55 protein-coding genes, 2 tRNA genes and 3 pseudogenes (1 of these 60 cut by a window edge) are annotated in these 55,753 nt (G+C 65.1%); 24 read left to right on the top strand and 36 right to left on the bottom strand.

Going from position 1 to position 55,753, the window contains the following annotated elements; genetic code table 11:
• Positions 1-131: pseudogene (locus D6M19_RS10015) on the top strand (IS481 family transposase); the annotation flags it as partial.
• Between the two features lie 95 nt (positions 132-226).
• On the opposite strand, the gene D6M19_RS10020 reads toward D6M19_RS10015, so the two are convergent.
• Complete coding sequence (locus D6M19_RS10020) at positions 227-1,141, bottom strand: AraC family transcriptional regulator (protein WP_123025071.1); 915 nt, start codon at positions 1,139-1,141, stop codon at positions 227-229.
• A gap of 118 nt (positions 1,142-1,259) precedes the next feature.
• Here D6M19_RS10020 and D6M19_RS10025 point away from each other — a divergent pair, with 118 nt between their 5' ends.
• Positions 1,260-2,342, top strand: coding sequence for an aldo/keto reductase (locus D6M19_RS10025; protein WP_123025072.1), 1,083 nt, complete (start codon positions 1,260-1,262; stop codon positions 2,340-2,342).
• Between the two features lies 1 nt (position 2,343).
• Here D6M19_RS10025 and D6M19_RS10030 read toward each other — a convergent pair whose 3' ends face one another.
• From D6M19_RS10030 to D6M19_RS10040, 3 genes are all read right to left on the bottom strand, one after another.
• Positions 2,344-3,000 (bottom strand): RsiV family protein, encoded by a 657-nt coding sequence (locus tag D6M19_RS10030; protein ID WP_234834803.1) that lies wholly within the window; start codon positions 2,998-3,000, stop codon positions 2,344-2,346.
• A gap of 85 nt (positions 3,001-3,085) precedes the next feature.
• Complete coding sequence (locus D6M19_RS10035) at positions 3,086-4,624, bottom strand: glycerol-3-phosphate dehydrogenase/oxidase (protein ID WP_123025073.1); 1,539 nt, start codon at positions 4,622-4,624, stop codon at positions 3,086-3,088.
• Positions 4,621-5,202, bottom strand: coding sequence for a TetR/AcrR family transcriptional regulator (locus tag D6M19_RS10040; RefSeq protein WP_123025074.1), 582 nt, complete (start codon positions 5,200-5,202; stop codon positions 4,621-4,623). The genes D6M19_RS10035 and D6M19_RS10040 overlap by 4 nt, the downstream gene beginning before the upstream one ends.
• A 20-nt stretch (positions 5,203-5,222) precedes the next feature.
• Here D6M19_RS10040 and D6M19_RS10045 point away from each other — a divergent pair, with 20 nt between their 5' ends.
• From D6M19_RS10045 to D6M19_RS10055, 3 genes are read left to right on the top strand one after another with little or no spacing between them, the layout of a single operon-like run.
• Positions 5,223-6,803, top strand: a complete 1,581-nt coding sequence (locus D6M19_RS10045) for an FAD-binding oxidoreductase (RefSeq protein ID WP_123025263.1) — start codon at positions 5,223-5,225, stop codon at positions 6,801-6,803.
• 25 nt (positions 6,804-6,828) lie between these two features.
• Entirely contained in the window at positions 6,829-7,725 is an 897-nt protein-coding gene (locus D6M19_RS10050) for a diacylglycerol kinase (RefSeq protein WP_123025075.1), read from the top strand.
• A 10-nt stretch (positions 7,726-7,735) separates the two neighbouring features.
• A complete protein-coding gene (locus D6M19_RS10055) occupies positions 7,736-8,038 on the top strand; it encodes a DUF1905 domain-containing protein (protein ID WP_123025264.1) in 303 nt (100 codons plus the stop codon).
• A 10-nt stretch (positions 8,039-8,048) separates the two neighbouring features.
• On the opposite strand, the gene D6M19_RS10060 is transcribed toward D6M19_RS10055, so the two are convergent.
• From D6M19_RS10060 to D6M19_RS10075, 4 genes are all read right to left on the bottom strand, one after another.
• Positions 8,049-8,561 carry a DUF3145 domain-containing protein gene (locus D6M19_RS10060; protein ID WP_123025076.1) on the bottom strand — a complete coding sequence of 171 codons (513 nt, stop codon included), beginning with the start codon at positions 8,559-8,561 and terminating at the stop codon, positions 8,049-8,051.
• 119 nt (positions 8,562-8,680) lie between these two features.
• Positions 8,681-9,505 carry a serine hydrolase domain-containing protein gene (locus D6M19_RS10065; RefSeq protein WP_123025077.1) on the bottom strand — a complete coding sequence of 275 codons (825 nt, stop codon included), beginning with the start codon at positions 9,503-9,505 and terminating at the stop codon, positions 8,681-8,683.
• An 11-nt stretch (positions 9,506-9,516) separates the two neighbouring features.
• The gene (locus D6M19_RS10070; RefSeq protein WP_123025078.1) at positions 9,517-10,245 is read right to left on the bottom strand and encodes a chemotaxis protein CheY; all 729 of its coding nucleotides are present in this window, start codon (positions 10,243-10,245) and stop codon (positions 9,517-9,519) included.
• Between the two features lie 10 nt (positions 10,246-10,255).
• Positions 10,256-11,023 (bottom strand): dioxygenase family protein, encoded by a 768-nt coding sequence (locus D6M19_RS10075; protein WP_123025265.1) that lies wholly within the window; start codon positions 11,021-11,023, stop codon positions 10,256-10,258.
• 55 nt (positions 11,024-11,078) lie between these two features.
• Between D6M19_RS10075 and D6M19_RS10080 the strand changes: the two genes are divergently transcribed.
• On the top strand, positions 11,079-12,167 hold the full coding sequence (locus D6M19_RS10080) for an S-(hydroxymethyl)mycothiol dehydrogenase (RefSeq protein WP_123025079.1): 1,089 nt from the start codon (positions 11,079-11,081) through the stop codon (positions 12,165-12,167).
• The gene (locus D6M19_RS10085; protein WP_123025080.1) at positions 12,164-12,793 is read left to right on the top strand and encodes an MBL fold metallo-hydrolase; all 630 of its coding nucleotides are present in this window, start codon (positions 12,164-12,166) and stop codon (positions 12,791-12,793) included. The genes D6M19_RS10080 and D6M19_RS10085 overlap by 4 nt, the downstream gene beginning before the upstream one ends.
• An 87-nt stretch (positions 12,794-12,880) precedes the next feature.
• Here the strand turns inward: D6M19_RS10085 and D6M19_RS10090 are convergent, their stop codons facing one another.
• Positions 12,881-13,615 (bottom strand): SHOCT domain-containing protein, encoded by a 735-nt coding sequence (locus D6M19_RS10090; protein WP_123025081.1) that lies wholly within the window; start codon positions 13,613-13,615, stop codon positions 12,881-12,883.
• Between the two features lie 118 nt (positions 13,616-13,733).
• Between D6M19_RS10090 and D6M19_RS10095 the strand changes: the two genes are divergently transcribed.
• Positions 13,734-14,846 carry a class I SAM-dependent methyltransferase gene (locus D6M19_RS10095; protein ID WP_123025266.1) on the top strand — a complete coding sequence of 371 codons (1,113 nt, stop codon included), beginning with the start codon at positions 13,734-13,736 and terminating at the stop codon, positions 14,844-14,846.
• Positions 14,847-14,906: 60 nt separating this feature from the next.
• On the opposite strand, the gene D6M19_RS10100 is transcribed toward D6M19_RS10095, so the two are convergent.
• From D6M19_RS10100 to D6M19_RS10110, 3 genes are read right to left on the bottom strand one after another with little or no spacing between them, the layout of a single operon-like run.
• Complete coding sequence (locus D6M19_RS10100; protein WP_123025082.1) at positions 14,907-16,652, bottom strand: acyl-CoA dehydrogenase family protein; 1,746 nt, start codon at positions 16,650-16,652, stop codon at positions 14,907-14,909.
• A gap of 10 nt (positions 16,653-16,662) precedes the next feature.
• Complete coding sequence (locus D6M19_RS10105) at positions 16,663-18,414, bottom strand: Hsp70 family protein (RefSeq protein WP_123025083.1); 1,752 nt, start codon at positions 18,412-18,414, stop codon at positions 16,663-16,665.
• 58 nt (positions 18,415-18,472) lie between these two features.
• The gene (locus D6M19_RS10110) at positions 18,473-19,546 is read right to left on the bottom strand and encodes an NAD(P)H-dependent amine dehydrogenase family protein (RefSeq protein WP_123025084.1); all 1,074 of its coding nucleotides are present in this window, start codon (positions 19,544-19,546) and stop codon (positions 18,473-18,475) included.
• Positions 19,547-19,682: 136 nt separating this feature from the next.
• On the opposite strand from D6M19_RS10110, the gene D6M19_RS10115 reads away from it, so the two are divergent.
• Positions 19,683-20,423 carry a 3-oxoacyl-ACP reductase family protein gene (locus D6M19_RS10115; protein ID WP_123025085.1) on the top strand — a complete coding sequence of 247 codons (741 nt, stop codon included), beginning with the start codon at positions 19,683-19,685 and terminating at the stop codon, positions 20,421-20,423.
• Positions 20,424-20,429: 6 nt separating this feature from the next.
• On the opposite strand, the gene D6M19_RS10120 is transcribed toward D6M19_RS10115, so the two are convergent.
• Complete coding sequence (locus tag D6M19_RS10120) at positions 20,430-20,984, bottom strand: hypothetical protein (protein WP_123025086.1); 555 nt, start codon at positions 20,982-20,984, stop codon at positions 20,430-20,432.
• A 116-nt stretch (positions 20,985-21,100) separates the two neighbouring features.
• Between D6M19_RS10120 and D6M19_RS10130 the strand changes: the two genes are divergently transcribed.
• Positions 21,101-21,802 carry a sensor domain-containing protein gene (locus tag D6M19_RS10130; RefSeq protein ID WP_123025087.1) on the top strand — a complete coding sequence of 234 codons (702 nt, stop codon included), beginning with the start codon at positions 21,101-21,103 and terminating at the stop codon, positions 21,800-21,802.
• Positions 21,803-21,978: 176 nt separating this feature from the next.
• Here D6M19_RS10130 and D6M19_RS10135 read toward each other — a convergent pair whose 3' ends face one another.
• Both D6M19_RS10135 and D6M19_RS10140 read right to left on the bottom strand, forming a co-directional pair.
• Positions 21,979-22,605, bottom strand: a complete 627-nt coding sequence (locus D6M19_RS10135) for a TetR/AcrR family transcriptional regulator (RefSeq protein ID WP_123025268.1) — start codon at positions 22,603-22,605, stop codon at positions 21,979-21,981.
• A 20-nt stretch (positions 22,606-22,625) separates the two neighbouring features.
• Positions 22,626-23,177, bottom strand: coding sequence for a TetR/AcrR family transcriptional regulator (locus D6M19_RS10140; RefSeq protein WP_123025088.1), 552 nt, complete (start codon positions 23,175-23,177; stop codon positions 22,626-22,628).
• Positions 23,178-23,341: 164 nt separating this feature from the next.
• Between D6M19_RS10140 and D6M19_RS10145 the strand changes: the two genes are divergently transcribed.
• Complete coding sequence (locus D6M19_RS10145) at positions 23,342-24,559, top strand: cytochrome P450 (RefSeq protein WP_123025089.1); 1,218 nt, start codon at positions 23,342-23,344, stop codon at positions 24,557-24,559.
• 6 nt (positions 24,560-24,565) lie between these two features.
• On the opposite strand, the gene D6M19_RS10150 is transcribed toward D6M19_RS10145, so the two are convergent.
• On the bottom strand, positions 24,566-25,654 hold the full coding sequence (locus D6M19_RS10150) for an NAD(P)H-dependent amine dehydrogenase family protein (protein WP_123025090.1): 1,089 nt from the start codon (positions 25,652-25,654) through the stop codon (positions 24,566-24,568).
• Complete coding sequence (locus D6M19_RS10155) at positions 25,651-26,679, bottom strand: Rieske 2Fe-2S domain-containing protein (RefSeq protein ID WP_123025091.1); 1,029 nt, start codon at positions 26,677-26,679, stop codon at positions 25,651-25,653. The genes D6M19_RS10150 and D6M19_RS10155 overlap by 4 nt, the downstream gene beginning before the upstream one ends.
• Positions 26,680-26,759: 80 nt before the next feature.
• Between D6M19_RS10155 and D6M19_RS10160 the strand changes: the two are divergent.
• Positions 26,760-26,960 (top strand): annotated as a pseudogene (locus tag D6M19_RS10160) (glutathione ABC transporter ATP-binding protein); the annotation flags it as partial.
• 31 nt (positions 26,961-26,991) lie between these two features.
• On the opposite strand, the gene D6M19_RS10165 reads toward D6M19_RS10160, so the two are convergent.
• From D6M19_RS10165 to D6M19_RS10200, 8 genes are all read right to left on the bottom strand, one after another.
• Positions 26,992-28,005: a squalene cyclase gene (locus tag D6M19_RS10165; protein ID WP_123025092.1), complete on the bottom strand. Its 1,014-nt coding sequence runs from the start codon at positions 28,003-28,005 to the stop codon at positions 26,992-26,994.
• Positions 28,005-28,505, bottom strand: coding sequence for a DUF427 domain-containing protein (locus tag D6M19_RS10170; RefSeq protein WP_123025093.1), 501 nt, complete (start codon positions 28,503-28,505; stop codon positions 28,005-28,007). Before D6M19_RS10170 ends, D6M19_RS10165 begins: the two co-directional genes overlap by 1 nt.
• Positions 28,489-29,370 carry an oxygenase MpaB family protein gene (locus tag D6M19_RS10175; RefSeq protein ID WP_123025094.1) on the bottom strand — a complete coding sequence of 294 codons (882 nt, stop codon included), beginning with the start codon at positions 29,368-29,370 and terminating at the stop codon, positions 28,489-28,491. Before D6M19_RS10175 ends, D6M19_RS10170 begins: the two co-directional genes overlap by 17 nt.
• 109 nt (positions 29,371-29,479) lie before the next feature.
• Positions 29,480-30,490, bottom strand: coding sequence for a prenyltransferase (locus tag D6M19_RS10180; RefSeq protein WP_123025095.1), 1,011 nt, complete (start codon positions 30,488-30,490; stop codon positions 29,480-29,482).
• 53 nt (positions 30,491-30,543) lie between these two features.
• Complete coding sequence (locus D6M19_RS10185) at positions 30,544-30,840, bottom strand: WhiB family transcriptional regulator (RefSeq protein WP_123025096.1); 297 nt, start codon at positions 30,838-30,840, stop codon at positions 30,544-30,546.
• 73 nt (positions 30,841-30,913) lie between these two features.
• Complete coding sequence (locus D6M19_RS10190) at positions 30,914-31,354, bottom strand: hypothetical protein (RefSeq protein WP_164478421.1); 441 nt, start codon at positions 31,352-31,354, stop codon at positions 30,914-30,916.
• 451 nt (positions 31,355-31,805) lie between these two features.
• On the bottom strand, positions 31,806-32,465 hold the full coding sequence (locus D6M19_RS10195) for a class I SAM-dependent methyltransferase (protein WP_123025098.1): 660 nt from the start codon (positions 32,463-32,465) through the stop codon (positions 31,806-31,808).
• Positions 32,466-32,546: 81 nt separating this feature from the next.
• On the bottom strand, positions 32,547-33,587 hold the full coding sequence (locus D6M19_RS10200; protein WP_123025269.1) for an alpha/beta fold hydrolase: 1,041 nt from the start codon (positions 33,585-33,587) through the stop codon (positions 32,547-32,549).
• A gap of 240 nt (positions 33,588-33,827) precedes the next feature.
• Between D6M19_RS10200 and D6M19_RS10205 the strand changes: the two genes are divergently transcribed.
• On the top strand, positions 33,828-34,274 hold the full coding sequence (locus D6M19_RS10205; protein ID WP_206428498.1) for an MmpS family transport accessory protein: 447 nt from the start codon (positions 33,828-33,830) through the stop codon (positions 34,272-34,274).
• Positions 34,271-37,174, top strand: coding sequence for an MMPL/RND family transporter (locus D6M19_RS10210; protein WP_123025099.1), 2,904 nt, complete (start codon positions 34,271-34,273; stop codon positions 37,172-37,174). Before D6M19_RS10205 ends, D6M19_RS10210 begins: the two co-directional genes overlap by 4 nt.
• Here D6M19_RS10210 and D6M19_RS10215 read toward each other — a convergent pair.
• Positions 37,171-37,641 carry a hypothetical protein gene (locus D6M19_RS10215; protein ID WP_123025100.1) on the bottom strand — a complete coding sequence of 157 codons (471 nt, stop codon included), beginning with the start codon at positions 37,639-37,641 and terminating at the stop codon, positions 37,171-37,173. The genes D6M19_RS10210 and D6M19_RS10215 overlap by 4 nt on opposite strands.
• A gap of 144 nt (positions 37,642-37,785) precedes the next feature.
• On the opposite strand from D6M19_RS10215, the gene D6M19_RS10220 reads away from it, so the two are divergent.
• The 3 genes from D6M19_RS10220 (at position 37,786) to D6M19_RS10230 (ending at position 43,060) form a co-directional block, all read left to right on the top strand.
• Positions 37,786-39,192, top strand: a complete 1,407-nt coding sequence (locus D6M19_RS10220) for an NAD(P)/FAD-dependent oxidoreductase (RefSeq protein WP_123025101.1) — start codon at positions 37,786-37,788, stop codon at positions 39,190-39,192.
• Between the two features lie 426 nt (positions 39,193-39,618).
• Positions 39,619-41,454 (top strand): pyruvate kinase, encoded by a 1,836-nt coding sequence (locus tag D6M19_RS10225; RefSeq protein WP_123025271.1) that lies wholly within the window; start codon positions 39,619-39,621, stop codon positions 41,452-41,454.
• A gap of 58 nt (positions 41,455-41,512) precedes the next feature.
• Positions 41,513-43,060, top strand: coding sequence for a CYTH and CHAD domain-containing protein (locus D6M19_RS10230; protein ID WP_407665321.1), 1,548 nt, complete (start codon positions 41,513-41,515; stop codon positions 43,058-43,060).
• A 15-nt stretch (positions 43,061-43,075) separates the two neighbouring features.
• Here the strand turns inward: D6M19_RS10230 and D6M19_RS10235 are convergent, their stop codons facing one another.
• Positions 43,076-43,672 (bottom strand): TetR/AcrR family transcriptional regulator, encoded by a 597-nt coding sequence (locus D6M19_RS10235; RefSeq protein ID WP_123025103.1) that lies wholly within the window; start codon positions 43,670-43,672, stop codon positions 43,076-43,078.
• Between the two features lie 126 nt (positions 43,673-43,798).
• Between D6M19_RS10235 and D6M19_RS10240 the strand changes: the two genes are divergently transcribed.
• The 3 genes from D6M19_RS10240 to D6M19_RS10250 all read left to right on the top strand — a co-directional run bounded on the left by D6M19_RS10240 (position 43,799) and on the right by D6M19_RS10250 (position 46,012).
• The gene (locus D6M19_RS10240; protein WP_123025272.1) at positions 43,799-44,533 is read left to right on the top strand and encodes an SDR family NAD(P)-dependent oxidoreductase; all 735 of its coding nucleotides are present in this window, start codon (positions 43,799-43,801) and stop codon (positions 44,531-44,533) included.
• Between the two features lie 246 nt (positions 44,534-44,779).
• Entirely contained in the window at positions 44,780-45,202 is a 423-nt protein-coding gene (locus tag D6M19_RS10245) for a nuclear transport factor 2 family protein (RefSeq protein ID WP_123025104.1), read from the top strand.
• 183 nt (positions 45,203-45,385) lie between these two features.
• Complete coding sequence (locus tag D6M19_RS10250; RefSeq protein WP_123025105.1) at positions 45,386-46,012, top strand: NADPH-dependent F420 reductase; 627 nt, start codon at positions 45,386-45,388, stop codon at positions 46,010-46,012.
• Positions 46,013-46,175: 163 nt separating this feature from the next.
• Here the strand turns inward: D6M19_RS10250 and D6M19_RS10255 are convergent.
• Positions 46,176-46,410, bottom strand: a pseudogene (locus D6M19_RS10255) (IS3-like element ISMysp3 family transposase); the annotation flags it as partial.
• Between the two features lie 81 nt (positions 46,411-46,491).
• Between D6M19_RS10255 and D6M19_RS10260 the strand changes: the two are divergent.
• A complete protein-coding gene (locus D6M19_RS10260; protein ID WP_164478422.1) occupies positions 46,492-47,139 on the top strand; it encodes a sensor domain-containing protein in 648 nt (215 codons plus the stop codon).
• 178 nt (positions 47,140-47,317) lie between these two features.
• Here D6M19_RS10260 and D6M19_RS10265 read toward each other — a convergent pair.
• Positions 47,318-47,388: transfer RNA gene (locus D6M19_RS10265), tRNA-OTHER, on the bottom strand.
• A 277-nt stretch (positions 47,389-47,665) separates the two neighbouring features.
• On the opposite strand from D6M19_RS10265, the gene D6M19_RS10270 reads away from it, so the two are divergent.
• Together D6M19_RS10270 and D6M19_RS34200 are read left to right on the top strand one after the other, a co-directional pair.
• On the top strand, positions 47,666-48,208 hold the full coding sequence (locus D6M19_RS10270; protein ID WP_123025107.1) for a hypothetical protein: 543 nt from the start codon (positions 47,666-47,668) through the stop codon (positions 48,206-48,208).
• Positions 48,205-49,230: a hypothetical protein gene (locus tag D6M19_RS34200; protein ID WP_164478423.1), complete on the top strand. Its 1,026-nt coding sequence runs from the start codon at positions 48,205-48,207 to the stop codon at positions 49,228-49,230. The genes D6M19_RS10270 and D6M19_RS34200 overlap by 4 nt, the downstream gene beginning before the upstream one ends.
• Positions 49,231-49,236: 6 nt before the next feature.
• On the opposite strand, the gene D6M19_RS10275 is transcribed toward D6M19_RS34200, so the two are convergent.
• The 5 genes from D6M19_RS10275 to D6M19_RS10295 form a co-directional block, all read right to left on the bottom strand.
• The gene (locus D6M19_RS10275) at positions 49,237-49,695 is read right to left on the bottom strand and encodes a site-specific integrase (RefSeq protein ID WP_123025108.1); all 459 of its coding nucleotides are present in this window, start codon (positions 49,693-49,695) and stop codon (positions 49,237-49,239) included.
• A 137-nt stretch (positions 49,696-49,832) separates the two neighbouring features.
• Positions 49,833-50,207, bottom strand: a complete 375-nt coding sequence (locus D6M19_RS34205; protein ID WP_164478425.1) for a hypothetical protein — start codon at positions 50,205-50,207, stop codon at positions 49,833-49,835.
• Positions 50,208-50,348: 141 nt separating this feature from the next.
• Positions 50,349-50,425: transfer RNA gene (locus D6M19_RS10285), tRNA-Ile, on the bottom strand.
• 46 nt (positions 50,426-50,471) lie between these two features.
• Positions 50,472-50,978 carry an SRPBCC family protein gene (locus D6M19_RS10290; RefSeq protein ID WP_123025273.1) on the bottom strand — a complete coding sequence of 169 codons (507 nt, stop codon included), beginning with the start codon at positions 50,976-50,978 and terminating at the stop codon, positions 50,472-50,474.
• Positions 50,978-51,607, bottom strand: a complete 630-nt coding sequence (locus tag D6M19_RS10295) for a nitroreductase family protein (protein ID WP_123025274.1) — start codon at positions 51,605-51,607, stop codon at positions 50,978-50,980. Before D6M19_RS10295 ends, D6M19_RS10290 begins: the two co-directional genes overlap by 1 nt.
• A gap of 85 nt (positions 51,608-51,692) precedes the next feature.
• Between D6M19_RS10295 and D6M19_RS10300 the strand changes: the two genes are divergently transcribed.
• Positions 51,693-53,636, top strand: coding sequence for a potassium transporter Kup (locus D6M19_RS10300; protein WP_123025275.1), 1,944 nt, complete (start codon positions 51,693-51,695; stop codon positions 53,634-53,636).
• Between the two features lie 129 nt (positions 53,637-53,765).
• On the opposite strand, the gene D6M19_RS10305 is transcribed toward D6M19_RS10300, so the two are convergent.
• Complete coding sequence (locus D6M19_RS10305) at positions 53,766-54,605, bottom strand: carboxymuconolactone decarboxylase family protein (RefSeq protein ID WP_123025110.1); 840 nt, start codon at positions 54,603-54,605, stop codon at positions 53,766-53,768.
• A gap of 7 nt (positions 54,606-54,612) precedes the next feature.
• Positions 54,613-55,753, bottom strand: the 3' portion of a protein-coding gene (locus D6M19_RS10310) for a metallopeptidase TldD-related protein (protein ID WP_123025111.1). 233 nt of this gene lie beyond the right edge of the window; the window shows 1,141 of its 1,374 coding nt (coding positions 234-1,374); its start codon lies off the right edge, out of view; the stop codon is at positions 54,613-54,615.

Genomic DNA, 55,753 nt, shown 5'->3' on the forward strand with positions numbered 1-55,753 from the left:
CCAGCGACTCCGAACGCTGCACCGCGTTCATCACCTGGCTACACACCTACAATCACCACCGCGGCCACACCGCACTCGGCGGTCAACCACCCGCCAGCCGCGTACCTAACCTCTCAGGTCAGTACAGCTAATCCGCGAGCGATACGGCGAAATCGAGGTTGTGCTGGGACTTTTCGACCGGTGCATAAGCAACGCCGGTCGCCACGGGTGTCGAGCCTCGCGGCAGTCATGCCAGTAGCGCAGTCCGCGGCTCCCCTTCCATGCGCAGCCGGGCGGCGTCCTGCCCTGGCGGCACACCGAACATCCGCCGGTACTCGCGGTTGAACTGCGATGGGCTGTCGTATCCGACGCGATGACCGATGCCCGCAACATCGCCGGGTCCGGACACCAGCAGTGAGCGGGCCTCCTGCAACCGGATCCGCTTCTGAAACTGCAACGGGCTCATGGCCGTAACCGCGCGGAAGTGCCGGTGAAACGCCGACGGGCTCATCCCGGACAGGCGCGCGAGGTCTTCGACCCTCATCGGTTCGGCGTAGTTGCCTCGGATCCACCCGATCGACCGGCTGATGAGCGACAGGTCGCTGTCGGCAAGGCCGATCTGGCGGATCACGCCGCCTTGCGGACCGGTGAGCAGGCGCCAGATGATCTCCCGCTCGATCATCGGCGCGAGCACGGGCGCATCGACGGGCCGATCGAGCAGGCGCAGCATTCGCACCACCGCGTCGAGCAGGTCGGCACTGGCTTCACCCGTCGACATCGCCGCGTCTCCCCCGCGAGACAACCGCTGCACCGGCGCCTGCAGCACCAACTCGGCGACCACGGCCGGGCGCAGCACGAGCGCCATGGCCAGCGACGGTGAGTCATCCGTTATGTCGATGTAATGGCCGGTGACCGGCAGGTTGGCGGTGACGACGAGACATTGACCCGCCCGGTACTCGTACGCCTGCGCCCCGAGGAGCAGTCGCTTACCGCCTTGGGCCATCACGACGACGAGCGGTTCGGTCAGTGAATACTCCGGCGCTGCAAAGGCCGTCGTCACCTTCGACATCAGCAGGCCGTCGACCGACGTCGACAGGTCGGGCCGGGCGTGCGCGGCGATCAACGTCCGCATCTCGTCGAGTAGATCAGCAGTCCTGCGCATACTCCGATCACAGCAAATTCGATAGGATTGTGCAAGGCAATGATTGCATCGATATACCGCTGAACAGCTGATAGGCGTTTGATGGAGATATCCATCAAACACGCCAAGGAGCAGGTTCATGCCACTCGATCACTACCTCACGCTCGGTCGCTCAGGGCTGCGGGTCAGTCCGTTTGCACTCGGCGCGATGACGTTCGGCGAAGACGCGGGCGGCGCGGGATCCAGCGTCGAGGAGTCCGAGAAAATTCTCGCGTCCTACGTGGACCGCGGCGGCAACTTCGTCGACACCGCCAACTTCTACACCAACGGCCATTCGGAGAAGATCCTCGGCGACTGGTTGGCCGGCCATCCCGGTCAACGCGATCGCGTCGTGCTGGCGTCGAAGTTCTTCACCAACATGTATCCGGGCAACCCCAACGGCGGCGGCGCTGGCCGCTCATCGATCAGGAGCCAGTTGCACCAGACGCTGCGCCGGTTGCAGACCGACTACCTGGACCTCTACTGGCTGCACAACTGGGACCGCAACACGCCGATCGAGGAAACCATGCGATCGCTCGACGACCTGGTCCGGGAGGGCACGATTCGCTACATCGGGTTCTCCAACACGCCGGCCTGGGTCACCGCGCAGGCGCAGACGACGGCCCTGCTGCGCGGCTGGACGCCGCTGATCGCCTTGCAGGTGGAGTATTCGCTGCTGGCCCGCACCGTGGAGGGTGAAGTCGCACCCCTTGCGCTGGACCAGGAGATGGCGCTCGTGCCGTGGAGTCCGCTGAAGAACGGCTTCCTTTCCGGCAAGTACCGCCGTGGCGTCGAGGTCAGCGACTCGGCCAGGGCGGCCTACGTCGGCGGGCCGAGCGACGACGAGTTCGTGGTCATCGACACCGTCGCCGCGATCGCCGATGAACTCCAAACGAGCTCTGCGGCAGTGTCGCTCGCATGGTTGCGGGCACGCGAGGGGACCGTCGTACCGATCGTGGGTGCCCGCAGGCTGGCGCACCTCGAGGACAACCTCGCCGCCGTCGACGTGACGCTGAGCACCGAGCACCTGCGCATGCTCAACGACGTTTCGGCACCGGCTTTGAGCTACCCGGCAGAGATGAACGGCGCCATGCGGGCGATGCTTCAGTTCGCGGGCTGCACGGTCGACGGTGAGTCGTCAACGCCGTACCCACCGCTGCTGCAGAGCGACGTTCGGTACTGACTCAGGCCGAAGTGATCCCGGCCATGACGGGTGCGAGTAGATCGGTGAGCGCTGCCCAGGCCACGGTCTTGGTCTCGGGCAGCGCGATTCCGAATTGGTAAGGGGCGAAATGGATCTCCAGACCCTCGGCGGTGGGGATCCAGTTCACGAAGTTCTCGGCCCGCGGCTCGGCTCCGGTGAGCTCGGACAATCGGTGCAGCCCGGCCTGCGAGTCGGTGAAGAGGTCGGTGAGCATGACGGGATCAGCGCTTCGACTGTCGATCACGACGGTGCTGATGTATGGAGTCGGATGCACGCCGTAGTAGTGCGTACCCAGGATGAGCTGGGCCACCGCGATGCTGCGAAACGTCACCTGACCGTTCGAGTCGAAGTTCCACTGTTCTCCAGGGTTGGATTCGCTTTTCGCCCTTTCGATCTGTTCGGTGACCGCGACGCGACTGGCGTGGTTGAACGCCTCGAGCACGGCAGGGTCACCGCCGGAGAGCTCGGAGAACTTCGCGTCCCAATTTCCCAACCGGTCGGTTGTGGTGCCGTCGATCGAGGTCATCTTGACGGCGTAGGCCTTGCCGCTGGACACCCCGGTGTCGGCTGCAGCTGGTGCGGCAGGCGACGCCACCAGAACCGCGAGCACCGCAGCAATCGCCGTAATACGCCTCATTCGACGGCCTGACCGATGCCGAGGATGTTGCCTTCGCTGTCGCAGAACCAGGCATTACGCCCGACCCGGCCGTCAGCCAGACTCATCAATTACCTCCTGCGAGCATTTCCTCCGCCACAGTCAACACCGTGTCCCGTTCGGAGTCGACCAGCCCGATGCGGGTGCGACGGTCGACGATATCGTCCACCGTCAGCGCGCCCTCGTGGGTCACCGCGTACTCGAACTCGGCCCGGATCACGTCGATTCCTTCGGCCACCGGATCGCCTGCCCGGTCGCAGGTGGCGCTGGCGATCACGTTCGGTGCCTCGGCCCCGAATCGGGCGACCAACGAGGACGGCAGTTCGGTGGGAACACGTAGCGTCGCAACCGGATTCGACGGCGCACCGACGAGCGGCAGGTTTCGCGTCCGGCAGCGGCCGCCGGACAGGCCACGCAGCGCGGCGGCCTTGTCGAGCACATCCTCGGCCATGTAGCGATACTCGGTCAGCTTGCCGCCGACCACGCTGATCACTCCCGACGGTGACTCGACGACGGCATGGTCGCGCGACACATCGGCCGTCCTGCCCCCTCCGTTGTCGATCAGCGGCCGCAGCCCCGCGTATGCGCCGATGACATCGTCGCGGCCCAGCTTCACGTTCAGCGCGGTGTTGACGGTGTCCAGCAGGAAGCCGATCTCCTCCGGCGTCGGCTCGGCGACGTCGGGTATCGGTCCCGGCGCGTCCTCGTCCGTCAGGCCGAGATACACCCGGCCCAGCTGCTCGGGCATCGCGAACACGAAGCGGTTGAGTTCTCCCGGTATGGGTATGGTCAGCGCCGCTGCCGGGTTTCCGAACGCCTTCGCATCGAAGACCAGATGTGTGCCGCGGCTTGGTCGCAACGTGATCGAGTTGTCGACCTCCCCGGCCCACACGCCGCTGGCATTGATAACGGCACGCGCCTTGACCTCGAACGACTCGCCGGTCAGCCGGTCGGTCAGGCGCACCGAGGTGCCGGTGGCGTCCGAGGCCGCGACCCGGGTCAGGATGACCGCGCCGTGCTGGGCGGCCGTTCTCGCGACGGCGGCGACCAGGCGGGCGTCGTCGATCAACTGCCCGTCATAGGCCAGCAGCCCGCCGCGCAGGCCGTCGCGCCGAACCGCGGGCACCATGTCGACGGCGCGGCTCACAGAGATGCGCCGGGATCGGGGCAGCGTCGATGATCGCGTGCCCGCCATGCAGCGCAGCGCGTCGCCGGCGAGGAATCCGGTGCGCACCAGCGCGCGTTCCGGGCTGCCCATCGCGGGCAGCAGCGGAACGAGTTGGGGCATGGCGCTGACCAGATGCGGGGCGTTGCGCGTCATCAGGATTCCGCGTTCGGCGGCGCTGCGCCTGGCGATACCGACGTTGCCGGTCGCCAGGTAGCGCAGGCCGCCGTGCACGAGCTTGGAACTCCACCGGCTGGTCCCGAAGGCCAGGTCATGCTTTTCGACGAGAGCAACCGTCAGACCTCGCGACGCGGCGTCGAGCGCGATCCCCGTTCCGGTGATGCCGCCGCCGATGACCACGACATCGAGCTGCCTGCCGTCGGCCAGCGCCGCCAATTCGCGTGCGCGGCGAGATGCGTTGAGGGCAGCCGAACTCGTCATGGTTTCAGGTATCCGTTCAATGAGTGGGCGAGTTCGACCGCGAGGGCATCGGCATCGAGAATCGGCTCGACGATCTGTGCGGATTGAATGGTCGACTGGGTGATCAGCAGGCACATCGCGGCGAGTTGGCGTGGGTCACCCTCCCGTACGCTGCCCTCGCGCTGGGCCACCTTCAGCTCGGCGGCGACGGCATTGATGAGGATCTGCTGGCTGGTGCCGAGGCGCTCGGCGATGTACACCATCGCCAGCTCGGGTGCGGAGTGGAATACCGACATCACGACGTCGTCATGGCGAAGCCGTTCTGCGACACCGACGATCCGCTCGACCAGGGCTTCGCGTCCCGCGCCGCGTGACGGCACATCGCGCAGCACGCCGACGATCCGCGCGGTCAACAGCGCCGCAAGCAACGCCCGGGTGTCGGGCCAACGGCGGTAGATGGTCGGTCTGCTCACCCCCGCCCGGCGGGCGATTTCTGCCAGCGTCACCCGGTCTATGCCGAAGGCCAGCACGCAACTCGCCGCCGCGTCGAGGATCCGGTCACCGAGGTCTGGCGACAAGTCGTTACTGATTGACAGCATATGTAATACTGTAACGCATGATGAAGTGGGATGCATGGGGCGACCCGGAGCAGGCGAAGCCGCTCTCCGACGGAATTCGGAATCTGCTGACGCAGGCGCTCGGGGTCGGCGACGCCCAGCTTCCCGAGCTCGAACCCGATCGGGTCAAGCTGCGACCGTCGGCACTCTCACCCGCCGACCACGACGGGTTGGCCGACATCGTCGGGGCGCAGAACTGCCGCGTCGACGACGGCGACAGACTGCTTCGCGCAGGCGGAAAGTCCACCCTTGATCTGCTGCGGCGCCGCGACCCGGGCGTCCAGGACGCACCCGATGCGGTCCTGCTTCCTGGTGACGACGACGAGATTGCCGCGATCCTGCGGTGGTGCGGACAGCGCAGCATCGCCGTCGTTCCGTTCGGCGGAGGAACCAGTGTCGTCGGCGGTCTCGATCCGCTGCGTGGTCAGTTCAAGGCGGTGGTCTCGCTCGATCTGCGCAGGCTGAACGAACTGCACTCGCTCGACGAGGTATCCGGGGAGGCCGAGCTCGGCGCGGGCGTCACGGGACCCGATGCCGAACGCCTGCTCGGCGAGCGGGGATTCTCGCTCGGTCACTTCCCGCAGAGTTTTCAGTTCGCGACGATCGGCGGATTCGCCGCGACGAGGTCGTCCGGGCAGGACTCGGCGGGCTACGGACGTTTCAACGACATGGTGCGCGGCCTGCGCGCGATCACGCCTGCGGGCGTGCTCGACCTCGGGCGTGCGCCGGAATCCGCGGCAGGCCCGGATCTACGTCAGCTGCTGATCGGCTCCGAGGGAGTGTTCGGCGTCATCACCCGCGTCCGCGTCAAGGTTCACCCGACGCCGGCCGCGACCCGCTACGAGGCCTGGTCGTTTCCCGACTTCGCCAGCGGCGCCGACGGCCTGCGCGCCGTCGCCCAAACCGGTACCGGCCCGACCGTGCTGCGCCTCTCCGACGAGGCCGAAACCGGTGTGAACCTTGCCACCACCGAGAGCATCGGCGAGAACAGCATCACCGGTGGCTGCCTGGCGATCACCGTGTTCGAGGGGTCCGAGGAACACGTCGAAAGCAGGCACGCCGAAACGCGGGCACTGCTGCAGGCCAAGGGCGGCACCTCGCTCGGCGAAGCGCCGGCGCGCGCATGGGAGCACGGCCGCTTCAACGCGCCGTATCTGCGCGATTCGCTGCTGTCGGCGGGCGCGTTGTGCGAAACCCTTGAGACGGCCACCAACTGGTCCAACATCCCCGCGCTGAAATCCGCGGTGACCGAGGCGCTGACGACCGCGCTGGCCGAAACCGGCACGCCTGCGCTTGTGCTGTGCCACATTTCGCATGTGTATCCCACCGGGGCGTCGCTCTACTTCACCGTCGTCGCCGCGCAACGCGGCAATCCGATCGAGCAGTGGCGCAAGGCGAAAGCCGCGGCGTCGGACGCGATGGTGCGCACCGGCGCCACGATCACCCACCACCACGCGGTCGGTGCCGACCATCGGCCGTGGATGCGCGACGAAGTGGGCGACGTCGGGGTCAAGGTGCTGCAAGCTGTCAAGGCGACCCTCGATCCGGCGGGAATCCTCAACCCGGGCAAATTGATTCCGTGACGCGCGCGCGTCGTGGGAGAGCGAGATGACCGGAGTCGGCCGGGTCACGATGCTGACCAACCCGGCGTCCGGGCATGGCAGCGCACCACACGCGGCCGAACGGGCGGTGGCTCAACTGCATCGCCGCGGCGTCGACGTCGTCGCCATCGCGGGAGCCGACGCCGAGCATGCGCGTCGACTAGTCGAAGGCGCACTGGAACGGGGGATGGACGCACTCGTCGTCGTGGGCGGAGACGGCATCATCGCGCTTGCGCTGCAGGTGTTGGCGCAAACCGACATCCCGCTGGCCATCATCCCGGCCGGCACCGGCAACGACCATGCCCGCGAATTCCGTATTCCCACAAAGGATCCCGAGGCTGCCGCCGATGTCGTCGTCGACGGCGCTGTGCAAACAGTCGACCTCGGTCGCATCAAAGGCGCCGACGGCACCGACAGATGGTTCGGCACCGTGATGGCCGCCGGCTTCGACTCACTCGTCACCGATCGCACCAACCGCATGCGGTGGCCGCACGGCCGGATGCGCTACAACGTGGCCATGGTCGCCGAATTGTCCAAGCTTCGACTGCTTCCGTTTCGCCTGTCCCTCGACGGTGAGGAACTCGATACCGAGCTCACGCTTGCCGCATTCGGCAACACGAAGAGCTACGGCGGCGGCATGCTGATCTGTCCGGACGCCGACCCAACCGACGGTCAGCTCGACGTAACCATGGTGGCCTCGGCGTCGCGCACGAAGCTGATTCGCTTGTTCCCCACCGTGTTCAAGGGCAGCCATGTCGACCTCGACGAGGTGCGCACCGCACGTGCGCGCACGATCACGGTGGACTCCCCCGGCATCAATGCCTACGCCGACGGCGAGTACGTCTGCCCGCTGCCGGTCGAGGTGTCGGCGGTACCGGGAGCGCTGAAGATCCTGCGGCCGTAGCGTGGCACCGATGGAGTGGGAGTTCGACGCCGAGGTGTTCCAATGGCGCGGCCCGGCACCGTACTTCTTCGTCGAAACCCCTGACGAGGTCGACGCGTTTCTGCACGATCACGCCGCGGACCTCACCTATGGGTGGGGGGTCATTCCCGCGCGTGTGCGGATCGGCGACATCGAGGTCGGCACGTCGTTGATCCCGCGCGACGACGTCTATCTCGTACCGCTGAAGGTGGCCCTGCGCAGACCGCTGGGAATCGACGACGGCGACGCCGTGCACGTGCAGTTGGCGGTGGAACCCAGCCGGCGCCGCGGCTGAATGTCGTCGGCTAACCGACTCCGCGGTTCAGCCAGCTCACCTCGCCGGTGTCGCCGCCGCTGCGATACGGCTCGAGGGCCTCATCCCATGCGGTGCCCAGCACCGAGTCCAGCTCGGCGACGAGCATGTCCGCCCCAGCGGACATCAGCGAGCGCATCCGCATCTCGCCGACCATCACATCGCCGTTGGCGCTCATCACGCCGCTCCACAAGCCCAGTTGCGGGGTGTGGCAGAACCGCTGCCCGTCCACGCCTGCGCTGGGGTCCTCGGTCACCTCGAAGCGCAACACCGACCACGAACGCAGCGCGTTCGCGAGCTGCGCGCCGGTGCCGACCGGGCCAACCCAGTTGGTGACCGCGCGCAACTGGCCGGGCATCGCCGGCTGCGCAGTCCAGGTCAGATTTGCTCGGGAATGAAGGGTCGACGACAACGCCCATTCGACATGCGGGCACACGGCCGCTGGCGAGGCGTGGATGAAAACCACGCCCGTCGTCGAGTCGGCGAACTGGTTCGACGCACGCATTGCTACTCCTTCGCTCCACGAGGGACGTCTTCCCCAACGACCTGGTGATGCGATTTAGCTGCAGTTGTGTCGAACGTGTCTATTGTGCCTTGTGAGGCCCCTGTTGCGCTAGTCCCCGGCTATGTGCCGTCGAATTCGGCGAGGACGGCATCGGAGAGCGCCGGCCAGGGCTCGTACGCCCAGTCGCCGAAATCGCGATCGGTGAGCGCGACAAGCGCCAGGTCACGGGCCGGATCGACCCAGATGAAGGTCCCTGACTGCCCGAAATGGCCGTAGGTGCGCGCCGAGTTGGCCGAGCCCGTCCAGTGCGGCGCCTTGGCGTCACGGATCTCGAATCCCAACCCCCAGTCGTTGGGTCGCTGCACCCCGAATCCGGGAAGCACCCCGGTTAGCCCGGGGAACTGCACATTGGTGGCCTCGGCATGCATCTCGGCGGATACCAGAGCCGGTCGCAGCAGCTCAGCGGCGAAGAGCGCGAGATCGGCGACCGTCGACGTCGCCCCGTAGCCCGCCGCCTTGGCGCCACCCTCGAGTTCGCTGGACGTCATGCCCAGCGGATCGAAGACGGCCTCGGCGAGGTAGCGGCCAAATTCGATACCCGATTCACTCTCGACCGCGGAGGCGACCACACCGAACCCGTAGTTCGAGTAGATGCGGCGCTTTCCCGGCTCAGACATCACCTGATCGGTGTGCATCGCGTAGCCGGAGGTGTGGGCCAGCAGGTGGCGCACCGTCGAATCCGGCGGACCCGCGGGTGTGTCCAGTTCGAGCACGCCCTCCTCGATCGCGATCTGAACGGCGCGCGCAACCAACGGCTTGGTGACCGAAGCCAGCCCGAACCGATGGGTGACATCGCCGTGCTCGGCAAGCACTCCGGACGGCCCGATCATCGCAGCGGCGGCAGTCGGGACAGGCCAGTCGGCGATCGCGTCGAGGGCAGGCATCGGGCAGGAGCCTACGACCCCGCCGCCGCTCCGGTATCGATGACAACCCCGGTGACGACAACCCAGCGCCGCATCGACTCCGTCCACGCCTGGCGATGATCCGCGTCGACCCGATCACCCGACCGCAGCACAAGTCGATAGACGTCGCCGGCCCACTCCAGCTGCACCCCGTCATCGAGCGCAGGCAGAAGCGCGTCGTCGAGGAGGCGGTAACCGTCATCGACGCGCGATTGGCGCAGCGCGGTGATCCCGTCGACCACGCGGCTGAGCACGGCGAGCGTGGCGTCGGCGGTATTCGCGACCGTCTGCCGCAACGCGGTAGCCGCCCGGGTCAGCGTGTCTGCGTCGTCCTCGTCGAGCGCGGTCGCGGCGTCGAGGTAGGCGAGATAGCCGTGCGTCCCGCTCGTGGACACACCTGCAAGCAGCCCTCGCGCACGGTCGGCCCACTGTCGCGCCACCGCCTGGTGTTGGCGGGCGCGCCACTGCATCGAAAGAACAGCGGCCGTCATCGTCGCAGCGGCGGGATCGGTGCGCACCAGCCGGTCGTAGGTGCGCTCGGCCAGCCGAACCGCCTCGCTTGCGTGACCGAGGCGCCACGCGGCGGCGCTGTAGGCGTCGAGGTCGTCGGTGGGCATCGGGCCCAGCCCATCGGCGCGCACGAACGCTGCGTAGCTCGCGCGCCAGTCGTTGCGTCGGTGGGCCTTGCGCGCCTCGGCGAGGTGGTCGATCAGAATTTCCATGGTTCCTCCATCACACCAGCTGAATCGACCTCTTCGCCAGGCCCATCCAGAAGCCGTCAATGATTTGGCGGGGCGTCTGCTCCGGATCGTCCGACGCGCCGAGTGCCACGAACAACGGCGCGAAGTGCTCGATCGTGGGGTGCGCATACGGCATCCCCGGCGCCTTGTTCCGAAAGTCGATGAGCCCCTCGAGATCGCCTGCGGAGAACCGCTCGGCCGCCCAGCTGTCGAACTCCACCGACCATCCCGGCGGGATGGCAGCCGGCGACGGGTCGTCCAGGAACGGCAGGCCGTGCGTGGTGAACCCCGATCCGATCAGCAGCACCCCGTCGTCGCGCAGCGGTCGAAGGCGTTCGCCGAGGTGCATCAGACGTTGCGGATCCAACGTCGGCAGGGAGATCTGCAGCACCGGGATATCGGCGCCGGGATACATCACGGTGAGCGGTACGTACGCGCCGTGATCGAGCCTGCGGTCGGGATCATGGGCCACGGGTTCCCCGTGGGGCATCAGCGATTCGACCGTCGCGGCAAGGGCAGGCGCACCCGGGGCGCCATAGGTGACGTCGTAATAGCGCTCCGGGAAGCCCCATAAGTCGTAGGTCAGCGGCGTCTCGGCGGTGGTCGAGCCGATCGTCAGCGGAGCGGCCTCCCAATGGGCCGAGACGACGAGGATCGCCGTGGGCACCGGAAGGTCGGCGGCCCACGCCGCGAGCTCCGACACCCACAGCTCATCGTCGGCCAGCGGCGGCGCGCCGTGACTCAGGTAGAGCACCGGCATCATGCTTACAGCTTCCACTATCGGCCCGCCGATGCGTCCCGCTAAGGTTTGACTCATGGGTCAAACAGTGCGCGGGGTGATCTCGCGGAAGAAGGGTGAACCGGTCGAGGTGGTGGATGTGGTCATCCCCGACCCTGGGCCGGGCGAGGTGGTCGTCGACATCCTTGCCTGCGGGGTCTGCCACACCGATCTGACGTACCGCGAGGGCGGCATCAACGACGAGTACCCGTTTCTGCTCGGTCACGAAGCCGCGGGCACCGTCGAATCGATCGGCGCCGGGGTGACCAACGTGGAGCCCGGCGATTTCGTGATCCTGAACTGGCGCGCGGTGTGCGGACAGTGCCGGGCCTGCAAGCGCGGGCGTCCGCACCTGTGCTTTGACACGTTCAACGCCGAACAGAAGATGACGCTGACCGACGGCACCGAGCTGACCCCGGCGCTGGGCATCGGCGCGTTCGTCGACAAGACGCTGGTGCACGAAGGACAGTGCACCAAGGTCGATCCCGCGGCCGACCCCGCCGTGGCCGGGCTTCTGGGCTGCGGGGTGATGGCAGGCATCGGCGCGGCGATCAACACCGGCGCGGTGAGCCGCGACGACACGGTTGCGGTGATCGGCTGCGGCGGGGTAGGTGACGCCGCCATCGCGGGCGCCCGGCTGGTCGGCGCCAAGCGCATCATCGCCGTGGACACCGATAACAAAAAGCTGGACTGGGCGCGCGATTTCGGCGCCACCCACACCATCAACGCCCGCGAGCTCGATCCGGTGAAAACGATTCAGGACCTCACCGACGGCAACGGCGCCGACGTCGTGATCGACGCGGTCGGGCGGCCGGAAACCTGGAAGCAGGCGTTCTACGCCCGCGATCTCGCGGGAACCGTTGTGCTCGTGGGTGTTCCCACCCCGGACATGAAACTGGAGATGCCATTGGTGGACTTCTTCTCCCGCGGTGGTGCGCTGAAGTCGTCGTGGTACGGCGACTGCCTGCCCGAGCGCGACTTCCCCACCCTGATCAGCCTCTACCTGCAAGGCAGGCTGCCGCTGGAGAAGTTCGTCTCCGAACGCATCGGCCTCGACGACATCGAGGACGCATTCCACAAGATGCACGCAGGCGAGGTACTGCGCTCGGTGGTGGTGTTGAAGTGAACGGCGGACCAATCCAGCGGATAGTCACCCACGGCACGTTCGAACTCGACGGCGGCAGTTGGGAAGTCGATAACAACATCTGGATCGTCGGTGATGACAACGACGTCGTGGTGTTCGACGCCGCACATGACGCCGGCCCGATCGTCGACGCCGTGGGAGGCCGCAACGTGGTCGCGGTCATCTGCACCCACGGCCACAACGACCATGTGACGGTGGCACCTCAGCTTGGTGACGCGCTGGACGCGCCGGTGCTTTTGCATCCCGCCGACGACGTGTTGTGGCGGATGACCCATCCGGACAAGGAGTTCCGCGCCGTCGGCGAAAGTGAAACGATCAGCGTCGCCGGTACCGAGCTGCGCGCCCTGCACACGCCGGGCCACTCGCCAGGCTCGGTCTGCTGGTATGCACCCGAGCTGCACGCGGTGTTCAGCGGCGACACCCTGTTCGAGGGCGGGCCCGGTGCAACCGGCAGGTCGTACTCCGACTTCCCGACAATCCTGGATTCGATTGCGGGCAAGCTCGGCAAGCTGCCCGGCGAAACCATTGTCTACACCGGCCACGGCGACTCCACCACCGTTGGCGACGAGATCGTGCACTACGACGAATGGGTCGCCCGCGGCCACTGACCGTCCACGGCTCACCTAGCCCCGCGAGCGTGCGTGTCTGCACACGACACGCCGCGAAATGTCGGCATACCGCGCACGCTCGCGGGGCTAGGAGTTCAGGATCCGGCGCTTCTCTGCCTCGAACTCGTCCTCGGTCAGCGCGCCGGAGTCACGCAGCGCCGCCAAGTTTTTCAGCTGCTCTATCCGAATCCCGTCGTCGGTCGGCGTGTATCGATCCGCGACCCCGTAGGGCTCGCCGACATGGAACGTCGGACCGACGGGTGCTGCGGGTACCGGACGTCGACCACTCCTCACCGCGTAGACGATCGCCGCCGTCAGCTCGAGAAGGCCGATGACGAACAGCCCGGCGAACGCCCACACCAGCGTGACGTTGGAGGAATCGTGCCCGAATGCCAGTTGCGGATTGATGTAACCGTTGACGTTGCCGTCGGTGGTGATGTCGTAGGTGCCCCCGGCGGGTATCTGCACCAGCCAGACCCGGATGCGGGCGTCATTGTTGACGGTGGTTGTGGTGCCCCAGCTTTCGGTGACCTGGGGCTTCGGTACCCCTTCGGGCGGAACGATGGTCAGCCCCAGCTGCGGGACGGGAAGACCGCCGCCGCTCGGACTGCCGATCGTTTGGGTATGGAAACTGATCGTCGCCTCGCCAGCGGGTAGGTGCAGGCTGCTCGAACCCGGGATCGGTACTTCGCCGTAGGCGTCGTACTCATCGAAGACGAAGGCGTTCAACACCATCGTCACGATGAAGCCGATGACGGCCACCACCAAGGTCACAACCGACGCGAGGATGAAGATCCGCGGCGCCGCCCGTCCGCCAGCCATTGGCGCAGTCTGCCACGACTGGCTCTACGCCGCGGCACCTATCGGCCAGGTGGCCAGCGGTGTCTCGGGATGCCGAACTGTCCGGTCTGCGGCCGCTACGGCAGCTACCGTTGTGGTCATGCCCGAGAAGCCGTCGGCGGCCGTACCCGAGTCGAGCGTGGTGGTTCGGCCCGAGCCGATCGACAGTGCGAAGTATTCGGTCACGTCGCGGCTGCAGGCGGCTGGATTGCGTCCGGCGATAGCGCTTTTCGAGCAGGCCGCCGAGACGGTGCCGCTTCCCAGGCAGCCGCAGCCGATCGTCATCGCCGACTACGGCGCGTCAACCGGACACAACTCGCTGCTGCCCATCTCCGCGGCGCTGCCGGTGCTGCGCAGCCGGACTCGTCCGGAGCATTCGATCCTGGTCGTGCACACAGATGTGCCGGACAACAACTTCACCGTGATGTTCAAAACGCTGGCCGAGGACCACGATACGTATCTGCGCAAGGATGCCGCGACGTTCGCTTCCGCCGTTGGGCGCTCCTTCTACAGCCAGATCATCCCGTCCAACAGCGTGCACCTTGGCTGGTCGTCTTGGGCGATCCAGTGGCTGAGCCGAATCCCTGGGCCGATCCCCGACCATGTGCAGGTGGCCTACAGCGCCGACGAAGGCGTGCGTGCGGCGTACGCCAAGCAGGCCGCACACGATTGGCACGAATTCGTCGCGTTCCGTGGCCGCGAATTGTGTCCCGGTGGGCAACTCGTGGTGCTGACCATGGCACTCGACGAGCACGGCGAGTTCGGCCACCGGCCGCTGCTCGGCGCACTGGTCGACGTGCTGTCCGAGCTTGTTGCCGACGGCCTGCTGACCGAGGACGAAGTGCGGCGCATGTGCCTGCCGACCGTTGGGCGGCGAGAGACGGACTTCCTGGCCCCGTTCGCGCCCTCCGGCCGGTTCGAGCAGCTGTCCGTCGAACATCTCGAGGTGTTCAACGCCGACGACCGATTCTGGATGCAGTATCAAGTCGACCACGACGCAAGCGCTTTCGGCGCGCTGTGGGCCGCCTTTGTCAGGGCGTCGGTGTTTCCGACGCTGGTGACAGCGCTGGCAGGGGGCCGCAACGATCCTCGGTCGGCACAGTTCTTCGATCGGCTGGAGGTCGGAATCGCCGAAAGGCTGGCCGCCGCACCGGAGCAGATGCAGATTCCCTTGGCCAAGCTGGTGCTGACGAAGCAACGAAGGACGAAATGAACCCGAAGCCGGCCGATATGCGGTGGCTGCCGGTCTACCGGAGAACCGCGTAGCGGGCCGTCATGGGCGCATCTCGTAGGCGCCGTCGTGGGCCTTTACCCGCTGCCACACGCGGCCGAAGCGTGCCGCGTCGGATACCGGTTTGCGGATCGCGCCGATCGCCCAGTCCTGCTGCGCCTGCGTGGAGCTCGACTTGCCATGCACGGCAACGGCATACGCGCTGAAATCGCGAACCTGGAAATCGAAGATCTGGTCGACGATGTCGTCGTCGACACCGGTCAGCTCCGCCTGCTCGAGGATGAGCTGCCCGTAGACGATCAGCGAGAACAGGTGCCCGACGTCGAGCAGGAAGTCCAGGTCCTTGAGCTGGTCGGCATCGGGGGCCGCGGTGAGCAGGAATTGCCTGAACGCCTGCGCCTGCTCGTAGAAGCGGGCGACGTTGGGGATGCCCAGATGCCTTTCGTAGGCCGGCGCCCAGTCGGCGAATTGCACCTTGCCCGCCCCACGCGTCGGTCCCTGATTCCAGAAGAAGACGTCGTCGGCGGGATCGTTGCGGGTCGGGATCTGCGGATACTCCTTGGGGTTGAGCATGTAGTTCGGCATGAACTTCAGCACCAAGCCGACGTTCACGTGCACGGTGCCCTCCAGCCGCGGTAGCGCCCCGATGAGCTGTGCCACCTCGCGGAACATGGTGTTCTTCTCGTATCCCTTGGCGGCGACCACATCGTGTAGCGCGCGAACGATCGTCTCGCCCTCCATCGTGACCTTGGCCTTGGTCACCGGGTTGAACAACAGGTAGCGCCGGTCGTCGAGGCTTGCGCTGCGGAGGTAGTCGACCGCGCGCTGGCTGAACAGTTTCATCGCCACGATGCGCGCGTAGGCGTCGACGAACGTTGCCCGCACATGGGGGAAGTCGGTCACCGGGTTGCCGTAGAGAACTCGGTTCTGTGCGTGCGTGATCGCCTCGTAGAAGGCATGCTCGACCATCCCGATGGAGCACGTGCACAGGTTGAACTTGCCGATGTTGACGGTATTCAGTGCGGCCGCAAAGGCTTCCACGCCGGTATGCAGGATGTCTTCGGCGCGCACCGGATAGTTCTCCAGCCTGAACGTACTCACATAGATCTGCATGTGCACGACGTTGTCGATCAGGTGGTAGTTCTCGTGGGCGCTGTCGGCGGTGAAGAACACATACCCGTCCTGGCCCTCGGCGTCGCCGCGGCGGCCGAACACCGAGACCATGCTGGCGACGTTGCCGTTGCCGATGTAGTACTTCTCCCCCGTCGCCCGGTAGAGGATTCCGGCTGTGCGGTCCTCCTCACTCGCCGGGGTGAGCACCATGTCGGTGTTGTAGACGTCGGCGCCGTGCTCGCGCTCGGACAGCCCAAACGCCATCACCTCGCCCGCCTCGAGATCGTCCGCCGCCTTGAGCTTGGCGTCCTTGTTCTCGCTTTGCCAGATCGGCCCGAGCCCGAGGATGGTGACCTGTTCGGTGTACCAGTAGGTCAGCCCGTAGAACCCGAAGATCTCCGACAGCGCCGCGTTGCGGGCCGCATCCCAGCGCTTGTTCGGGTCGCCGTCGGCGAACTCCGACGGCGTCAGGAAGGTCGCGAACAGCCTCTCGCGCTTCACGAAGTCGACGAAGTCGGCTGGCCAAACCACCTTCAGGTCGTCGTCGAGAAGGCGCTTCTTGCCCTGACCTTCGAAGAAGTCGATGGTCGCGCGCAGCAACCGTCGGGTCTCGCCGTCGAACTGCTCGGGATCGTAGGTGTTCGGGTTGAACAGCAGGCCGTCCGTCTCGGTCATGAACGTGAGCCTAGGGCTGCGCCGGTTGGATCGGGTTCGGAACGAACGGCAGGCCCGGGATGGTCGAGTACGGCAGCGTCGGGATCAGCCGCGGCGGCGTCGACGGCGACGACGGTGACTCCGGGGCCGGCGGCGGTGCCTCCGACGACGGCGGCGGCGCCTCGCTCGTTGGAGGCGGCGGCGGAGGCGGCTCCTGAGTCTGCGTGACCGTCTCCGGTACCTGCGTGATCGTCTGCGTGACGGGCGGCTCCTCCTGCTGCGGTGGCGGCGCCTCCGATGCCGGCGGTGGCGGCGCTTCCGACGTCGGCGGCGCAGACGGAGTCGTCGTGCTCACGGTCGTCGACGACGGCGACGGAGCGCTCTCGTTGCTGCGTAGCACGAACCAAACCGCCAACGCGACGGCCAGTAGTACCAGGACCAGGCCCCCGACCAGCAGACCGAACGGCATCGTCCGCTTATCGGTCTCGTAGGGGCCCGTCTCCGGCTCGAACTGCATCTGTGGACGCGGGCCGCCCATCGCGTCGGTGGCGGCGGCGCCGCCGTAGTCGTAAGGGTCGGTCGGGGCGACGACATCGGGAACGTCGTCGGCCTCAGACCATGCCAACCCCGACGAGCCGCCGGACCCGAGCTCGTCCGCGTGGACTTCGGGCGCCATCTGGGTGGCCGCCACGGCGGCGGCTGCGGCGGTGGGTGGGGCGACCGCTTCGGCCAAGGCCGTCGCGCCCTCTTCAGCGGTGCCACGGGCGGCCCGGAGCCCGCCACCGATCGCCGATGTCAGCTCGGGGTGCGCGGTGGTGATGACCGGCACGCCGAAGTGCTCGGACAGCGTCGTCGTGATCAGGGGTACGCGCGCGCCTCCGCCTACGGATGCGACGGCGGCCAGCCCACGTGCACCGTTGCGATCAAGCGTCTCCTGCAGAGCGCCCGCGAACCCGTTGAGCGGCTCTCGGATCGCCTCGTCGAGCTCATTGCGGGTCAGCCGGACCTCGCCGCGATGTCCCGGCAGCTCGGCGGCGAGCGACGTGGCAGCAGTGGTGGACAGTCGTTCCTTGGCCGCTCGGCACTGCGTGCGTAGCCGAGTCAGCGGGCCGATCGCAGACGTTCCCGTCACGTCGACGGACCCGGCGTCGGAGATCCCCGCCAGGACCTGCGTCAGCAGCGCCTGGTCGATCAGGTCACCAGACAGTTCGCTGTAGCGCATCGTCTGGCCGATCGGTTCGGCGCCGTTGGCGGCGTCGAACAACGTGATGCTCGTCCCGCTGCCGCCGAAGTCGCATACGGCGACCATCCCGCTGGTCGGCAGTCCGGGATCGTCGTGCAACGCCGCGACAGCTGCCGTCGCGTCGGAGATGATCGCCACACCGGCGAACTCCCGCATCTGGGACAGGGCACCGCGCAGCGCTTCCACCGTCGCCGGACGCCAGTGCGCCGGGTACGTCACCACGATGGGGTCGGTGGTGGCCCGCCCATTGGTCACGTCGTAGAGCATCTCGAGCAGCGCTTCTGCAAGGAGAACCTCACCACGGTGGGTGCTGCCGTCGGAGGCGACAATGCCCACCGGATCTCCGACGCGGTCGACGAAACCGGTGATGACCAGCCCGCGCTCTTCGCTGTTCAGCCGCGGATTCTCACCGGGCAACCCGACCTCGAGTGACCGGTTCGGAAACAGGGTCACCACAGCGGACCGCGTCACCGCCGCCCGATTTACCACTACCGCCGTCAGGTTGGTGGCACCAACCGACAGCCCTACCCCATCAGCCATCTCAATCCAATCTCGCGGCCACCTTATCGTCCATCTCGCATGGAGCGTCAGGCGTTACTCAGCGAATGGTGCCGACCCCGGCAATAAGGGGTAGATCCAGCGGCGTCACCCAGCCGGGCGACAGGTCATTCACTGCCGGTACCGCGTTGAGTGCACGCATGCCGGTCGCGAGACAACCCGCGGCCGCAGCATCGCGGCCGGAGCCATCGGTGAACCGAAATGCCGTCTCCTGGAAGATGCTTGGCGTGCCTTCGATGTCGACGCGGTACACGTCGTTCTGGTTGCCGGTCGGCCAATCGGGGGCCGCATCATCGCCGATGCGGTTGACGTGTTCCAGCTGGATCCGGCTTTCGCCCTGGTAAACGCCGTTGATGGTGAACCGCACCGCGGCGACGTTGCCGGCCGGGATGACGCCCTTGGCCGACTTGCGTTCGATCGGAGTCACCCACTTGTCGTATGTGGTGGTGATCTCGTCGAGCATGATGCCCGCGGCGTGCGCGATCATGGGAACCGTTCCGCCCCAGGCGAACACAAGGATGTCGGGGGTTTCCAGCATCGCCTTCTTCTCTGGCGGCCTGCCGATTCCCATCTCCCGCTCGTAGTCGCCCGTGTAGTTCGTGTAGTCCAGCAACTCCGACGCGCGCACGGTGTGAACCTCCGAACACAGACCCATCAGCGTCATCGGGAAGAGGTCGTTGGCGAAGCCGGGATCGATGCCGGTGGTGAAGCAGGACGCTTCGCCAAGCTCGCATGCCTCGGTGATGGGTTGAATCCAATTCGGCGGATTCAGGTGCATCGTCGGCCACACCCACGGCGTCATCGACGTCGAGCAGACGTCGATACCTGCCCGCAGGAAGCGGGTCATCAGCGCGATGTTGTCGTCGGCGTGCGCAGCGGTCGGGCCGTAGTGCACAAGTGCATCGGGTTTGAGGTCGATCAGCGCATCGATGTCGTCGGTTGCGGTGAGGCCGAGCGGGGCGGGAAGGCCACAGATCTCACCGACATCGCGACCGATCTTGTCGGGACTGCTCACTCCGACGCCGACCAGCTCGAACAGGGGGTGCCTGACGACCTCGGCTATCACCATCTTGCCGACAAAGCCGGTGCCCCACACCACAATTCGCTTGGTCATCCGCTACCTCCAGTTGTTCCCGTTTAACGACCCCGCCTTCGGCCTTGGTAGCGCTCGGGCCGGGATTGCGGACTCATCAATCGCTGACCCTAATGCAGGTGGGAATTTCTGATCCGTGGGTTAGCTTTAACGCACTATGACAAACCTGCAAGGTCGCCGGGCGCTGGTCACAGGCGCCTCCCGCGGCATCGGCGCCGAAATCGTGCGGCGCCTCGCCGCCGACGGCGCCTCCGTTGCCTTCACATACGGTAGGTCCGCCGCGGAGGCCGAGAAGTTGGTCGCCGAGGCGACCGCCAACGGCGCAAAGGTCGTGGCGATCCAGGCCGACAGCGCCGACGCCGAACAGGTCGCGAAGTCGGTCGACGACGCGGTGGCCCAGCTCGGTGGCCTCGACGTTCTTGTCAACAACGCCGGGGTGGCCGTCCTGCGCGACATCGAGTCGTTCAGTCTCGATGAGTTCGACCGACAGCTGGCGATCAACGTGCGCGCGGTCTTCGTCGCGATTCAGCGTGCGGTTCCGCATCTGGACAGCGACGGGCGCATCATCAACATCGGCAGCATCAACGCCGACCGCGTGCCCGGACCCGGGCTGGCCGCGTATGCGATGACGAAGGCCGCGGTCGCGGGCCTGACGCGTGGGTTGGCCCGTGAACTCGGGCCCCGCGGCATCACGGTCAACAATGTGCAGCCTGGTCCGATCGCGACCGACATGAACCCGGATGAGGGCGAATTCGCCGAGTCTGCAAAGGAACTCATGGCGATGGGCCGCTACGGTCACCCCAGCGACGTCGCGGGCGTCGTGGGTTATCTGGCCGGCCGCGACACCGGATACATCACCGGCGCCAACTGGAATGTGGACGGCGGCTTCACGGTATAGCCGTTGTCACCTGCACAGGCGATTGCCTGCCGGTTCGCACACCAGCGGGTAACGCTCTACGGGGATCGGCAGTGGTCTGGCGAACGCCAGGGTGAACGGCGTCTTGGTCATGCCCGCCGCCGCGCCGCAGACCGCGTTGTGCAGCGACGTGTGGGTGCCGGTCAGCGTCGCGTCGTCGAACTTGTAGGTGTCGACGGTGGGTGCGGTGCTGCCGTCCGCGCACCGAAACCCTTCGGCCTTGTTCGTCGTGAGGGCCCACTGGCCTTCGGTGAGTCTGGCGTCGCCGCCCCAGTTCAGGTTGGTCAACTCGAACGTGTACTTGCCCGGGGTCGCGCTGACGACCTTCAGCTTGCAGGCCACCGGCAATTCCAGCGGCTCGCGAAGGTCACCCACGGTTGGTGTACACAGCGGGTAGATCGTCCACTCCGCAGGAGGCGAACCCTCGGCGTTGAAGGTGTAGATGCCCTCCATCACTTGATCCGCCGATGAAGGGCTCGCGGTGCCCAGACCCACGCCCGCCAGCACGACGGCAATGCTCAGTAGACGAGCAGTCGTCCCCATGTCCCCTCCTCAGGCCATTGCAAGGAGTATCACAGTGCCGCCGATCGGCATCAAGGATCGGCCACGGTCTGGCGATCACCGAGGCGAAGTGCCTGCATGTCTTCTAGACTCCCGCCATGACCAGGCCGGTGTCGATGTTCGCGCTCTGTGTGGCTGTCGCCTTCGGCGTCATGACGACGGGCTGCACCAGCATGGTGCAGGGCGAAGCCGTCAAGTCTCGCTCCTCGGTGCCGACGGACGATGTGCCGGCGCTCGAAGAGTCGGCGCTCGACAGCTTGATGCTCAGCAGGAGCGACCTGGAGAAAATCACCGGGGTCGAGGTGGAGTCGCTCTACTCGGCCGAGGAGATGAACGACAACGCCGACTTGGTTTCCGACCTCGATTGTCTTGGCGCGATCTATCCAGGCGAGGACGCCGTCTACGACGCCACGGAGTGGACCGCCATTCGTGACGAGTTGCTCATCGAGGCCAGCGGGGACGACGACGGACGCCTCGTCGAGCAGACGCTCGTGCTCTTCGACAACGCTGATGACGCCGTCGAGTTCTTCGATTCGTCCAAGGAAAAGTGGCGTGAGTGCGCGCAGGTGAAGGACATCGAGGTCGAGGACGGCCCGTGGGTGCCCGACACGGTCGAAGACGTCAACGAGCGGACAATCTCGCTGAAGGCTGAGGTCAGCGGAACCCTAACCGGGACATGCCAACACGCGATGGGCGTCGTCTCGAACCTGATCGTCGAGGGTTTCTCCTGCGACGTCGACGATAGCGACGATGCACAGAAGATCACCACGCGGCTTCTCGAGGATGCGGCCGAGCAGTAGGGCGGCCAACAGACCTGTGCGCGGCGCTGAGCACACTCGCGCTGCTGCCATCCTGTGGCTCAAGCGATTCCGGCACGGCACCGAGTCCGAACTCCGTACCCGCCGTGACGACAACCACCAGCGTCCTCACGACGCCGGCGCCATCGACGCTCACGAAGAACTGGTTCGACCTGCTTCTAGTTCACCCGATGGTGATCGACGTAGGCGGCGATCACATCGGTCAGCGCATGTAGCTCACGGCTGACGTCGACAGGTCCCGGCACCGCCATCTTGGCGACCATCGCCCCCATCAACGTGGTCCAGATGAGATTGCCGACCGCATCGGCGCGGCCGGGCTCCAGCCCGTCGGCGACATATCGGCCGAGGCGGGTGAGCGTTGAAAACAATTCCAGGAGATGTTGCTGGTCGACGTCGGCGCGGCCGGAGCGCGTCGCGATCAGAATCTCCAGTGCGGCAATCGATGTCGGGCTCAAGAACGCGTCGGCCACCGCGTTGACCACCAGTTCGGCCCTCGCATGCCCGGCCGTCGAGGTCAATTCCGGTTCCATGCCGCGCAGCGTTTCCAGGAGCTGGCCAAATCCTTGGTCCACCACGGCCATCAACAAGCCGTCACGGTCGCCGAAGTGGTACTGAATCACTCCCCACGTCACACCTGCCCGCTCCGTGATGTGTTTGGCGCTCGAGGCGTTGAAGCCCTCTTCGATGACACAGCGCACGGTCTCGTCGATCACCATCGCCCGGGTGCGGTCCGCACGGAGTTGTTTCCCGTTGACGGGTCGACGCGGCGAGATGTTGCTGGCCATGATTGTGGATTCGATTCTATTCACGTGGCGAATGCCGGAGAGATGAACCGGTCGACCATATTCCGTTCGAGTTCGGCATCGCCGACGGGCCAATACACCAGGGCCAGCACGACGCGCAGGATCCACTGTCCGGCCTCGGTGTCGTCGTCGGTCAGCCCATTGAGGTCGGCGGCGAGTCGGGCGACGATCGGTGATTCGGTGAGCCACGCGCGCTCCTCCGCGCCACGAATCGCGCTGAACATCGACTGTCTGAGCGGATCTGAGCGGATCTCCCGCAGCGCCACGGTGATCGCGGCGACGATCCGTTCCGAGCCGGTCAGGCCGTCGACGGCATTTCGCACCTGTCCGGCGATCCGCGCGGCCGATCGCTGGATGACGGCGTCCTGGATCTGACGTTTGCCGCCTGCACACCGGTAGATCGTCGCGCGTGAGCAATGCACCCGTGACGCCAGCGTGTCGATGTCGAGCGCATCGATCCCGTCGCTCGCGACCAGTTCGGTCGCAGCGGCGTAGATGCGTTCGGCGGCCGCGCTGCGCCGGTCGCCGCCGACTAGCCAGTCGCTGCGAGACATGGCGCCAAGTATCTCATGATGAGACGAATATGACGAGAATTCTCACCATCGCCGCAGGTTGCCGTCGCGGCGTGAGACGACAGGCCTGATGGCGGCGGACCTGCAGTTTTCAACTTCACCTGACATCGTTGACGCGGTCCGCCAACCGGGATCAGCCTTGACGGATGCGCGCACACCACGGTCGCCTCGGCCTCGACCTGTTCGAGGATCGATTCGTCCAGGACCCCTACCCGTTGTACGAACGCATGCTCGACAGCGGGGCGGTTCACCCTGTCGGCGAGTCCGGGTTCTATGCAGTGTGCGGCTGGGACGCGGTCAACGACGTCATCTCCCGACCGGAGGACTTCTCGTCGAATCTCACAGCGACGATGACGTATCAGGGCGGCAGAGTAGGCGCGTTTCCGATGGGCGAACTGGGCGCGGAGATGCAGGCGCTCGCCACCGCCGACGACCCGGCGCATGCGGTGCACCGAAAATTGTTGGTGCCCCAACTGGCGGCAAAGCGGATCAACGCACTGGAGTCGTTCGTCGGCGTGACCGAAAACCTCCTGTGGAACGAAGGCGTGCACGACGGGGTCATCGAGTGGATGTCGGCGATGGCCAATCGGCTGCCGATGATGGTGGTCGGTCGATTGATCGGCGTCCCAGACCAAGACATCGATCAGCTCGGGCAATGGGGCTACGCGGCAACCAAAGTCGTGGAGGGCCTTATCAATCCAGAAGAGCTCACGGCTGCGGGCCTCGCGGTGATGGAGCTCGCCGGCTACATCATCGATCACTTCCCAAAAGCAGCGGCCGACCCGAAGGACGACCTTTTCAGCGAAATCGCGTTGGCCTGCGCCGCAGGCGAATTGGCGGATGTGACGGCCCTGAACATGATGGCGACCCTGTTCAGCGCCGGCGGTGAATCGACCGCATCGCTGATCGGATCTGCCGCCTATCTCCTTGCAACCCGACCAGACCTTCAGCGGCGGGTACGCGAAAGTCCGAATCTGCTGGCGGTATTCCTCGAAGAAGTACTGCGATACGAGCCTCCGTTCCGTGGCCATTATCGGCATGTGCTCAACAACACCTCGCTCGCGGGCGTCGACATCGCTGCGGGGTCACGCCTTCTCCTGTTGTGGGGTGCGGCTAACCGGGACCCGTCGCATTTCGAGAACGCCAACGACTTTCGGCTTGACCGCGCCAGCGGAAAGGCGCACATATCGTTCGGCAAGGGCGCGCACTTCTGCGTCGGCGCCGCATTGGCTCGCATGGAGGCCAGAATCGTCATCGGGCGACTACTCGAGCGCACAACGTGGTTCCAAGCTTGGGCGACCGGGCGGTGGCTTCCTAGCCTGCTCGTGCGTCGACTCGAGCATCTCGAACTCAGCGTCGCTTGAGCGGCCTCACAGCTTGAAACGGCCTGCGAAACCGCGCAGCGGCAGATCCGCGCTTGTCACGAGTCCCGGCGGGGCGGCGACCACCGATCTGATCGCCGCAAGGGCGGGCATCCCGGTGACCGTCATGCCGATCGAGGCGAAGTTGTCCGGATTCGACAGATCGACACCTGGTTTAGGGAAGATCATGTGCTTGTTGTACACACATGGGTCACCCTTGATCTGAGTGATGTAGCAGCCCTTGATATCCCAGCTCGGATCGGTATGCGGGGTCATCTGCCACTCGAGGTGCGTCTCCACCCTCGGCACGCCGTCGACGATGCCCTGGTAACGGATGTAGTTGCCGCCAAGCGATCCCTTGGGCAGCGTGTACCAACCAAGGTCGACATCCTTGGTGCACGCACCCAACTCGTAGCTGAACTTGACCTCGTCGAGTTCCAGGTCGAAGCAGTCGGCCATCATCAGCACGCTGTCGGCGAAAACCTCTGTGTACTTCCTCAGCTTGCCGGGGATACTCGGGTCGTCGACGGGCAGCCCGTAACCGACTTCGATCCAGGTGTCCTTGCTGTGGTGACACGACACGTCGACGGACTCGATGGTGGTGACATTCTCGATCTCGGCGACGTCGGCGGAGCACACGACGCCGAGGATCTGGTTGAGCCCGGGGTTCATGCCGGTGCCGTAGAACGTCGAGCCGCCCCTCGCGCACGCCTCGGCCAGCAGGTCGGTGACCTTCTTGCCGGAGTGGTGCGGGTGGTTGGTATCGCGGTGGTACCCCGTGATCCAGTCGGCCGTGGTGACGATGTCGATACCCGCCTCGAGCACCTGCACGTAGAGATCCTCATCGGGGAAGACGCCGTGAAACGTCAGCACGTCGGGATCGGCCGCGATGATCTCCTCGACGGTGCCGGTGGCCTTCACGCCGTTGGGAGCCACGCCCGCCAGCTCGCCTGCATCCTTGCCGATCTTCTCCGGTGAGTAGCAGTGCACCCCGATCAGGTCCAGGTCGGGCTGATCGGCGATGCGCTTGATCATCTCGGAACCGACGTTGCCCGTCGCTACTTGGAACACACGAATCGGCTTGTCGGTGCGGCTCATTCGGTTCGACCTTTCTGTGCATACACTTCGGCGGCGCTGCCGCCGATCCCGTCGGGGTAAAACTGCTTGGCCCAGTTGCGAATGGCAGTGAAGCCCTGCTGCTCGGCGCCGGCCAGCGCGGGCGGATCCGAGTAGCGCTGGTGGCACCAGATGTGGATGTCCTGGGTGAACTGCCGGATGATCTCGTCCCCGAAATCGCGGGCCTTTGCCTCTGCCCTCGGCGAGTCGTCGCCGGGACGGCGGCCGATGTAGACCATGAAGCGGACATCGGACGTGCGGTCGTCGACGGGTGTGATCGCCGAGATGGTCCGGTTGTCGACCATCCCCCAACTCTTCGTCACCGCGATGCCGAGACCGCCGTTGATGGCTTCCACGCCGCTGCGGACGTCGTCGATCGTCTGGTTCTCGTCGCCTTCGAAGGTGATCGTGAAATCCACGTAGGACAAGGGCCCGTCGAAATCGTGGCGGGTGAACACCGGAACGATCGGAGTCTGGTGCACGAACTTGAAATGCGCGAAGTCGACGCCGTTTTCGAGCACGTACTGCGGATGCATCTCCAAGGTCTCGCGGTACAGCCGCTGTTGGGGGTAGTAGTCGGAGGCGCTACTGCCATCGGAGAACCCCGCGAAGATATCGGGTGCCTCGAAGTAGGGGTCGCGATCGTCGACGTCGTGCCAGATGTAGATCGACTCGTTGCGTTCAACGGCCGGGAACGTGCGGATGCGCCTGCCGCGATTCGGTCGATCCTGATACGGGATGCAGACGTTGCGACCCTCTTGGCTCCACTGCCATCCATGGAACGGACACTGCAGAACCTCGCCCACCACGTGTCCGCCGTATCCGAGATGAGCGCCAAGGTGCTCGCAGTAGGCGTCCATGACGGTCAGCTGACCGGACTGTGCACGCCAGGCGACCAACTCGCGGCCGAAGTACTTCATGGTGTGCACGTCGCCGACCTTTATCTCGTCTGACCAGGCGACTTGGAACCATCCGGTCGGCGTCATCGACAGTGGCGGTTTGGCCATGGATGAAAATCATAGAGCATTCAATGTAAATGGTGAACCCCGCCCGTTGCGCAACGCGACGACCCCAGTCGCGTGTTCTCGACCTGCACCTGACCTACCTGTTCATCGGACATGACCTCGCGGTCATCCAACGAAGAATGAGCCTCGACGTACTCGTCATACGCGATGGCGCGGCGGTCGAGTACCGACCTGCCGGCGACCTGTTCGACGACCCCGAGCAGGAGTACACCCGAACGCTCCTGACCGCGGTTCCTCCTGCACGACCCCGCGCCGCGGTGTGAACAGCGTCGAACGTGCATCCACCCCGATAAATCAGCCCTCAATTCGCACAGGTCGCACGTTCGACGCAGCGGAAGGCCGTTGTCGGGTCGCGCCATCCCACCAGTCGAGAACTCGAGTGCCGCACAGGGTCAACCATTTTGATGGCTCACCCTCTGCCACATCGGTTTCGAACCACACCAGGCCTGGTGGTCGTCCGGCCTGGTGCCACGTACCGTCGGGCTGGCGCGCGGCACGGATGATCTCGATCGCCTCGGCCATGCGCGGGTCGGGTGTCGCACCGTCGAGAAGCGACGACTCACGAAAGTAGCCGGCCGCGTTGAGCACGTTGTACTTCCAACGGAACGGGTATCCGAAATGGCTTACCCATGGCCCGACGGGTTCGCCCGTCGACAACCGGCGAAACAGCCCACGCTGAAGGAGATATTCCTCACCGGCCCGTCGGGCAGCCCTCGTCGCGGCAGTCCCGCCGGTGGCGACGTCATAGGCGAGTAAACCCTTGAGTGCGTTGAGCGTTGAGTGAAACGACGATCGTACGGAGCCGTCGACCCATTCGCAGTTCCAGCCGCCGTCGGAAAGCCGATGTTCGACGAACCAATGCACGATGTCGGTGATGTCGGCGCCGAGCCACGCACCGTTGGCGAGTGTCCATGCGTTGATGCAGCAGTCGACCTCGCCGCCCCAGTACGGCAGGTCGTCGTATTCCCAGCGCGCATTCTCCGCAAGAAGTTCGGCGGTGCGGCGCCCGCGCAGGACCGCGGCGTCAAGCCCCCACTCCCTCAGATCGTTGAGCACCCACGTGGTCGCCGTCCAGGGTTGGCCGTCCTCATCAGCGGCGAAGTCGAAGCCCGCGGGAAAGAAGGCGCCGCCTGCCCACAGACCGTCAGGCTCCTGCAGGGCAAGGAGGCGCGCACCGAATCCTTCTGTCGCGATTCTTGTTCGGGTGGCCTCCCAGACAGCAGGGGGATCGTGGGAGATGTCACGCTCGACTTGCCAGCGAAGGGCCGGGTCGGAGTCCAGTAGCCACGACTCCACGTCGTCAACCATCACCAGCCCATCGATCCGGGAATGCCCTTGAACGGCCCTGTGATCCAGCTCGTCACCCATCCGCCGTAGAAGCCGCCGGGCTGCGGGACGACGACTTCACCGTTGACGGTGCAGCGGTCGACGGCGGCAGCCATCGCGGAGATGGCACCGGCGATCGGTTCGAAGCCGGCTGTCGGGTGCGGGTACGTCCAAGCCGCACTCTGCGCGCGTTTGGTGCTGGTCACCAGGTCAAGGTAACTCGCCTGGCCTTTCCATTCACACCAGGAGGATCCCGGCGCCGGTCGCAGTACGCCATCCGCGAAGCATTCCCGCGGCAGGTAATAGGTCGGCGGATGGCTGGTCTCCAGGACACGCCACCCTCGGGTCGTCGACGCGATCGTGTCGCCGCCGAGTTCGACGGTGATGGCACCGGCGAACTGCTCCAGCCGGGGTGGGCGAGGATAGTCCCACACCGATTCCTGTCTCGGCCCGGGCTTTTCGGGCTCAGGCCACCGATTCATCGGCCACCCGCGCCGGCGTCATCGCCCATCGAATGCCGCCGACGACAACATTGCCCGCCATCTTGATGACGGTGGCCTCTACCGGCGGAACATACGGCAGCCACAGCGGCGCGCGAGCCCATGCCGGCAGCATCGAGACCGCGGTGGCGGCCAGAACGCCGTAGGGTGCCCGCGCCACCAACGGCAGCGGCGGTGTCAACAACAGGAACCGGGCCGCGTCCCGTGCAGACGTAGTTCCCCGTAGCTCAGGACGGTAGGAGGAAATCCGTTCCCGCAGTTGCTGTTCGGTGCGTGGGGGGTCGGTTACGCCCAGTGCCTCCGCGACACGGGCGGCGTCGGCGACGTAACCGTCGCGGCCGTCCTGATCCAACGGGTCAGCACCGTAGCGTTGGTGGGCGAGCAGGAAGCTGTCCACCTCGGCGATGTGCACCCACTCCAACAGATGGGGATCCGACGCGGAATAGGGCGTGCCGTCCGGCGCTACGCCGTGGACTCGCCGATGAATTCCTCGCACCTTGTCCACCGCACGCTGCGCATCGGCTTCGGTACCGAAGGTGGTGACCGCGAGGAAGGTGCTCGTGCGCTGCAAGCGGCCCCACGGGTCGCCGCGGTAGTCGGAGTGTTCGGCGACTCCCGCCATGGCGAGCGGATGCAGCGATTGGAAGAGCAGCGCGCGCAGACCGCCGACGAACATCGAGGCGTCTGCGTGCACCCGCCTGATCGGGCTGTCATCGGCAAACCAGCGCGGGCCGGGCGTGTCATGGATGCGAGCCCTGTTGTCGGCGCCGTCCGGGCCTGCGACCAGGCCGAAGAGCGCGCGGCCCACGGCGTCGCGGACCCCGCCGAGGTCACCCAACAGGCTCATACCTTCGACGGTACAGCGATAGGTTGCTGCGTTTGGATGACCTGGTGGTTGCGGGTGAAGGCTCATCCCCTGACCTGGACACCGCCAACGCGCGTCAGCTCGACGCGAGTCAGACGACCGTCAGCACGGCGCCGATCGCAAGCCCGAGCACCAGAAGCGCCCCGGCCTGCCGCACATGCAGCCACGCCAGCGCCGCGTACCACAGCGGCCAGATCGGGTAGCCCGGCGGCGGCTCGTCGGGCGGTGGTCGGCGGAACCGCGGCCAGACCTTCCAAAGCCGTGGTAGCGCAAGGAAAACGAGCAGTGCGGGCCATGGCATCACACCGAGCAAGACGGCCAGCACGACGAGCACGTAGAAGCCTGCCATCATCGCCAGCGTCGCACTGCGGGCTCGCCGCTCACCGAGAATGACGGGGAGCGTGCGAATTCCGAGCGGCTCGTCGAACGGGATTTTGTCGATGTGCTTGCCCATCAACACCGTTGTGCACAACAGCCCGTAGGGCAGCGACGCCAGCACGATGTCCCAGCCGACGCTGCCCACCGCCGAGTAGTAGGTGCCGCACACCATCAACGGACCCCAGACGACGAGGACGTCGGGCTCGCCGAGGCCGCGCTTCTTCAGCCGCAGCGGCGGCGCCGTGTAGGCGACGCTGAGGACGAAACCCGCGAGCGCGAAGGCCAGCACCGGCCAGCCGCGGGCCAGCGTGAGTACCACGAGGATGGCGAGGTCGGCGATGTTGACCAGGAGGATCGATATCAGCAACGTCCGTCGGGTCACCAGCTCTGAAAGCACGGGGTGCGGTGCGTAGAGCGCGCGCGGGTAGGTGGCGCTGTCCGTGCCGACCTGCGTGTCGAACAGGTCGTTCATCAAATTGTTCGCGACGTGGGCCAGGGTGATCCCGATCAACGCCAGCACGAGCCAGCGCCAGTCGAGGCCCGGCTCGCCAATCGCCAGCAGCGCGGCAACCAGACCCGCGACCAGGGTCATCGGCAGCACCGCCGCCCTGGTGACCACGAGCCAACGCGTGACGGTGTCGACGGGGGTGTCCGGCGGCGGATTCGTCGTCCGCAGGGCATAAGCCCAGGAAGAAAGCTTCGAGCGAGACGTGACCTCGGCCATTTCCGAATCGTATGCCCGGCGCCGATCGCCGGATGCAGACCGTCAGAATCCTGTCATCGCGGCGCACGCCCGCCGGCGAAGTGGTCCGACCAGGACGTGACCTCGGGGTGCTGCTTGATGAGCTTTCTGCGTTGACGTTCGGTCTTGCCGCCCCAGACGCCGAACTCGATCCGGTTGTCCAGCGCGTCGGCAAGGCATTCGGCGACGACGTCGCAATGGCGGCATATCAGGGCCGCCCGATGTTGCGCGGCGCCGCCGACGAAGAGTTCGTCGGGATCGGCGGATCGACACAGAGCCTTCGAGACCCAAGCGTTGCGACGTTCCGATGGCGACATGGCTATCTGCGTCATGGGGATATCTTGGGACTGGCGCGCAGTACCGACGTAAGTAGTCGGCTACTTCAATGTTCAATGCAGATGCGATCTACGCCTGATCCATGCCGATGTACACCGGGCCTCCGGTGATCGGCGCCGGACTGCCGCAGGCTGGCCCGTCGGAGGTACCGATAACTGTGCCCCTGAGGGTTTGGGCATCAAGCGAAAGCACTGATGTGCCGGCCGCGGCCGTCCCGTTCTTGCAATCCACAGCGTCCGGCCTTTTCACAGATCCGGTCCACCTGCCGTCGGCCAGATGAACTTTCCACGTCACGCCGTTGACACCGATCACCTGTGCGCAGCCGGGTCCGCACGCACTGACGTCCCACACACCGGCCATATTTCCTGGCGCCAGTCCGGGCGCAAGTGCGCCGCTGACAACGACCGTGTACTTGCCGGGGCTCAGATCATCGGCCAACGCCGGACCGGCCAGCCCGACGGACACTGCGCCAAATAGCACGGCGACTGCGACTGTCCGATCGATTCTCATGCGCTCCCCTTGCCGGACGCGACGTTTTGCCCATTCTGCGGCCAAGGCGCTCGGCAAGTCACAAGATCGACGAGATCGAGTCGTTGGACCCTTTACGTGATTACGCTTCAAGCCGTGGAGCTGGGGGTTTGGGGCCACTCCAGGTCCGGCAGGGCGGTGTGCCCGTCCCGATTCCGGGCGCAAAACCGCGCGCCATCCTCACGATGCTCGGTTTGCACGGTGGTTCGGTGATGTCGGCGGACACCTTGTTGGCATTGCTCCGGGGCGATGATCCACCACTCACCGCCGCAAAGGCGTTGCACAGGACATGGTTGTTCACCGATATCTGCACCGGGGCTGTGGATTCGCCGCTGGGATCGCGACCACCATGCAGAACTCGCGGCGCAGATCACCGATGACTTTGTGCTGCACCACAATTAATGATTCGGGACACCAGGTCGACTTGTCCGGATCACCGAGTCGCGCGGCCGACGATGAGCGGATGGACGATGGCAGGCATGCCGCGCCACACGCTGTCGTCGGCTGCGACAGTGAACCCGTTGGCGCGCATCAGGTCCGCGGTCGGGCGGTTGCAGCAACACCCGCCTGCAAAGCCGCGCCACGGGCGGAACAGGAGGTCCTGACACGCTGCGAGGAATCGCGACTTCGCACGCACGTGTTCGAGGAACAGCAACTGCCCACCTGGGCGGAGTACGCGTGCGATCTCGCCCAGAGTGCGTTCAGGGTCGGGGACGGTGCACAGGACAAGTGTCGAGACGACGGTGTCCACCGATGCGTCGGCGAACGGTAGGCACTCGGCGGGCGCATCGACGATCCGTGCGACGCGACCAGTGTGCTGCAGGCTGCGCGTGAGCCTTCGGCGCATCGACGCGTCGGGCTCGGTCAGAACGAGTTCGTCGACCTGGTCGGGGTAATGCTCGACGTTGAGTCCGGTTCCGGCACCGATCTCGACAACCCGTCCGCGGGCGTCGCCCAGCAGCGCGCTACGCCGGCTGCGCATGCCTGCGATCTCGCCCAGCCAGAGGAACGGGTTGTACACCAGAGCGAAAATTCGCATCCACACTCTCGATGGCGGGATCACGCGAATCTCGTTGCTCACTGTCTCAGTCATGCCGCCGAACGTACGGGCGGCGGCGCCGTGAGCGCATCGCTCCAATCGGCCATCTCCCGCAGATGGCCGATTCCGGCTACCTCACAAAAGCCCGAGGCGCGCGGCCTCCGCGACGGCGGCCGTCCGCGAGCTGCGCCCCAGCTTGCGGCGGATATTCGCGACGTGGCGGTGAACGGTATGCGAGCTCAACACCAGCTGATCTGCGATCTCGCGATCGCTCAGACCTTGCGCGACGCAAGCGAGGATTTCACGTTCACGATGGGACAGCACGACAGCTTCCGGCTCACCCGCTCGGTGTGATGACGACTGTTCCGGTGCCAGCGCTTCGCGGCATGCGCGGATCACGGAGTCGACATCGCCGTGCCACGGGAAGTGCGCGCTCCCCTGCAGCGGGATGAATCGCGCGCCGGGAATCGCGGCGGCAACCTCGCGCCCGAGTCGGAACGGTACGGCGCGGTCGCCGCGCCGATGCACGACCAGTGCCTGCGATCGGACGAGCGGAAGGAGCGCGCGCACGTCGAGGCGATAGACGAGTCCCAACAACTCGGCGGCGGCTTCGGCGGTCGCCGCCTCCCGCTGTAGCCCCGCAAAGCGCTCCTGCTCCCGAGGGTCGCCCCCGCCGAGGAAGATGTCGCTGAGCAGGCGCGCACCGAGTCCCCAGTGCGCGCGCACCGCCGCGATGATCGCGTCGCCCACACCAGGGGCCGTTATCTGCGCGCCATCGGGGTACGACCCATACAGCACCAGGCGCTCGACGCGTTCCGGATGCGCTGCGGCGAACGCGATGGCGGTGCAGCTCCCGCACGAGCCTCCGATTAGCGACACGCGCTCCAGTTCGAGTTCGTCGAGGAGCTTGCGCAGCGTGGCAACTTCCTCGTCGATGGTCAGGTCGGAGTCTCGCAGCGTGCGGTCTGACATTCCAACGCCGAGCCGGTCGTAGCGGATGAGTGTGTATCCATCGGCGACTCCTTCCCAGAATCGCCGGAAGCTCGGGCTCTGCCAGTCGAGTTCGAGGTGGCTCACCCACCACGCGGGCGCGACGAGCGGTGGACCACCCCCGCGCACCTCGTACGCCACGTGGCGGGCGCCAACGGGAAGGAACCGGATCTCAGACTCCAACATCGCCACGAGCCTACGACGGTCACCCCTCGTAACCAGCCACTTCGGACCCGCTGGTCAACAGCGTCTTTTGTGGCCGATAAAGCCTGGAAGTTGGCTGTGAGAAGGCGCCTCTGGTGTGCCCGCGCGGGGCCCGTATCGTACGGTCTACCTAGTTGATCTAACCGTCCGTCGAGGAGATGTCCCACGTCCGCGCCCGTCGACCACTCATCGTTGCGGCGTGCAGACCGCAATGGGTCACGGATGCCGCGGTTTTCGATCGGAAGCCGATTGATCCGACGATGGATGCTGCTGGTGGCGGTGCTCGTCGTCGCGGTCGCCGGATTCGCGGTGTACCGGTTGAACGGCATCTTCGGCTCCAAGGATGTGGTCTCCACCCCCAGTGGGGCCGCCAACGACATCGTCCCGTTCAACCCCAAGCACGTCGTCTTGGAGGTGTTCGGCCCCCCGGGCACGGTCGCGACGATCACCTACCTCGACGTCAACGCCCAGCCGCAGCGCGTCGACGACGCTGAATTGCCGTGGGCCTACGACACCACCACCACCCAACCGGCGGTCTTCGTCAACGTCTCCGCCCAGGGTGACAGCGACTCCATTGGCTGCCGAATCAAGATCGACGACGCGGTCAAGGACGAGCGCGCGGTGAACACCGTGAACGCCTTCACTTACTGCCTGGATAAATCCGGATGAGCCACCACACCACCACATCTCGACAATCGGTTCCGGACTCGATCCGGCGGTTCTCGGTGCTCATCGCGCTGTTCTGGCTGAGCCTGGCCGTCCTGACGAACGTTTTCGTGCCGCAACTGGAGACCGTCGCCGAATCGCATAACGTGTCGCTGAGCCCCCAAGATTCGCCGTCGCTGCTGGCCAGTAAACAAATCGGCAAGGTGTTCGGCGAGTTCGACTCCGACAGTTCGGCGATGATCGTCCTGGAGGGCGATCAGCCGCTTGGCGCCGACGCCCACCACTACTACGACGGCTTGATCGAAAAGCTCCGCCAGGACACCAAGCACGTCGAGCACATCCAGGACTTCTGGGGCGATCCGCTGACGGCGGCCGGCTCGCAAAGTAACGACGGCAAGGCGGCATTGGTGCAGCTGTACCTCGCCGGCAACCAGGGCGAGTCGTTGGCCAATGAGTCCGTCGATTCGGTGCGCGACATCGTCGACCACACACCGCCGCCGCCGGGGCTGCGGGCCTATGTCACCGGCGCCGCTCCCCTGGTCACCGATCAGTTCGAGGTCGGCCGCCATGGCACCCTGAAGACCACCTTGATCACCCTCGGCGTGATCGCAGTGATGCTGTTTTCGCTCTACCGGCGCCTCACCACGGTGTTCCTGGTGATCTTCACGGTGATGATCGAATTGACGGCGTCGCGAGGCGTCGTGGCCGTGCTCGCGAACGCAGGCATCATCGAGCTGTCGACGTATTCGACCAATCTGCTCACGCTTCTGGTCATCGCCGCAGGAACCGATTACGCGATCTTCATTCTCGGCCGCTTTCACGAAGCGCGTTACGCAGGGCAGGATCGCGTCTCGGCCTTCAACACGATGTACCACGGAACCGCGCACATCATCTTGGGTTCGGGCCTGACGATCGCCGGCGCGGTGCTCTGCCTGACCTTCACCCGGCTTCCGTACTTCAATAGCCTGGGTATCCCCGCCGGAATCGGTGTCCTTGTAGCAGTGGTGGCGGCGTTGACCCTCGCGCCCGCCCTTCTGGTCATCGGTCGCCATTTCGGTCTGTTCGAACCCAGCAAGCCCATGCGTACCAAGGGCTGGCGGCGGATCGGCACCGCCATCGTCCGCTGGCCCGTACCCATCCTGCTGGTGACGGTCGCCATTGCGGCGATCGGTCTTTTGTCCCTGTCGGGATACAAGACGAGTTACGACGCCCGTCCCTTCATGCCAGCCAGCGCGCCGGCGAATGTCGGGTACGCGGCCGCCGAACGCCATTTTTCGGAGGCACGGCTCAATCCCGAACTGTTGATGGTCGAAGCCGACCATGATCTGCGAAATTCGACCGACATGATCCTGCTCGAGCGCGTCGCCAAGGCGGTGTTCCACACCGACGGCATCGCTCAGGTGCAGTCGATCACCCGGCCACTGGGGACGCCCCTTGATCACACGTCGATACCGTTCCAGATCAGCACGGGCAGCGCGTCTCAGCTCAACAATCTGCCGTTTCAGCAGGCCCGCGGCAGCGACCTACTCAAGCAGGTCGACGTGATCAACAACTCGATCGACGTTCTGCGGCAACAATATGCGCTGCAACAACAGTCCAGCGCCGTCACCGACGAGCAGGCCAAGGCATTCCAGCAGACGGTCGCAACTGCCCAGGACTTGCGCGACAAGATCGCCAACTTCGACGACTTCTTCCGGCCGATGCGCAACTACTTCTATTGGGAGCCACACTGTTTCGATATCCCAATCTGTGCGGCACTGCGGTCGCTGTTCGACGCGCTCGACGGCATCGACGCGTTGACCGATCAACTAAGCGACGTGTCAGGGAGCATCGCCAAGTTGGATGAACTACAGCCGAAGCTACTCGCGCTGATTCCACCCCAGATCGCGAGCCAGGAGACGAACCGCGAACTGACGCTGACGAACTACGCCACCACGTCGGGCATCAACGACCTGACCGAGGCGGCACTGCAGAACTCCACCCAGCTGGGCGCCTCCTACGATGCGTCGAAGACCGACGACTCCTTCTATCTACCGCCAGAGGCATTCACCAACCCCGAATTCCAACGCGGGCTCAAGCTGTTCCTCTCACCGGACGGCAAAGCTGCGCGCATGATCATCACCCACGAAGGCATTCCCGCTACGCCCGAAGGCATTTCGCACATCGATCCCATCAGGCACGCCGCACAGGAAGCGGTCAAAGGCACGCCCCTGGCCGGATCCAAGATCTTCATCGCAGGCACTGCGGCCACCTACAAGGACATTCAAGACGGCGCCGAATACGATCTGATGATCGCCGCGATCGCCGCGCTCAGCCTGATTCTGCTCGTCATGATGTTCATCACCCGAAGCATCGTTGCCGCGGTCGTCATCGTGGGCACGGTGGCCCTTTCGTTGGGGGCCTCCTTCGGGCTTTCCGTGCTGATTTGGGAGGACCTGCTCGGTATCCCGCTGTACTGGATCGTGCTTGCGCTGGCTGTCATCCTGCTATTGGCCGTCGGGTCGGACTACAACCTGCTGCTGATCTCTCGTTTCAAGGAGGAGATCGGCGCCGGCTTGAACACCGGCATCATTCGGGCGATGGCCGGTTCCGGCGCCGTGGTGACCGCCGCCGGTCTGGTGTTCGCGGCGACCATGGCTTCGTTCGTGTTCGCCGACTTGCGGATTCTCGGCCAGATCGGAACGACGATCGCGCTCGGCCTGCTGTTCGACACGTTGATCGTGCGGTCATTCATGACGCCGTCGATCGCGGCGCTACTCGGCCGCTGGTTCTGGTGGCCGCTGAATGTGCGTCAACGTCCCGTCCCCCAGCGGTTTGCCCTTACCGACCAGAAGAAGGGACAACTGTCGCTTTGGCAGGACGAGGGCTCAGCGGTTACTTCCGAACCCCCGTCCCGCCGCTAGGCAGTGGCGAGCTCATCAGAGGACTCGGGGGCCGTCACCGAGACTTCCTTCAGATTTCCGTTCAACCGCGCGACCCTGCGCAGCTGATTGGCCATGTTCATGGAGGTCAGCATTGGGATGCCGCCGATGAAGGTTCTAAAGGAGGGATGGCCGCCATCTAGGTGGAGCATAAAGAGACAGCCCACCACATAGAAGAGTCCGATGGTGAACAGGGCTGCGGGTATCGCGTAGGCGAGCGGTGATCGAGCGTCATCGACTAGTTCGGTCGCATAGTCCACTTCGTCTCGCGACATCGGTTCGCGCTTGCGGAGCTTGGCCAGCACCGCCTTGTGGGCGCCCACTTGGTCACCCAGAGGGTGCGATGTCCGGTTCTCCAATCGGCTGATATAGATGAATACGCAAGTGGCGAAAACCATCTCCATCAATGCGGCAAGTATCGTGAGATCACCCCACGGACCGAGATTCACCCGTCTCTCCTCTGCTCCCCGATATCAAGAACGCTCGAAACGCTACTCCAACAACCTGGGAGGCAGCCTGCCTGATTCCGCAGACCGCAGACAGATCCGGTTACGCCGTGATGAGCTGGTCTTTGATGGTGAAGGAGGTGACTGATGAACAACGGCCGAACAAGGGTGTTGATCATCGGAGGTGGATTTGGCGGGTTGTTCTGTGCGCGCAGGTTGGGGCGTGTCGATGTCGACGTGACACTGCTTGACCGCGCTGCCTGCCACGTGTTCCAGCCGCTTCTTTACCAATGTGCCACAGGGACACTGAGCATCGGACAAATCAGCCGCTCACTGCGCGAGGAGCTCGCTCGCCACCACAACGTCAGCACCCTGCTCGGCGAAGCGATCGACCTCGATGCAGACGCCCGCGTGGTCACCGCCCGCCGCCCCGACGAATCCACCTTCACACTTGACTACGACGTGCTGATAGTCGCCGTCGGAATGCGCCAGTCCTACATGGGCCATGAGGAATTCGCGCAGTGGGCGCCCGGGATGAAGACCCTCGACGACGCGTTGAGCGTCCGCCGCAGGCTGTTCGGCGCATTCGAGATGGCCGAGACTCTGCCCCCTGGCCCCGAGCGCGAGGCGTGGCTCACCTTCGCCATCGCCGGTGGCGGACCTACCGGCGTCGAGCTGGCCGGACAGATCCGCGAGATGGCGACCCGGGCGCTGGCTAAGGAGTTCCACAGCATCGAGCCCGAAGACGCCCGAGTGCTGCTGTTCGACGGCGGAAGCTGCGTTCTTGGCAGCTTCGCGCCGGCCCTCACCGACAAGGCGACAAAGATCCTGCAGGATTTGGGAGTCGAACTGCACATGGGCGTGCACGTCACCGACGTGCGGTTTGACGGCGTGACCGTCACACCGAAGGCGGGCGGCTCGCCAGAGGAATTTGCGGCCCGGACAGTCCTTTGGACGGCGGGCGTTGAGGCCGTGCCCTTTGCTCGGCGAATCGCAGACGTGCTCAAGGCCGAGTCGGATCGTGCCGGACGCATCGCGGTGGAGGCCGACCTGTCGGTGCCCGGGCATCCGGAGATCTTTGTCATCGGTGACCTCGTCGGCCGCGACCACCTACCCGGCGTGGCCGAGAACGCCATGCAGGGTGGACTGCACGCAGCGGCCTGCATTCGTCGCGATCTGGCAGGCAAGCCTCGGCGGCGCTACCGATACCGCGACCTCGGCTCTGCCGCCTACATCAGCCGCGGACACGCCCTGCTGCAAGCCGGCCCGATCAAGCTCGCCGGGTTCGTCGGTTGGCTGGGCTGGGGACTGATCCACATCGCGTTTCTGACCGGCGTGGAAAACCGCATCAGCACCGTCGCGACCTGGCTTGCCTCAATCGCCCGCGCCCGACGCACCGACCGGACCTTCACTCTCGGGAGCACGACCTCCCCCGAGCACCCCTACACCTGGTTGAAGTTCGTGCACCCCAACATGCTTGACGCGAAACGTCTTGCCGACAAGGCCCAAGCACACGCCCTGGAACGCAGGGGCGACGCTACAACCTCTTCGTAGCGCCACACATGCTCGTCGGTGGCCATTCTGCAGTGGAAGTCTTCCGTTGGTGCACTTGGACTTGATCGGCGCACTGGCACACGAACATTCACCCTTTGGTCATCTCTCGTTAATCCGTAAGCCTTCGTCACGTCACATTCGATGAAGCGCGAATACTCCGCCATCCCTTTGCCTCTAGCCCGAAGGCCTAATGGCCTTAGCGCCTTCGGCGTGGCGCGCGCATCCTTGCTGCAAGCGTCGTTCGCGGATCGCCAAGCGAAACAGAGAGAATCCAAGGTGCATGAGGATGTGGTAGTCAGCGAACCCATGGTCGACGACACACTCTTTAGTTCCGCCGCGCATGCCTGCGGAATCTCACCCCATTCGCGATAACATCGACGATCCAGGAGCGCATTCGTGTCATCATCTCGCCAAGCCGGTGCCCTAATACGCGACGACTCCCCCGCCGACCGTGAGCTGGTCCGCTTGCTCGAGCAACTCGACGACCTGCTCGACCGCCTCGAAGCGGCTGAATCGACGTGGCAGAAGTGGCTGGCCAGCGTTGCTGCCGACTATCGGTCCAGCGCACGAAACATCGTGCATTACTGGGCGATCCGGCAATGTGATCTACGTGACCTTCAAAGCCGGCTGGCCGCCTTCGGATTGTCGTCACTGGGGCGAAGCGAGTCACACGTACAGGCCTCGCTGCGGCTCGTGCGATGCGCCGTGCTCGCGATGCTCGAAGACTCGTGGCAACCACCTGCGCCCGCAGCCGTGCACGCCGAGGAGGGTCGGACCCTGTTACGGCGCAGGGCAGTCGAGTTGTTAGGGCCTGCGCCGGCCGATCGTGAGACCCGCATCATGGTCACACTGCCGTCGTCGGCCGCGACCGACCCGGATCTGATCCGCCGGTTGCTCGAACGCGGTATGAACGTCGCCCGCATCAACTGCGCCCACGACGATGCCGACGCGTGGCGTGCCATGGCCCGCCATGTGAGACACGCAAGCCTGATCACCGGGCGCGACTGCCTCGTCGCGATGGATCTCGCGGGGCCGAAGCTGCGCACCGGGCCGATCCAGCCAGGGCCCCGGTGCCTGAAACTCCGCCCTAGCCGCGACGTACTCGGCCGCGTCCTCGCCCCGGCGCGAGCGTGGCTGACGGCCGCCGAGAATCCAGCCACCGCGCCGGAACCAGGCATGGCGACACTGCCAGTGCCCGCGCACTGGCTGGCCCGCAGGCGAGAAGGCGACGTGGTCAGAGTGCGCGACGCTCGCGGCGCAAACCGCCAACTGCAGCTGAACAGCCCATCCGCCCGGACCGATGGATTCATCGGAACCACCGACAAGACAACGTATCTGGTCACCGGCACGGTGTTGCAGGTGGACAACGCCGAAGACCCAGCCGAGCTGGGACTGCTGCCTGAACGCGCGCAGAGCCTTCTGCTACGCCGGGGCGACCTGCTGAACCTCACCCGCGACTGTTCGCCCGCGCCCGTCTGCGCCGACGGTGTCGCGCAGATCGGCTGCACGCTGCCCGAGGTCTTCGACAACGCCCGAACCGGCGAAACGATCTATTTCGACGACGGCCGAATCGGTGGACAAATCGTGGCCGTCGACCCCGATGTGCTGCGGGTGCGGATCGAGCGCGCCGCCGTCGGCGGCTCAAAGCTACGCGCGGCCAAGGGCATCAACGTGCCCGACACCCACCTGCCTGTTGCGGCGTTGACGGACAAGGACATCACCGACCTGGCGACCGTGGTGGAGATTGCCGATCTCGTCGAGATGTCATTCGTGCAGGATCCCTCCGATCTGGTCAGCCTGCACGAGGCGCTGGCCAGCCTCGGTGGCGACCGTATTGGTGTCGTGCTCAAAATCGAGACACGCCGGGCATTTCAACACCTGCCGCAACTACTTCTGACAGCGATGAGGCGGCCACGCGTAGGAGTGATGATCGCGCGCGGCGACCTCGCGGTGGAAGTCGGCTACGAACGACTCGCCGAACTGCAGGAAGAGATCATGTGGCTGTGCGAAGCCGCACACCTTCCGGTGATCTGGGCCACCCAGGTCCTCGAGCAGCTCGCGAAGATTGGACTGCCCTCGCGCGCCGAAATCAGCGACGCCGCAATGGGTGAGCGAGCAGAGTGCGTCATGCTCAACAAGGGCCCGCACATCGATGAGGCGGTGGCGGTGTTAGAGGACATCCTGAGCCGAATGGCCGGGCATCACTACAAGAAGAACGCGTTGCTGCGTCAGCTGCGATCGTGGCATCCGGACGCCACGTGACCAGAGCTGCCTACACCCACAAGACGCCCAACGGAAGGAAGCCTCCTCGATGGAAAGCATCTCGAGTCGCGCGCCGGCGACCACTCGCCACCTGGAGGTTGAGCGCAAGTTCGATGTCGTCGAGTCAACGCCCGCACCGTCGTTCGACGGGCTGGCCCCCGTCGCCAGGGTGAGCCAGTCGCCGGCGCAGACACTCGATGCGGTCTACTTCGACACGGCTGGCCGCGACCTCGCGGCCCATCGCATCACCTTGCGGCGGCGCACCGGTGGCACCGACGCCGGATGGCACCTGAAGCTGCCGGTAGGACCCGATGCGCGCACCGAGATCCGCGCGCAGTTGGGCGAGAGCGGCGACGATAACGTGCCGCCCGGCCTACGCGACGTGGTGCTGGCAATCGCGCGCGACCGTCCCCTCGTGCCGGTGGCCCACATCTGCACCACCCGAATCGTTCACACGTTGTACGACGCGAATGACGCGGCGTTGGCCGAATTCGCCGACGACCGGGTCACCGCATCCGCCGGAGGTACCGACACCGAACAGCAGTGGCGGGAGTGGGAACTGGAATTGGCTGAACACGCCGCCTCACCCGGGAGTGCCGATGAGCACACGTTGACCCGGCTGAGTCGCCGGCTGCTCGACGCCGGCGCCGTCCCCGCCGGCCACGCATCGAAGCTGGCGCGAACACTCGGCTCGTCGGTCGTCGAATTGAAATCAGCTGCAGTGGAGCATGATTCGGTTCATCAGGCGGTCGCTGAGCAGATCGAGGCGCTGCTCGAGTGGGATCGGGCACTGCGCTCGGATAGCCCTGACTCGGTGCATCAAGTGCGCGTCACCATCCGCCAGATCCGCAGCCTGGTGCAGGCTTCACCGGCGGCGTTCGGGTTGTCAGAGGACGCGCAGATCCTCGATGAGCTGCGGGATCTGGCCGCGGTGTTGGGCACGGCCCGTGATGCCGAGGTGCTGGGCGACCGATATACGAAGGCCCTCGATGCGCTGCCGCAGCAGCTCGTGCGCGGGCCGATCCGCAGTCGGCTGGTCGACGGTGCGCGCGACCGTTATCGGTCGGGATGGCAGGCCTCGCTTGCCGTGATGCGATCTGAGCATTACTTCCGGTTGCTCGACGGGCTGGACGCATTGGTCGCGGCTGAGGCGTTGACGCCAACGCCCGGTGCCCGACAGCTGGCCGAGGCAACCATCGCCGACGGCTACAAACACGTCCGCAAACGGGTCAAGGCCGCGGCCGCGGCCGACGCCGGGGACCATGACCTAGCGCTGCACCAGATTCGCAAGAGCGCCAAGCGATTGCGCTACACCGCCGCGGCAACCGGGCAGATGAAGGTATCGGAGGCGGCCAAAGAGATTCAGACACTGCTGGGCGATCACCAAGACAGCGTCGTCAGCCGCGTCCATCTTGCTGAGCAGGCCAACGAAGCGCATACAGCCGGGGAGGACACCTTCACCTACGGCCTGCTTTACCACCAAGAAGCCGACCTCGCTGCCCAGTGCGAGCAGCAGCTCCACACCGCATTGAAGTCACTCGACAAGGCCGTCCACAAGGCGCTGAGACGGAGATCCGGTCTTGGCGGCAGCGCAGGACACCGTTAAAGCCCTTGCGGGGCACTAGTTCCCGCCTGCGTCGGGCGGTACCGCTGCCGTGGGGATGGCGTTGTCGATGAGCACGACTGCGATGGCGGCGGCGGTGGCGAAGGTTTCGGTGTTGAGGACCCGGTTGCGGGCCGAAGCGCCATCCAAGAGCAGCGCCAGTTGTTCGCCGAGCTGTTCGGGGTTGGTGGCGCCGGCCTCGCGCGCGGTTTCGGTGAGCCGCGCGGCAAATGCCTTCTTGTAGTCGGCGGCGTGTACGCGTGCCGGGTGATCCGGGTTGCGGATTTCGACGGCCGCCGCGATGAACGGGCACAGCGGTGCGTGAATGTCGAAGGCGGCGAGGAGCCGTTCGCGTGGGGAGAGGTCGGTGCGGTCGAACACCTCGGGCAGGATGTCGGGATCGAACCGGCGTAGGTGCTCGGCGATCAGCTCATCCTTGCCGGTGAAGTGCTGGTAGAAGGTGCGCTTGGATACCTGGGCCACCGCGCAGAGCTGGTCTAGGCCGGTGCTGTTGATGCCCTGATCGCGGAACAATTGTCGTGAAGCGCCCAGGATGCGCTCTCGTGCGCCCCGGCCGCGGCGCAGGCCCCGCGGCCCCTTCTCCAACTCCGTCATGCACCCAGCGTAGCCCAGTTTGGTACGGATCGGTGTACATAGCTTGCGCTCCGCATCATCGTTCGATAAGTTAAGCACGCTGATCGGTGTACATAACATCGACACCGTTGAACGGATGGAGTGATCGTGGGAAAGCTCGACGGCAAGGTCGCGGTCATCACCGGCGCGACAAGTGGGATGGCGCTGGCCGGTGCCAAGTTGTTCGCTGACGAAGGAGCTCACGTCTTCATCACGGGCCGACGGCAGGATGCGGTGGACAAGGCCGTCAAACAGATCGGGCGGAATGTCACTGGCGTGCAGGGCGATTCGGCCGACCTCAACCATCTGGACCGTTTGTTCGGCACCGTCAAACAGGAAAAGGGCGCGATCGACGTGCTGTGGGCCAGCGCCGGGGTCGGCAAGCAAGCCAAGCTCGGCGAGATCACCGAGGAGGACTTCCACGACGCCTTCTGGTTGAACGCGCGCGGCACGCTTTTCACGGTCCAGAAAGCGCTGCCGCTGTTCAACGACGGCGGCTCGATCTTCATGACCGGGTCAAACGCTTCGCTGCGGGGCTACCCCAACTGGAGCGTGTACGCCGGGAGCAAGGCCGTACTCCCCGCCTACGCACGGGTGTGGGTGTCGGAGTTGAGGGACAGGAAGATCCGAGTGAACGTGCTGACCCCCGGCCAGGTCGCCTCACCAATGCTGGAACAGGTAATGGACGAGGAGATGAAGGCGCAGTTCGAGTCGGTGATCCCGCGCCGAGAGATGGGCCGCCCCGAGGAGATCGCGTCGGCCGCGTTGTTCCTCGCCTCCGACGACTCGAGCTACGTCAACGGCATGGAGCTGGTCGTCGACGGCGGCACCACAGTCATCTGAGTGACAGACACCGGGACGGACGCCGACGAAGACGTCGTCGCACCGGACCGCGGCCACCAGCGCAGAACGGTACCAGCTCTCCGGATCAGAATCCGTTGTGGCCGTCCGCTTTTCGGGTCATCGACTAGCCACGCGCCTGAAAGGACGGCCACCGGGCCGGATGACCTGGCACACCAACGAATTGAACGGGTGGACGGAACACCAACCAGGTCACCCCACGAGCAACAAATGACTCAAGGAGCAACCATGACTACGTTCGCCCCGCACCGCGACACCGTCGAGGCCTTCGTCGACCACATGCACGGCGGCGCCGACAAAGACGCCCTTTCCGCAATCCTCGCCGAGGACGTGGTGCTGTACAGCCCACTCGGTGATGAGCCAACCACTGGCCGCGAGTCAGTCCTGAAAGCTATGCAGGGTGTCGGCGGGTCGGCCGACCTCGCCTACAAGGAAGTCCTCAGCGGCGAGACGCACCACGCCGCATACTTTCGGCTGCAGATCGAAGACATCGCGGTCGATGGAATGGACTACATCCGGCTCAATGCGGACGGCAAGATCGCCGAGGTGACCATATTTTGGCGCCCGCTGCCGTCCGGCGTCCAGATGCAAGGACGCCTTGCCGATGGACTCGGCATGCAGCCCTGGGAACTGCGCACGCAAACAAGGTAACGGTGAAGCCCGATCCCCAGGTGGGCAAGTAGTTGCCGCACCGGATGGGCCGCTGTCGCCGACACCTCCGGGTCGGCCATTTCACCCGAACCCGGCCAAACCTCAACGTCACCCACCCGGGCCACCGGCCCCGGGGAAGAACGAGATAAAGCGGAAGATCGAGACCGCAGAAGAGAGCACACCATGAACAGCATCAGCATCATCGGCACCGGGAACATGACCCGCGCCATCGGCGCGCTGGCGGTAGCCGGCGGCAACACCGTCGAGGTCATCGGCCGCGACCAGTCCAAGGCCGCTGAGCTGGCCAAGGCTCTCGGCGGCGGCGCCAGGACGGGAGAGTTCGGCGCCGCGCCGGCCGGCGACATCGTGATCGTGGCCCTGAGGTACGCCGATGTCGTTCCGGTCGTCACCCAGTACGGAAACGCGCTGGCGGGCAAGGTCATCGTCGACATCAGCAACCCCTTCAATGCCGAGGCCGACGGGCTGGCCATCCCCGATGACACCTCGATCGCACAGGAGGTCGCCAAGGTGACCCCGGCTGGCGCCAACGTGGTGAAGGCCTTCAACACCGTCTTCGGTCATGTCCTGAAGGAGGGTCGGACGCTGGATGTGTTCTTCGCTGGCGACGATGCGCAGGCCAAGGCACACGTGTCGGAGTTCATCGCGAGCCTCGGGCTGCGCCCGCTGGACGTCGGCGGCTTGAACATGGCGCACTGGCTGGAAGGAACGGGCCTGATCCTCATGGGTCTCGCCCGTCACGGGGTCGGCCAATGGGATATCGCTCTCGGCGCCAACGAATTTGACGGCTGAGCGCACCCGCGCGCTAGGCCAAGCCGTGAACGAACGCGGGCGCTGTGCACCCTCGAAATGGTTGATGAGTCGCTGAAAGGTGTTGGTATGTCCGACGTCAACGTGGGCCACCGATCGCCTGCGAGCAGAGGAGCCTCGCGATGAAGCTTGGTTTCGTCATTCACGATTCGGGCTGGCGGCGGCCGTGTTCGTCGGGCTCGTAGAAGCCGGCCAGGACCTCGGTGATGGCGGCATCCCACAAGGACCGCTTCGAGGACGCCCGCACCGCATGGGCATAGAACGTTCGCGGGGAGATCTGGACGCCGCGCTCGGTGAGAACGCGGCAGATCGGAGCCACCCCGAAGCGGTCTGTTGTTCTCGGCGATGAACGCACAGACCGAACCGGTCAGCGGCGGTTGCACGTTTACTGAACGGGGCACCTAAGCGCCAACTAGGGTGAGGCTGTGTGGTGTTTCCGGACGCCAGGCCGCCTGGCCGCAGTGTGGATTGCGTTGCTGGTGGTTGCTGCATCCGGCCTGACGAGTTGCTCACGCGATGTTTCCGGCTCGCCGGTCAAATCAAGCGCGATGGCTGTCGATCTCGGTACCGTCCTGCTCGACCCTGACGAAATCGATGACGTGATGGGTACCAGCGGCTCTGAAGTAGTGGATGAGGGAGACGCACCCGACGACACGATCGATGCGGACCCGCCAGAATGCCACGGGCTGGTCTACATCGCTGGCGAGATCGAATACGCGCCCACAAATTTCACCGAGATGCGTTGGCGGATTGTCGGGGCCGACAACGTCAGCAGCGTTGTAGAGATGGCGGCGCAGCTCCCTTCGGTCGCGAACGCGGATGAGTTCATCGATAAGCAAGCCAAGGCGTGGGAAGGGTGTCGCGACGAAGTCATCACCAGCAAAGACAAGGTGAGTGGCTCGACAACGCAAGACCGCGTGACAGCGGTGAAAACTCGCCCTCACACTGTGATCGCGTCAGCGCTTACGGAGTCAACCCAGGTGCGTTGTCAGCACGTCCTACAGGCGGTGTCGAACGTCATTCTCGACGTAAGCGCCTGCGGCGACAGCGTTTCAGCTCCAGCCGAAGCGATCGCGTCGAAGCTCGCCGACCGAGTCCAGCCCGGTTAACGGAATCGACAGCCCTCACTGACCACCGCCTGATACCGCTGCTCGGCCACGCTCAACTCCCTCATCTGAAGGAGTGTCAAGGATCAACCGAAGTAGATGTCAACCATCAGCCGAAACACTGTCAGGCATCACCCGAAGCCAAACGTCAAGCATCAACCGACGTAATACACGTCTGACGTGGGGCGGGCGGGGCTCGAACCCGCGACCAATGGATTATGAGTCCATTTTCGGCGCCGCTCTGACCTGCGCAGACAATGTCCTCTCGCCTGCGTATCACCTGCAAGAGGTGAGTTTCGGGTGTTTTGGGGTGGGTCTCCGGTTGGGTCTGGAATGGCCCCTGATAGCCCCCTGGCTGCCGGGGTAACGCCGGGCTAGCGCCGGGTTTGTTCGTACGGCTAAGACACGCAGCGCGACACACCAATATGCGTCGGGTCGCGGTCGTAGACTGAACCAGTCGCTCGAACACATGAGCGAGCAATAGTGCACGCGGATATTGGGTGCGCACACCGGCAAAGTTGGAGCAAGTATGACCGTGAACGAGAACACTTCGGCCGAGCACATCGACGCGGAACCGGAAGTTACCTTCTTCGCGCCCGTGCGGCCCACGGTCGTGCAGGCGCTGCGACCGGGAGATGAAATCCTGGTACCAACGGATGACGGTCCGTTCCCTCACGTAGCGCAACGCGCCCGAATAACCGATATCCGAGACGACGAAGCATCGCGGTTGATCACCGTCAACGGCGACCTGATCGGCGAAGTGAGCGGGCTGTTCGAGAAGCCAGCCAACCCCGGCGAAGTCCTTCATCGACTGGTCCAACCTGGCGAGCCGCCCCAAAACGAATCATCAATCCTCGTGCGAGGCGACAAGTTGTGGAAGTGGATCGGCGCAACGATGAATGTTGCCGACCAGCCAGAGCAGTTCATCCTACTTGCATGGCAACGCGTCCAAGACGACGAGATCGACGGGGAGGCAATCGAAGTACGAATGCGAAGCGTATGGAACCCGAGAAAGACGGTGACGCAGACCGCCATGTTGGATTCAACGATTGCCTTTAAGGGCTACCGTTGACCGTAGCGGCGGGCGACACCCAAGAACGGCCTCTGGAAGGGCACTTCGCCTGCGGCAATGGACTTTTCATAGCCATCGAGTGCATCGGGCACAGTTACAGCACAAAGACGACGACCCGTGATGTGTCGCTTTCATTGCCAACGCTGAAACAAAATTGGCAAGAAGGTCGTCTGGATCCACCCACTTGGACATACCGACACGCTCGGGAGGCGAACGCCGACATCCAGGACGAGAAGTTCGATTGGGGCGTCACCGTGGGATTCCACGACGAGCCGGACGGATCACAAGCACCTGACTATGCGCGGATCAGTCGACTTCGGTTCGAGACAACTATTGCAACAACACGCCTGGCTGCCGACTTCTTTAAGGTGCGTGCGGAAGCTGTACGCGAACTCGAATCCTGTTGGGCACTAACAAGTTCTTGGATATCGATCTTCACAAGGCAGAACTCCGTTACTGTCGGCAAAGCTGGCAGCGGTATGCGTGTGGGATCAATCGTTAACTGGAGTGGCGACAACAACTACCGAGTTAACGTATCGACTGATACGAGCAGTCCTGTGTTGAGCGCGGCAGGCGTAGACATCCTCGATCACCAGACTCTAACCGCCTGCCTTGCGTTGGCCGCGAGACAAACCATGCCGCCGCTTGAGTGGACCTTCATTCGAGATGCGCGATCGTTGGTCACCGCGAAGGAGTACCGACGTGCCGCAATCGATGCTTGTACCGCATCTGAGTTGGCCCTAACGGCACTCATCGACAACAAATTTGACGCTGACGGCATCCCTGCTGCTGCCCGCAAGGCGCAATTTGATACACACCACGGGATTTCAAAACTCACACAACTTCACAGAAAAGTTGGTGCCGCGGGGGTTCTGCCCACACGACTTGTACAAGACGTCGGTGCGCTTCGCAATAAGGCCGCTCACCGGGGCTACGATCCGACGCCAACCGAAACCGCCCTCGCTATTCAGACAGCCACCACTGTCGTTGAACTTGTCAGCCCGCTATCGGGGTATCGCTAGCTCTTGCTAGCCAAACAGCGGGACGACGTTGCTCGGCAGCTTCACCGGGGCGATTGGTTCAGGCAGCTTGTTTCCCGCCGTGTCATCGTCGCTGGGAATCCACCCGCCATAGACGTCGAGCGTGAGCGTGTAGGTGCTGTTGCCAAGCCACTGCGACACCTGCATGAAAGGCGTGCCAGCCGACAGTTGCAGGGTCGCGAAGGTGTGCCGGAGATCGTGGAGCCGGACGCCTTGCACGGCGGGTGAATCTTTGGTGGCCGGTCGGCTCGCCGGTAGTCCCACCGCTTCCAACGCGGGACGCATCAGGTTCTTGTAGAACGCGCCGGGGTCAACAGGTTCGGTGAAATCCAACGGCGCAATCGCCCGGCATCCACGCCGCCGCGCACCGCCCAGAGCGCGGTTCGGCCACAACGGTGCGGTCCGCTCATCGGAACGCGGATGAACCGTGTCGAGATAGTCGCGCACGAGCCATTGTCGGGACAACAGCCCGCGCAGGGAAGTGCGTCGCACGCGATGCCCGCGAATCCTGGCCCCTCCGAGTTCTCGCCAGGGCCAGGTATGCCGAAGTCGCGTTACCGCCCGACGATCGCCAGCGAGACGCTTTAGCCGTCGGCTGTGTGTGGGTCAGGATGCTTCTCCCACCCGGCGGAGTAGTGCTCGCCAGCAGCGATCAAGAGACGGAGTTCTACGCCTCGCGCCAACGCCGCATCGAACGCCGTCCGGGTGTCCGGCCAGTACTTCGCGATGACCTTCTCGCCCCCGAAGGTGTCGAAGGTCACCCTTCGCAATTCATCTCGTGTCTTCGGCTCACCGAGGTACCGGGCAACGGCGGCGACCATCTGTGCGCCCCGAAGTCGCTCGGGATGATCAGGCACGCTGAAGCGCTTTAACCGTTCCGGTGGGTCGTCGTCTCCAGCGGAGAGCTTCGGGACTTGGTGTAGCCCTGTCCCGTCAGGGTCGTCCGCAGGGCTGTACATGGCCCGACGGTAAGCGCACCCAACCGGGTCTGAAGGCGATTTAACAGACCAGGTGCGCCCAGGTGCCGGGGTGACGCCGGGGTGAAGAGCGTCGCCGAGAACTGTCGTCCGACTGAAACACCCATTTAGCAGGCCTTTTCTTGGTGGGGCGGGCGGGGCTCGAACCCGCGACCAATGGATTATGAGTCCACGGCTCTAACCAACTGAGCTACCGCCCCCGGTGCACGGCCTTAGACACTAGCGCCCGCGCAGATCGCATCGCGCTCAGCCCGTCGACCACGCCAGTCGCCTGGTCGCGCCCGCGAAGCTCAGTGCGTGCTCGTAGGTGGCCATGTTGTCGGTCGAGATCTTGTCGTGGACGCGGCGTTCGAGCAGGAATCGAAGCACCGGACTGTAGGCGTGATAAGTCTCGTGAAACGTCAGACGGGTGGTGCCGTCGGGCTGCTCTTCGAGCTGGTGATAGCCCTCGGCACGGGACCACAGCGGCTTGGCGATCGCCACATAACGGGACAACTCATTGGTGCGGGCCTCGGTGACCGTCTCCCACGATCTCGCCTTGCCGCCGGACAGCAGGTAGTGAGGCACGTCGAAGACGCATGTGCGGACCAGCCCTTGGCCGGCCTCGTCGCCTTCGTTGAGGATCTCGATGCGGCCCGCGGGATATTCGATGATGCGCGGAAGCGCTGCCCCCGGCGGCGGTGGCGGATGAAGCACCCGCCAGACCTTGCGCGGCGGGGCGTCGACCGCGAACGTCGCCGTGAAGGACCGCATCAGTGCGCGTCCCAGGTGTTCCATGAGGTGATCGTCTCGACGGGCGGCCGCGCGGCGGGCTTGAAGTCGGTGCCGACCGTGTACGCAACCGGAAGCAGTGCCGCCTGCGTGACGGTGTCGGGTATGCCCAGGATTTCGGCGACCTCGGCGGCCTTCATGAGGTGCAACGTGGTCCACACCGATCCAAGACCACGCGCCCGCAGCGCGAGCATGAAGCTCCACGCGGCGGGAATGATCGATGCCCATTCAGACGCCGCGACGACCAACTCGGTTTGGTTCAGGCGGCCCTCGACACACGGGATCACGTGGACTGGAACTCGAGCCAGGGTCTGGCTGAGCGCATGCGCGCTCTCGTACACCCTCCTGGTTTGCGGGTCCTCCGCGGTCTTCGCGGCCTGCGCCAGATAGGCCTCGCCACAGCTGCGGTAGATGTCGGCGATGGCTGCCCGTTTGTCGGCGTCGGTGACCACCATCCACCGCCAATTCTGGCCGTTGCTCGACGTAGGAGCCTGAATCGCCAAGCGCAGGCATTCGAGGATCACGTCCCGCTCGACCGGCCTGTTGAGGTCGAGGCGGCGTCGAACCGCCCTCGTCGTCGAGAGCACCTCGTCGACCGCTGCGATGTCCACGGCCGCCAATCCTGCCACTTGGCGATGGGGTGTCACGCTGCAGTTGCCATCCTGCCAACCAGTGTCGATCTACGATCGAACGGTCATGGCGTCGCAAAGGACCGAGACCGCATCATCGGCTCACGCCGCCCCTGGAGCGAAGTCCATCCGGCCGGTCGTGGTCCTCGCCGCGCTCGGCGTGGTGTTCGGCGACATCGGAACCAGCCCGATCTACACCGTCCAGACGGTGTTCAGCCCCAACGATCCCCACCCGGTACCGCTGAACGCTCAAAGCGTCTACGGCGTCGTGTCGATGATCTTCTGGTCGATCATGGTGATCGTCACGCTCACCTACGTGAGTCTGGTGATGCGTGCCGACAACGACGGCGAGGGCGGCATCATGGCCCTGATCACGTTGCTGCGCCGCTGGGGGTCGGAGACGCATCACCGCACAGCGCTGATCCTCGCCGCGCTCGGTGTCTTCGGCGCATCGCTGTTCTTCGGCGACAGCATGATCACGCCGGCGATCTCCGTGCTTTCCGCGATCGAGGGCATCGAGGTGGTCGACCCAGACTTCGAGCAATGGGTCGTGCCGATCACCGTCGGCATCATCGTGGTGCTGTTCTACGTCCAGCGGCACGGCACCGCACTCGTCGGGCGCGCGTTCGGCCCGGTGATGGTCGCGTGGTTCGTCGCGATCGGCGCATGCGGGGTCACCGGCATCGCCGCGCATCCAGAGATCCTGAAGGCGCTGTCCCCCACATATGCACTGACATTCATCGTCGGGCACTTCGAGATCGCCTTCTTCGCACTGACCGCGGTCGTACTCGCCGTCACCGGTGCGGAGGCACTCTATGCCGACATGGGTCACTTCGGCCGCAAGGCGATCACCCGGGCCTGGCTCTTCGTGGTGCTGCCTGCGCTGGCTCTCAACTATCTCGGCCAGGGAGCGCTGCTGATCGGCGACCCGGCCACCATGCGTGCACCCTTCTTTCTGCTGATTCCCAGCTGGGCACTCTGGCCGATGGTGCTATTGGCTACCGCCGCAACAGTTATCGCATCGCAGGCCGTGATCACCGGCGCGTTCTCCTTGGCGGCGCAAGCCGCCCGCATCGGCTACCTCCCGCGGCTACGGGTGATCCACACGTCGGCCGCAACCGAGGGTCAGATCTATGTGCCGTGGATCAACGGTCTGCTCATGGTCGGGGTGCTCACCCTCGTGCTTGTCTTCCGAAGCTCCGAACGCCTCGCGTACGCCTACGGCATGGCGGTGACGGGCACGATCACCATCACCCTGTTGCTCTTCCTCTACTACGCCAGGACCCGATGGGGCGCACCGCTTTGGCTGGTGGTGATCGGCGGCGGCTTACTGCTATTGATCGATCTGCTGTTCGTCGCGGCGAACCTGACCAAGGTCGTGCACGGCGCATGGCTGCCGCTGCTGATCGGCATCGCGGCGTTCACCGTGATGGTGACCTGGCATCGTGGCCGCCAGATCGTCACCTTGGCAAGGGAAGCGGCTGAAGGACCGCTCGACGAATTCATCGACGCGGTCCGCGATTGCCAGCCGCCGCTGGTCCGCGTCCCCGGCACTGCGGTCTTCCTCAACCGCGGCAAGGAGACTGCACCCCTTGCCCTGCGGACGTGCGTCGAACACACACATGTGCTGCACAAACACGTGATCATCGTGTCGATAGAAACGCTTCCGATGCCGCGTGCACCCGAAACCGAACGAATCCAGGTGGACGCGCTGGGCTTCAAGCAGGACGGAATCGTGTTCGTCACAGCCAATTACGGCTACATGGAGAAAACGCATGTACTGGACGCACTTCGCGGCCTCACTCCAAAACAGTCCGAAGGAAAGATCGCGATCGACGAGGCGTCCTACTTCCTGTCCAAGCTCGAACTCGTCAGGGGTCGCAAGAAAACGATGGCGCAGTGGCGCAAGCGGATCTTCATCGCAACGTCCTACATCACCGCCGATGCGGCCGAACGGTTCGGCCTGCCCCGCGACCGCATCGTGATCATGGGTTCGCGCATCGAGGTGTAGCCCAGGCCCGCGAGCGACGCACCGCATACCGTGGTCATCTGCGCTCACTCACCGGCGATGAGCGGGCGTTCCTGTACACAATTCACCGGCGTGTCGCGTACAAACACGCACGCTCGCGGTGCAAGGCGCTCAGCCGGCGACCGTCTGACCATTCTCGTCGACGACGAAACGTTCGGTTCCCTCTTCAACGTTGGGGGTGTCGGCCTTGAGCGCGACGGCAATCTTGTTGCCCGCGTTGCGCATCACGTCGGCTGTCAACTCGTAGGACTCCGCCTCGGTGAAATGAATTCGCACGCCCGCCGACACCTCCGGCGAGATATCTGCGGGTTTCCATATCAGCGCGTCGGTGTACCTCAGCGCCGCTTTATGCCGATCACTGAGGACGGTCGACCTTTCGTACAGTTCGATCTGCTCGTACATCGACTCCGACCCACCCGCGTCAAGTGCACTGCCCTCGCGCCGCGACTTACACAGCCGGCAGTCATGTTGGGTAGCCCCGCGTAACCGGACGATTTCCGTTGTCACCGGGTCGACTTCGCGCAGGCGCGCGATGCCCGGCTGGAAGCGATTGAAAAGCACATCCCCCAGGTCGCTGTCGTGATCCCAGACGACCGCGTCGGACCACGGCACGGGCAGCGCGAGCGCCTCCAGACCCGCCCGAACCCTCGGCATGAAGTCGGCGATGTAGGTCAGCACCACAGCGGGGAACGCCGCTCGACCGAGCGTCGATGTGAACCTGGTTCGCAACTCGTCGCCGATGGATGACACGTCGATGCTGAACTGCTCGGCGAATTCGACGGCGACCGACTCCGCTTCGTCAACGGGGCCGTCGACCTCGACTTCGGCGGGCAACGGCGGCAGCGAGAGTGTCTTGGCGCACGTCTGGCGGACCAGCGCGTTGATTCGACCGTGCTCGGGTGGTGCGAGGGCGACCAGTCGTCCCAGTTCGCCGTTCAGCGGATCGTGCATCGTCGCATTATTGCGCCTGGCTGACCGACGACATGTGAAAGTCCGGGATCCGCAACGTCGGCATCGCCGCCCTGATGGCCCAGTCGCCCCACTCGCGCGGCAGCGTGACCTCGCTGACGCCCGCCTGGCTGACCCGCCGCAGCAGGTCCAGCGGACTCTCATTGAACCGGAAGTTGTTGACCGCGCCGGTGACCCGCCCGTCCTCGACCAGGTACACGCCGTCGCGGGTGAGCCCGGTCAGCAACAGGACGGCGGGGTCGACGACGCGGATGTACCACAGCGTGGTCAGAAGTAACCCGTGGTCAGTGCTCGCCACCATGTCGGCCAGGCTGTCGGTACCACCGGTCATCACGTGGTTGTCCGCCGCCACGGCCACGGGAACACCGAACTCGGCGGCAGCCGCGCGCGGGTAGGCCAGCGAGTTGATCGTGCCGTCACGAATCCAATCGACCCGGTCGATATCCATGCCGTTGTCGAACACCGAGGCCTGGTCCGACGAGCTGGCCGCCGCCACGAAGGGCGTACATTCCAGGCCGGCGGCGGCGGGATCGGAATACAGGGTCAACGGCAGGTCGGTGAGCGTCTCCCCCACCCGCGTGCCGCCGCCGGGCGCCGAGAAGGCGGTGCGGCCTTCCTGCGCCCCCCGGCCATCCATCGACCACGACAGGTAGATCATCAGATCGGCGACCGCCGACGGCGGCAGGATCGTTTCGTAGCGTCCGGCAGGCAGTTCGACGGTGCGCTGCGCCCAACCGAGCCGGGTCGAGAGCTCCTCGAGCATGGAATCGGTTGGCACGTTTGTGAAGTCGGGTGTGCCGACGCCCGCCCATGCGCTTGCGCCACCGCGTTTGGCGTTGATCTCGACGGAGCCGGTCGGTTGGGTGTAACGCCGCCGCAGCCCGCCCGAGGTGGCGACGAACGTCGTCTCCAGGATGTGCCGCGCATAGCCGTACAGCCGGTCGGCGCGGGGAAATCCGCGGGTCAGTGCTTCTGCGACGCCGCCGAAGACCTCGATACCGGTTCCGGGAATCGGTGCGTCCCAGTCACCTGCCGCCTCCGTCGCGGGTAGCGGCGGCGCGCTGTCGCGGGCTTCCGGCGCCGCGAGCGCTGCCTCCTGCGACGCCGCCACCAGGCCGGGGATCACCGAC

The sequence above is a fragment of the Mycolicibacterium stellerae genome (assembly GCF_003719305.1).
In the GTDB taxonomy this organism is placed as follows: domain Bacteria; phylum Actinomycetota; class Actinomycetes; order Mycobacteriales; family Mycobacteriaceae; genus Mycobacterium; species Mycobacterium stellerae.

Coding starts and splice junctions, on each gene's coding strand:
- D6M19_RS10020 (WP_123025071.1), bottom strand. CDS start 1,141: ATGCGCAGGACTGCTGATCTACTCGACGAGATGCGGACGTTGATCGCC.
- D6M19_RS10025 (WP_123025072.1), top strand. CDS start 1,260: ATGCCACTCGATCACTACCTCACGCTCGGTCGCTCAGGGCTGCGGGTC.
- D6M19_RS10030 (WP_234834803.1), bottom strand. CDS start 3,000: ATGAGGCGTATTACGGCGATTGCTGCGGTGCTCGCGGTTCTGGTGGCG.
- D6M19_RS10035 (WP_123025073.1), bottom strand. CDS start 4,624: ATGACGAGTTCGGCTGCCCTCAACGCATCTCGCCGCGCACGCGAATTG.
- D6M19_RS10040 (WP_123025074.1), bottom strand. CDS start 5,202: ATGCTGTCAATCAGTAACGACTTGTCGCCAGACCTCGGTGACCGGATC.
- D6M19_RS10045 (WP_123025263.1), top strand. CDS start 5,223: ATGAAGTGGGATGCATGGGGCGACCCGGAGCAGGCGAAGCCGCTCTCC.
- D6M19_RS10050 (WP_123025075.1), top strand. CDS start 6,829: ATGACCGGAGTCGGCCGGGTCACGATGCTGACCAACCCGGCGTCCGGG.
- D6M19_RS10055 (WP_123025264.1), top strand. CDS start 7,736: ATGGAGTGGGAGTTCGACGCCGAGGTGTTCCAATGGCGCGGCCCGGCA.
- D6M19_RS10060 (WP_123025076.1), bottom strand. CDS start 8,561: ATGCGTGCGTCGAACCAGTTCGCCGACTCGACGACGGGCGTGGTTTTC.
- D6M19_RS10065 (WP_123025077.1), bottom strand. CDS start 9,505: ATGCCTGCCCTCGACGCGATCGCCGACTGGCCTGTCCCGACTGCCGCC.
- D6M19_RS10070 (WP_123025078.1), bottom strand. CDS start 10,245: ATGGAAATTCTGATCGACCACCTCGCCGAGGCGCGCAAGGCCCACCGA.
- D6M19_RS10075 (WP_123025265.1), bottom strand. CDS start 11,023: ATGCCGGTGCTCTACCTGAGTCACGGCGCGCCGCCGCTGGCCGACGAT.
- D6M19_RS10080 (WP_123025079.1), top strand. CDS start 11,079: ATGGGTCAAACAGTGCGCGGGGTGATCTCGCGGAAGAAGGGTGAACCG.
- D6M19_RS10090 (WP_123025081.1), bottom strand. CDS start 13,615: ATGGCTGGCGGACGGGCGGCGCCGCGGATCTTCATCCTCGCGTCGGTT.
- D6M19_RS10095 (WP_123025266.1), top strand. CDS start 13,734: ATGCCCGAGAAGCCGTCGGCGGCCGTACCCGAGTCGAGCGTGGTGGTT.
- D6M19_RS10100 (WP_123025082.1), bottom strand. CDS start 16,652: ATGACCGAGACGGACGGCCTGCTGTTCAACCCGAACACCTACGATCCC.
- D6M19_RS10105 (WP_123025083.1), bottom strand. CDS start 18,414: ATGGCTGATGGGGTAGGGCTGTCGGTTGGTGCCACCAACCTGACGGCG.
- D6M19_RS10110 (WP_123025084.1), bottom strand. CDS start 19,546: ATGACCAAGCGAATTGTGGTGTGGGGCACCGGCTTTGTCGGCAAGATG.
- D6M19_RS10115 (WP_123025085.1), top strand. CDS start 19,683: ATGACAAACCTGCAAGGTCGCCGGGCGCTGGTCACAGGCGCCTCCCGC.
- D6M19_RS10120 (WP_123025086.1), bottom strand. CDS start 20,984: ATGGGGACGACTGCTCGTCTACTGAGCATTGCCGTCGTGCTGGCGGGC.
- D6M19_RS10130 (WP_123025087.1), top strand. CDS start 21,101: ATGACCAGGCCGGTGTCGATGTTCGCGCTCTGTGTGGCTGTCGCCTTC.
- D6M19_RS10135 (WP_123025268.1), bottom strand. CDS start 22,605: ATGGCCAGCAACATCTCGCCGCGTCGACCCGTCAACGGGAAACAACTC.
- D6M19_RS10140 (WP_123025088.1), bottom strand. CDS start 23,177: ATGTCTCGCAGCGACTGGCTAGTCGGCGGCGACCGGCGCAGCGCGGCC.
- D6M19_RS10145 (WP_123025089.1), top strand. CDS start 23,342: ATGCGCGCACACCACGGTCGCCTCGGCCTCGACCTGTTCGAGGATCGA.
- D6M19_RS10150 (WP_123025090.1), bottom strand. CDS start 25,654: ATGAGCCGCACCGACAAGCCGATTCGTGTGTTCCAAGTAGCGACGGGC.
- D6M19_RS10155 (WP_123025091.1), bottom strand. CDS start 26,679: ATGGCCAAACCGCCACTGTCGATGACGCCGACCGGATGGTTCCAAGTC.
- D6M19_RS10165 (WP_123025092.1), bottom strand. CDS start 28,005: ATGGTTGACGACGTGGAGTCGTGGCTACTGGACTCCGACCCGGCCCTT.
- D6M19_RS10170 (WP_123025093.1), bottom strand. CDS start 28,505: ATGAATCGGTGGCCTGAGCCCGAAAAGCCCGGGCCGAGACAGGAATCG.
- D6M19_RS10175 (WP_123025094.1), bottom strand. CDS start 29,370: ATGAGCCTGTTGGGTGACCTCGGCGGGGTCCGCGACGCCGTGGGCCGC.
- D6M19_RS10180 (WP_123025095.1), bottom strand. CDS start 30,490: ATGGCCGAGGTCACGTCTCGCTCGAAGCTTTCTTCCTGGGCTTATGCC.
- D6M19_RS10185 (WP_123025096.1), bottom strand. CDS start 30,840: ATGACGCAGATAGCCATGTCGCCATCGGAACGTCGCAACGCTTGGGTC.
- D6M19_RS10190 (WP_164478421.1), bottom strand. CDS start 31,354: ATGAGAATCGATCGGACAGTCGCAGTCGCCGTGCTATTTGGCGCAGTG.
- D6M19_RS10195 (WP_123025098.1), bottom strand. CDS start 32,465: ATGACTGAGACAGTGAGCAACGAGATTCGCGTGATCCCGCCATCGAGA.
- D6M19_RS10200 (WP_123025269.1), bottom strand. CDS start 33,587: ATGTTGGAGTCTGAGATCCGGTTCCTTCCCGTTGGCGCCCGCCACGTG.
- D6M19_RS10205 (WP_206428498.1), top strand. CDS start 33,828: ATGCCGCGGTTTTCGATCGGAAGCCGATTGATCCGACGATGGATGCTG.
- D6M19_RS10210 (WP_123025099.1), top strand. CDS start 34,271: ATGAGCCACCACACCACCACATCTCGACAATCGGTTCCGGACTCGATC.
- D6M19_RS10220 (WP_123025101.1), top strand. CDS start 37,786: ATGAACAACGGCCGAACAAGGGTGTTGATCATCGGAGGTGGATTTGGC.
- D6M19_RS10235 (WP_123025103.1), bottom strand. CDS start 43,672: ATGACGGAGTTGGAGAAGGGGCCGCGGGGCCTGCGCCGCGGCCGGGGC.
- D6M19_RS10245 (WP_123025104.1), top strand. CDS start 44,780: ATGACTACGTTCGCCCCGCACCGCGACACCGTCGAGGCCTTCGTCGAC.
- D6M19_RS10250 (WP_123025105.1), top strand. CDS start 45,386: ATGAACAGCATCAGCATCATCGGCACCGGGAACATGACCCGCGCCATC.
- D6M19_RS10270 (WP_123025107.1), top strand. CDS start 47,666: ATGACCGTGAACGAGAACACTTCGGCCGAGCACATCGACGCGGAACCG.
- D6M19_RS34205 (WP_164478425.1), bottom strand. CDS start 50,207: ATGTACAGCCCTGCGGACGACCCTGACGGGACAGGGCTACACCAAGTC.
- D6M19_RS10290 (WP_123025273.1), bottom strand. CDS start 50,978: ATGCGGTCCTTCACGGCGACGTTCGCGGTCGACGCCCCGCCGCGCAAG.
- D6M19_RS10300 (WP_123025275.1), top strand. CDS start 51,693: ATGGCGTCGCAAAGGACCGAGACCGCATCATCGGCTCACGCCGCCCCT.
- D6M19_RS10305 (WP_123025110.1), bottom strand. CDS start 54,605: ATGCACGATCCGCTGAACGGCGAACTGGGACGACTGGTCGCCCTCGCA.